Here is a 53,732-nt window from a genome sequence, read left to right as displayed (position 1 = left end):
TGACTGACACTAAATAACGAGATCGGGAGCCTCACGTCCATGCAACTCAATTCCTCCGTCGCCGCGGTCGTCACCGGCGGCGCGTCCGGCCTGGGCGAGGCCACGGTGCGCCAGCTCGCCGAGAAAGGCGTCAAGGTCGCCATTTTCGACATGAACGAAGCTAAAGGCGAGGCCGTGGCCAAAGAAGTCGGCGGCGTCTTCTGCAAATGCAACGTCACGTCCGAAGAAGAGGTCGACGCAGCCTTCGCCAAGGCCCGCGCGGCCCATGGCCAGGAGCGTATCCTGGTGAACTGCGCCGGCACCGGCAACGCGATCAAGACCGCCAGCCGCGACAAGCAGACCGGCGAAACCAAGCACTTTCCCCTGGATAGCTTCAACCTGATCATCCAGATCAACCTGGTCGGCACGTTCCGCTGCATCGCCAAGTCGGCGAAGGGGATGCTCGACCTCGAGCCGATCGACGGCGAGCGTGGGGCGATCGTCAACACCGCCTCGGTCGCGGCCGAGGACGGCCAGATGGGCCAGGCGGCCTATTCAGCCTCCAAGGGTGGCGTGGTCGGCATGACCCTGCCCATCGCCCGCGACCTGGCCGGCGACGGCATCCGCGTGAACACCATCCTGCCCGGTATCTTCAACACCCCGCTGATGCAGTTCGCCCCGCCGCAAGTGAAGGATGCGCTGGCCGCCTCGGTGCCCTTTCCGAAGCGCCTGGGGAACGCCGAGGAATATGCCCAGCTGGCCCTGACCATGATCACCAACGGCTACTTCAACGGTGAAGACGTCCGTCTGGACGGCGCCATCCGGATGCAGCCGCGCTAGACGCCGGGAGCTTTTGTCGCCCTTGGGGAGCGGAAGGGCAAAACCGCTCCCCTTCCCGGCTGAATCTGGGTAGAGATCGCCTGCATTGACGGCGGGGCGCGCGCCGGGGACAGTCGATCCAGCGTCTCTCGCGAAAGCCCTTCATGCCCATCGCCGCGTCCAACGTCGCCCGCAACGCGCTCGTCATCCTGGCGGTCATCGCAGGCGGCGCCACGCTCTATGCCCTGGCCGGCATCCTGACGCCGCTGGCGCTGGCGATGTTCCTGGCGGTGATGATCGACGGCTTCGCCCGATCCTTGCAGCATCGTCTGCCGCACGTGTCGAAGAAGGCGGCCCTGCCGCTGGCGGTGGTCATCTCCATCCTGTTGTTCGGCGGCACCGCCTTTTTCGTGGCGCAAAACGCCACCGGCTTCGCCACCCAGCTGGTCACCTACGGACCCAAGCTCGACGCCGTGATCGCCCAGGTGGGGACCATGGCCGGTGTTCGTCACCCGCCGACCTTCATCGGCATCATCCGAGGCCTGGACGCCACCAAGTATCTGGGGCTCGTCGCCCGCGCGGTCCAGGACTTCGCCTCCACGGCGCTCTTCGTCCTGGTGTATCTCGCCTTCATCATCGCCTCGCGCCGCGGGTGGGAGCGCAAGGCTGTCGGGCTTTTCCCCCAGCGTGAGGAACGTCAGGAAGCGGTCGTCGCCTTCCTGCGCATCCGCGACGGGGTCGAGCGCTACCTCTTCGTCCAGACGGTCACCGGGCTGATGGTGGCTGGCTTGTCGTGGATCGCCATGGTGGGCGTCGGGCTGCACGATGCGCTGTTCTGGGCCTTCCTGATCTTCCTGGCGGTCTACATCCCGGTGGCCGGCGGGGTGTTCGCCGGTGTGGCGCCGCCACTATTCGCCCTCGTCCAGTTCCCCGGCTACACGCGGGCGATCATCCTGTTCGCCGCGTTGCAGGCGATCGGCGTGATCATCGGCAACGTGGTCTACCCCCGAATGCAGGGCCGCAGCCTGAACATCGATCCGGTGATCGTCCTGCTCTCCCTGGCCTTCTGGAGCGCCATCTGGGGTCTCACCGGCGCGTTCCTCTCCACGCCGCTGACGGTCATGGCAATGGTCATCCTGGCGCAGTTCGACGGCAGCCGTTGGGTCGCCGTGATCCTCTCGGCCGACGGCGATCCGCAGCAACTCAAGAACAAGATGCCGAACGAGCCGCCCGACAAGCCGGTGCCCCCGCCATCCAAGGGACCGGAAGCCGTCAAATCGCCCCGCCGCGAAGTCAAACGAACTTGATCCGTCAATACGTTTCCGAGGGACTTCAACTTGTGTTTTCGGCGCCTATCTAAGGTTGGCCCCGGGCTGAAACGGCCCGGCGGCTGTGTCCGCACCCCCCCAAGCACGTGGACGCAGCGAGCAGAGAGCGTTCCGCCGCCCCCCCACGGCGGAACCAAACGGCGCCGGACACTCTCCTCCGGCGCCGTCCTCGTATCTGGAGGCGCCCTCTGCGCCGGAGCCCGCCCGTGAGCCGCGTTCCCAGCTCCTCAACCCTGACCCGGGCCATCGTCGCTGCGCTGAAGGGCGACAGCGCCATCGCCGGCGCCAAGACCTTCGCGCAGCAAGCCGCGGTCGATGCCGCGCCCGACGAGTTGCCTGAACTTTCCGTCGCCGACCTGGGCGCGAATCTCGCCGACTTCTGGCGGTTCGGCGAGCGCAGGCGCGGCAGGGCGCCGATGATCCGTATCGCACGCGCGATCGGCGGCCGCGGCGACGCACCGCTCGACCGCGTGGAGATCGTACAGGACGACGCACCCTTCCTGGTCGATTCGATCATGGGCGAAATCGCTGAGCAGGGCCTCTCGGTGCGCGCCCTTTTCCACCCCATCGTGGAGGTCCAGCGAGATCGGGCGGGGATTCGCGGCGCCGCCGGGACGCCCCGGCGCGAGTCGATGATCCAGGTGTTTCTTGAGCCGGTGGGCGCCGACCGCGAGGCAGCGCTCGTCCGGGGCCTCACCGCGACGCTCAAGGACGTCCGCGCCGCCGTCGACGATTTCCCGGAGATGCTGGCGCTGATGGCGCGCACCCTGGCGGAACTGGAGACACATACCGCGCGGGCGCGGCCCGAAGAGGTGGCCTTCCTGCAATGGCTGGAGGCGGCGCAGTTCGTCTTCCTTGGCGCGCGGGTCTACGAATATCCGCGGCTTAAGAACGGCGAGTACGCAGCCGAGGAGCCGCTTTACCAGGCCAAGGATGGCCTTGGTGTCCTGCGCGACCCGCAGCGCACCGTTCTTCGCCGCGCCAACGAGCCGGCGATCCTGCTCGGCAAGGTCAAGGATCGGCTGCTCACCGACCCGGCCCTTACGGTCGCCAAGTCGAACGTGCGCAGCAAGGTGCACCGGCGCGGATACATGGATTACGTCGGCATCAAGCGCTACGGCTCCGACGACCGCCCGGTCGGTGAGGTCCGGTTCGTGGGCCTGTTCACGGCGGAAGCTTACGATCAGCCCGCAACGGCGGTGCCGCTGATCCGCGAGAAGGTGGCCAACGTCCTGATGCGCGCCGCCATGGCGCCGGGGAGCCACAACGAAAAGCGCCTGAAGAACATCGTCGAGAACCACCCGCGCGATGAACTTTTCCAGATGAGCGAGGATGACCTGCTCGCCGAGGCGCTGGGCATTCTTCATCTCTACGATCGGCCCCGGGTGCGGCTCTTCGAGCGGCGCGACCCCTTCGACCGCTTCGCATCGCTGCTGCTCTTCCTGCCCCGCGATCACTACAATTCCGACTTGGCGGATAGGGCCGGAGCCATCCTTGCCGCCGCTTTCGGCGGCCGGGTGTCAGCCTCGTATCCGAGCTTCTCTGACGCCCCGCTCGCCCGCGTGCACTACATCATCGGTTTCACGCCGGGCGCGCACCACCAGCCTGACCTGCGGGTGCTTGAGGTTGCGATCACCGAGGCGGCCCGGAGCTGGGAGGACCGCTTCGAGGCCGCCGTCCGAGCTTCGGGCCGTTCGCCAGATGAAGTCGGCGAAACGCTCACGCGCTATCGCAACGCCTTCCCGGCGGGGTACCGCGACAGGTTCGATCCCACCGAAGCCCTGGCCGATCTCGCGGTGATGGAGGCCATGGCGTCGGGCCAACCGATCGCGGTGCGCGCCTATCGCAGCGCCGCCGACAACGAGCTGCAGTTCCGCTTCAAACTCTATCGGCCAGGCGGGCCGGCGCCGCTCTCCGACGTCCTGCCGATCCTTGAGAACATGGGGCTTAGGGTCCTGGCCGAAGCGGGTTTTCCGATCTCACCGGCGCTGGGGTCGAGCGTCTGGGTGCATGACTTCGAGATCGAGGATCCGCAAGGCGCAGAACTGGTGTTTATCCGGCTGAAGGCGGCGTTCGAGGACGCCGTGGTTGCGGTCTGGACAGGCCGCACCGAAAACGACGGCTTCAACCGGATGGTCCTGGAGCTGGCGATCCCTTGGCGGGACGCCGCTTTGATCCGCACGTTCGCCCGCTATCGCCAACAATCCGGGCTCGATCCAAGCCAGCGGGTTCAGGAAGGGGCGCTGGCCGCTCACCCTGAGGTGACGCAGCTGATCCTTGAGCTGTTCCGGACCAAGTTCGATCCCGCCGCCAGCGCCGGCCTCGACAAGCGCCGCCTGCAGGCCGATGCGGTGATGGCGCAAATCATCGAGGCCCTGCAGTCCGTCGAAAGCCTCGACGATGATCGCGTACTGCGCCGCCTGGCGCTGCTGGTGGGCGCGACCCAACGGACCAACTTCTACCAGGTCGGGGCAGATGGGGATCCCAAGCCCTACATCTCATTCAAGGTGGCGAGCCATGAACTGGCTGACCTGCCCGCGCCCAAGCCCTACCGCGAGATCTTCGTCTGGGGCGTCAACGTCGAGGGTATCCACCTGCGCTTCGGCCCGGTTGCGCGGGGCGGACTGCGATGGTCCGACCGGCGCGATGACTTCCGCACCGAGGTGCTGGGTCTGGTGAAGGCCCAGCAGGTCAAGAATGCGGTGATCGTACCGGTGGGTTCCAAGGGCGGGTTCTACCCCAAGCAGCTGCCTAAGGGCGGCTCCACAGACGCCTTTCGGGCCGAAGGCGTCCGCGCCTACAAGACGTTCCTCTGCGGCCTCCTCGACGTCACCGACAATCTCGCTCCCGACGGCAAGGTGATCCGGCCCGACAACGTGATCGCCTTCGACGGCGATGATCCCTATCTCGTTGTGGCCGCCGACAAGGGCACGGCCACCTTCTCCGACATCGCCAACGGCGTGGCCGAGGACTACGGCCTCTGGCTCGGCGACGCCTTCGCCTCGGGGGGCTCCGCCGGCTATGATCACAAGACCATGGGCATCACCGCCCGGGGAGCCTGGGAGGCCGTAAAGCGCCACTTCCGGGAGCTGGGAAAAGACATCCAGTCCGAGCCCTTCACCGTGGTCGGTTGTGGCGACATGTCGGGAGACGTGTTCGGCAACGGCATGCTGCTCTCGAAGCAGATCAAGCTTCTGGCCGCTTTCGACCACCGGCACATCTTCCTCGACCCTGATCCCGATCCGGCGAAGTCGTGGACAGAGCGTGAGCGCATGTTCGGGTTGCCCAGCTCGTCCTGGGACGACTATGACCGCAAGCTGATTTCCAAGGGCGGCGGCGTCTACCCGCGCACTCTGAAGTCGATCCCGATCACAGCGCAGGTCCGTAACCTGCTAGGCGTCACCGCCGACAGCCTGGCGCCGGGCGAGCTGATCCACGCGATCCTCAAGGCGCCGGCCGAACTGCTCTACCTGGGCGGCATCGGCACCTACGTGAAAGCCCGCAGGGAGGCGAACATCGACGTCGGCGACAAGGCCAATGATGGCGTACGGATCAACGGCTCCGAGCTGCGAGTGAAGGTCGTCGGCGAGGGCGCGAACCTGGGCCTCACCCAGGCCGGGCGAATCGAGTTTGCCCAGACAGGCGCCGGGGGTGCGGGGGGGCGGATCGACACCGACGCCATCGACAATTCCGCCGGCGTCGACACCTCGGACCACGAGGTGAACATCAAGATCCTCACGGGCATGCTGGAGCGAACCGGCGAACTCACCCGCAAGCGGCGCGACACCCTGCTGCAGTCGATGACGGCCGATGTCGCCGAGCACGTCCTGGCCCACAACTACGATCAGACCCTGGCGCTTTCGCTGATGGAGATGGACTCCGCCGGCGAGTTGTTACCGCACGCCCAGTTCATCGCCGAACTGGAGGCCAAGGGCAGGCTCGACCGTGTGGTCGAGGGACTGCCGGACGCTCTTGAGATCGCTGAGCGGGCGCAGTCCGGTAAGGGACTGACCCGCCCCGAGCTGGCGGTGCTGCTGGCTTACGGCAAGCTGGAGCTCAAGCGGGAGATCGTCGAAAGCGACGCCGCCGACGATCCGTATTTTGAGCGGCTGCTTGTCGAGTACTTTCCCAAGCTCCTGCGGCGGTATGAGGGGCCCATGCGCCGCCATCGACTGCGGCGCGAGATCATCGCCACCGTCGTCGCCAATGACATAATCAATCTCTGTGGTCCCAGCTTCGCCTCGCGGCTGATGCCGGCGGCCGGCGCCGACGCCCTGGCATTTACCGCCGGTTACGAGGCGGCCAAGGCGGTGCTGGAGATCCCTACGCTCTGGGACGCGGTGGCGAGGCTGGACGGAAAGGCGCCCGCAGCCGGTCAGATGGCGCTCTTCCGGCGGATGAGCGCAGCCTTGCGCGGGGCGACCTTCTGGCTCACACGGCGCGCAGCCCGCGAGAGGCTCGAGGTCGACGCCCTCGTCGGCCGCTACGGGCCGGCCTTCAAAGTCCTGCGCAGGCTCCTGCCCGGCATTCTCTCGCCGATCGAGCAGGCCGCGGTGCAGGCCCGCGTGCGCGACCTCGTGGAAGCCGGCGCACCGGAGGACAAGGCCCGGGCGGTGGCGATCCTGCAGCCGCTGACCACCTCCGCCGATCTGGCGGACATCGCTGAGGCCTCAAGCTGGCCGCTTGCCAATGTCGCGCGCCTCTACCATGCGATCGGCGAGAACTTCGGCTTCGATCGGGTTCGCGAGGCCGCCAGCACCTATTCGGTGGGTGACAGTTTCGAGCGGACGGCGCTGCGCCGCCTGATCGAGGACCTCTTGACCCAGCAGAGCGAAATCACCCGCACGATCATGGCTTTCACGGGGGGAGCCCAGTGCGGCGAAGACTCCGAAGCCGCCCACGACGCAGCCCGCTCCTGGGCGGCGCTACATCGCGACAAGGCCTCAGCCGCCCACCGAACCATCGCCGACATCGAGGCCTCGAGCGGCCCCTGGACCTTCGCCAAGCTGACCATCGCCAACGCCGCCCTGCGCGAGCTGGCCGCGGAAGGCGTCAAGCGCAGGGCACGGGGCTAGGCGTTCTCCCATCGGGGAGGCGGCGCGAAACGCGGACGAGAGCTCAGACCTCGGAGGCCGAGTTCAGTGGCGGAATACCCGCACGCCGGTGAACACCATCGCCAGGCCGCGCTCGTCGGCAGCCTCGATGACCTTTTGGTCGCCAATCGAGCCGCCCGGCTGGATCACGGCCGTACAGCCGGCGTCGGCGGCCTGGATCAGACCGTCCGGGAACGGAAAGAAAGCCTCGGACGCACAGGCCGAACCTCTCAGGTCGAGACCGAAGTCCGCGGCGCGAAGCGCGGCGATCCGGGCCGAATCCTTCCGGTTCATCTGGCCGGCGCCCACCCCCAAGGTCTGGCCGGACTTGGCGTACACAATGGCGTTCGACTTCACGTGCTTGGCGATCGTGAAGGCGAACAGCATGTCGCGCACTTCATCGTCGGTGGGCGCACGCTTGGTGACAACGGTCAGGTCGGCGGGCGTCAGCCGCGCGTCATCCCGGCTTTGCACCAGGAAGCCGCCGGACACCGACTTGAAGGACATGCCGGGCGCCAGCGGGTCGGGCATTCCTCCGGTCGTCAGTAGGCGGACGTTCTTCTTCTTCGCGAACAGGGCGATGGCGTCGTCGTCCGCCTGCGGGGCGATGACGACCTCGGTGAGAAGCTTGAGGATCTCGGTTGCGGTGGGTGCGTCCAACCGGCCGTTCAGGGCGATGATACCCCCGAAGGCGCTCGTAGGATCGCAAGCCAGCGCCCGCTCATAGGCCTCGACCATCGTCTTGCCCGTCGCGACGCCACAGGGATTTGCGTGCTTGATGATCGCGCACGCGGGACCCGCCGCAGGGTCGAATTCGGCGATCAGTTCGTAGGCCGCGTCGGTGTCGTTGATATTGTTATAGCTGAGCTCCTTGCCCTGGAGCTGCTTGGCGGTCGCCACGCCGATGCGCGGGCTGGCGAAGCGGTAGAATGCCGCGGTCTGGTGCGGGTTTTCGCCGTAGCGCATTGTCTGGACGAGCTCGCCGGCGATGGCCCACCGCTTCGGCGCAGCCTCTCCCAAGGCGGCCGCGAACCACGTCGAGATCGCCGCGTCGTAGGCTGCCGTGCGGCCGTAGGCTCGCGCCGCCAGCTGCTTGCGCAGGTCCAGGCTCGTCGCTCCGGCCTCCTGCAGCTGGGCCAACACCTCCTGCAGGTCGGCGATGTCGGTGCATACCGCGACATAGCCATGGTTCTTCGCCGCCGAGCGGATCATCGCCGGGCCGCCGATGTCGATGTTCTCGACGGCCGTCGCATAGTCGGCTCCTGAGGCCACGGTTTGCTCGAAGGGGTAGAGGTTCACATAGACGAGATCGATCCCCCCGATCGCGTGATCGGCCATGGCCTTGGCGTGCTCCGGCGCGTCGCGGACGCCCAACAGCCCGCCATGCACCACCGGGTGCAGCGTCTTGACCCGCCCGTCCATCATCTCGGGGAAGCCGGTGAGCTCGGAGATGTCCTTCACCACCAAGCCGGCTTCGGCGATCGCCTTGCGCGTGCCGCCGGTTGATACGAGCTCGACGCCGAGCCCCGCCAGCACGCGGGCGGCATCTATCAGCCCTGACTTGTCGGAAACGGAAATCAGCGCCCGCTTGACGGGGACACGGTCGGGAGCGGGGGGGAAATCGGGGGCGTCGGGCACGGCGTTCTCCTGGCGTCAGAGGAAAATGCCCAGGCGAGCGGCGATCATATGGTTCCGTGCTCCCCGGTGGTCGCCCACCTTCATTCGCCAGTCACACGGGATGGCGTGGGCTTATTCCCGCGACAGCGGCTCGTCAACGCGCCCGGCCGCCGCAGAGAGCTTCCAGCGCACCTTGGCGCCCGCGTCGAGACGGGCCTGGCCGCGCAGGACAATCTGCTGGCCATGCCGGGTGACGCCGTCCTGGTGGTGAACCGAGGGCTCGAGCGCGACGTCGAGCGCGTCGTTGCGCAGCCACCAGCCAGCCTCTTCACCCTCGGCTTTCAGCAACACGCTCTTGCGGTCACGCGCGATGAGCGCGCTGACCTGTGGGTGCAGGTGGAAGCGCACCTCGAAGGGCACGAAGCGGCGTCCCTCCGCCCGGTCGCCTGGCTGCAGTGCGGTGAGCCGATCCTCCCCGCGGAGCTCATCGGCCTCGATGTCGAGATAAAGCCGGCGCTCATGACGCAGGCCGAAGCGACGCGCCCAACCGTCGTGCGCCAGTTCCAGCCAGAGCGCGCCCGGCGCCTCGTAGCGGCGGACGTCGACGACCTCGTAGCCGCCACGCAGCCTTGGTCCCAGCACTCGGCCAGCGAAACCCCCGACCGGCGCGCCGCAGGAGGACTCGCCGACGGCGGTCGTGGACGCGGCGTCCACCAGACGAAGGGCCTGCGGGCCGACCGCCTGTGGCGACCAGCCGGAGCCCACGACCAGCCGCTTGCCGCCGGCCAGCACCTCAATGGCCAGCGGCTGTCCGCAAGCGGCGATGCTCCAGAGGCCGGCCGCCGGGGGCGCGGCGTCGGCGATCACCTGAAGCGAGCGGGCTTCCAGGCGGTGGTAGCCGTTCCTCAGCACAGCAACGGCGCGCTCGGCCAGTTCGTCCTGCGCCCCGGCGGCGGCCACATAGTGGGCCGCCAGCGCCTCGCCGCCCTGGAAGGCCGCCAGCCGGCCGTCGGCGAGAGTGAAGAAGCGCACCGCTCCGGACAGCCGGTCGATGGCGCGCATCAGCTCGACCGGGCTCGTGACCCTGCGCTGCGCCAGGGCGTCATCCAGGGTGTTGAGGTCGAACAGCAGCTCAAGCGCTGCCTGCGGGCTGCGGCTTGCGTGGCCGCCGTCGGCGGTGACGGCCCGTTTCAGCACGTCGCATAGCCGCCCAAGGGCCTGGTCGAGCAGGCGCTCGCCGGCCCGGCCGCCAAGCGCGGCCCCTGCCACCGCCGCCGCCGCCGCCCGTTCGGCGGCGCGCTCCGGCGCATCTCGCACCCCCAGAAGAAAGCGCCCCTGACGGGCGAGGTCTGCCGACACCAGTTCGGCTTCGGCCTCGGAGGCCGGCCCCGAGAGGGCGGCAATATTGCAGGCCAGGTTGAACACCCGGCGCTCCAGAACCCGGGCCTCCCACGAAAAGATGTTCCAGGACCCGAACACGCGCCTCCACGCCAGGCTCAGGCGAAGCCCCTCGCGCGCGCCGGCGTCGCCGTGCGCCATGAGGTCCTTGAGCCAACCGAAGCCGTGCAGGGCGGCAGCGAAGCGGCGACTGGGGCTGGGCTGGTCCCAAGGATCGCCCCGCGGACCATGGGCCAGCGTCTCGCCTTCGAACGCGAAGGCGCCGGCCAGGATGCGCCGACCCGCTTCCGGGTCGGTGGGCCTGAGGTCCCGGCAGCTGGCGCCGAGGCCCCGCGGGCGCGGTCCGGCCAGCAGCAGGTGGCGCAACGGCGCGGCCGACCATTCCAGGCCAACCCGGCGCCGCAGGGCCACGGCGGCGGCGTGGAGCTGATAGCCTCCGGGGATGCGGTCCAGGACCGACGCCGGCATCAGCCTGGGCCCTCGCTCAGCTGCCGCGCAGGGCGGCGATGTTGGCCGCGTAGGCGTCCTGCCCGCCGCGGAACACCGCCGTGCCGGCCACCAGCGCCGTGGCGCCGGCCGCGATACACTTAGGCGCAGTCTCCGGCGTCACTCCGCCATCGACCTCGAGCGGGATATCGCGGCCGGTGGCGTCGATCATCTTCCGCAAGGCTTCTATCTTTGCGAGCTGCGAGGTCATGAAGCTCTGGCCGCCGAAACCCGGATTGATCGACATCACCAGGATCAGGTCAACGTCCTCCATCATCCACTGAATGACAGAGGGATCGGTTGAGGGATTGAACACGACGCCGGCCTTGGCGCCGAGCTTGCGGATCTCCTTCAGCGTCCGGTTGAGGTGCGGGCCGGCTTCGGGATGCACGCTCATGATGTCGGCGCCCGCCGAGCGGAAGGCTTCCAGATAGGGGTCGGCCGGCGAAATCATCAGGTGCACGTCGAGCGGAATCTTCACGAGCGGCCGAAGCGCCTTCACCACCTCCGGCCCGATGGTGATGTTGGGCACAAAATGGCCGTCCATGACGTCCAGGTGAAGCCAGTCGGCGCCGGCTGCCTCGACCGCGCGCGCCTCCTCCCCAAGCCGGGCGAAGTCGGCCGCCAGGATCGAGGGGGCGATAATGGGCGAGCGGGTGACCATGAGCGGGGACATAGCCTGATGCGGCCGAGGCGACTAGAGTGCGGCGCGAGCCTCAGGCCTGCCGGAACCGCGCGACGTAGAAGCCGTCTGTCCCGCCTTCGATCTGGTGCGGCAGAATTCGAAGCGTCCCGTCGGGCCGCAGGCTCGCCGGCGGCGATCCGCCCTCGCCTTCCGCGATCGGATAGAGGGTCACGCCCGGCGTGCGGGCCAGAAAGGCCGCGACCTGACCCTCGCCCTCCTCCGGCTCGAGCGAACAGACGCAATAGACCAACCGCCCGCCTGGCCTGGTGCGCCGGGCCGCGGCGTCCAGCAGCTTGGACTGCACGGCCGCCAGGCCTGCGACATCGCTGGGCTTGGCCGCCCAAAGCACATCAGGGTGGCGGCGGAAGGTCCCCGTGGCCGAGCAAGGGGCGTCGAGCAGGACGGCGTCGAAGGTCCGCCTGTCTGGCCAGGTCGCCGCATCGGCAGCCACGCTCTCGGCGGCGAGCCCCGTGCGGGCGAGGTTCTCCGCCAGGCGCTTCAGCCGGGCAGGCGCGCGGTCGATGGCCGTGACGTCCGCGCCGGCCGCCGCGAGCTGCAGCGTCTTGCCTCCCGGCGCAGCGCAAAGATCCAGCGCCGCCTCGCCGGGCTGCACCGCCAGCAGGCGGGCAGGGATGGCGGCCGAAGCATCCTGCACCCACCAGGCGCCCTCGGCGAATTCGGGCCAGGTCGCCAGATCGCCCCGCCTGGAGGTGCGAAGAGTTCCCCCGGGGAGCGAGTGGGCTTCCAGCTCAACTGAAAGCGCATCCGAGCGGGTCGGGTCCCTCAACGACAGGTCGGTGGCCGCCTCCTGCATGATGACGGCCGCGATCCGGCGCGCCTCGTCCTCACCGAAGGCCGCGCGCCAGCGAGCGTAGAGCCAGCTCGGGGCCAGGAGATCGGGATCGGCGAGTTCAGGGGGTTCACGGATCAGCCCGCGCAGGACCGCATTGACCAGCCCCTTGAACATCTGCGCGCCCTTCTCGCGCGCGACCAGGTCCACCGACGTGGCGACCGCGGCGTGGGCAGGGGTCTTCAGGAGGAATACCTGCGCCACGCCGAGCCGCAGGATCTGCACCACTCGATCCGGCGGCGCCTTCTTCAGCCGCGACTGCAGGGCCGCGTCAATCGGGCCGAGATGGCGCAGGGTCGCCATGACCAGAGCGCGGGCGAAAGCACGATCGCGCCCATCCAGGGCGGCGAGCGCCGGATGGCTCAGGCCTTCGTCCATGCCGGCGCGGCCGCCAAGCGCGGCGGCCAGGAGATCGAGGGCGGCGGCGCGGGCCGGCAGGCCGACGGCGTCGTTCGGGGTATTTTGCGGCGCTTGATCACTCACGCCACGCGGCGTGCCCCTTCAGGCGCGCCGGCGCAAGCGGGATCGATGCCTAAGCTGCTTTCGCGGCCCGCCACTGGGCGGTGATGGACGCCAGGAAGGTGAGCACTCCCAGGATCGCCAGTACGGAGCCGGCGATCGCGCCTTTCTCGGCGGCCGCGTTTCCGCCGAGCACCATCGCAAGGGACGGGATCGACACCACCACCGACAGGGTCGAGAACCAGTAGTTGGCCCAGCCCAGCCGGTCTTGGCGGCCGCTCAGCGCGTAGAACGTTCCCATCAGGGCGAGGGTCGCCCAGCCCATAAGGTTCAGGTGGGCGTGAGCAGGCATCATGCCGTGATCGTTCGACGAGGCCATGACCACACCCCAGATCATGCCGCCCAGTACGCAAAGCGCGCCGGTGGTGAAGAACGCCAAAGCCAGTCGGTTCATTTTCATCTTCCCCTCCCCAAAGGGTCAGTCGCGGCCGAACAAGATCAGTGTTCGATAAAACTGGCAACGCTTGGCCCACGGAGCCGCCCGGCCTAATCTGACGCCATGGAAGAAACACCCCCAGGCGCTGCGCCCGACAAGGTGCTGAGCGCGGCCGCACGTCGCGCTCTGGAAGAGGCGGCGGTCCGTCGCTCCGTCGCCGAGGCCGCAGCGTCGATGCCCGAACAGGGCGGCCCCAAAGGCCCTGAACCCACGCGCTTCGGCGACTGGGAACGCAAGGGCATTGCCGTCGACTTCTGAGACTTAGCCGGCTTGCGCCATCTCGGCTGCGACCCGCAGGGCCGCGGCGTGTGGATCATTGGCGCCGGTGATGGGGCGGCCGCAGACGATGTGAGAGGCGCCGGCCTTCAGCGCTTCGAGCGGGGTCGCGGCGCGCGCCTGGTCGTTCCTGGCCGACCAATCAGGGCGAACCCCCGGGGTCACCACCAGGAAGTCGCGGCCGCCGAGGGCGCGGGCCATTTCCGCCTCACGTGGGCTGGAGATCACGCCATCGCAGCCCGCGGCGATGGCCTGATGGATGCGCCGCTCCGCCAGTGCGCGCGTGGAGTGCGGATAGCCCATCTCGTGCAGGTCGTCGTCGTTGAGGCTGGTGAGGACGGTCACCGCCAGGATCTTCAGGCCAGAGGCGCCGCGCCCGCGCACCGCCGAGGCCATCACCTGCGGCTCGCCGTGCACCGTGAGAAAGTCGCACCCTGCCTGAGCGATCACTGTGGCGGCGCGCTGCACCGTCGTGCCGATGTCGTGCAGCTTCCAGTCCAGGAACACCTGCTTGCCCTGAGCCTTCAGCTCGCGCGCCAGCGCCATCCCATCGGTTGCGAAGAGCTCCAGCCCAACCTTGTAGAAGCTGACCGCGCTGCCGATCGCGGCCACCATCGCGCGCGCCTCCTCGGCGCTCGGGACGTCCAAGGGAACGATAAGGCGTTTGTCGGCGATCACGGGGGCGTCTGCGAGCGCGGCGGCGGCCATGGCGAGGCTCCGGGCATGAGGGCGCGGACCGCGGTTCGGTTCGCGCAGCGATTTGGGCTAAGACCGCTGGATGAGCCATTGGGACTTCGCCGTCAACTTCTTCATCGCCCTGTTCGCCCTCCTCGACCCGGTGGGCAACGTGCCGCTGTTTGCCGCCTCGACCGCGGGCGCAAGCAGCCGCGAACGCGCGCAGATCGCCCTGGTCATCTCGATCTTTGTGCTGGGCTTCCTGACCTTCTTCTATTTCACCGGGCTGAGCCTTTTGGCCTTCTTCGGCATCTCGCTGCCCGCCTTCCGCATCGCCGGCGGGGTGATCCTGTTCATTCTGGCCCTGAGGATGATCGGCGACGATTTCGTGTCCAGCGTGGTCGGCGGCGCGGAGGCCTCTAGCGGCGACACCCGCACCTATGTCCGCCGCCGCGTCGAACAGATGATCGTGCCCTTCGCCATGCCACTGCTGATCGGTCCGGGCGTAATCTCGACAGTGATCATCTACGCCAGCCAGGCCAGGCCGTTCGGCTTGCAGGGCATGGCGATCGGGATCGGCGCGATCCTGGCGGTGTCGGTCGCCACTCTGCTGTCGTTCCTCGCGACCCCGTTGATCAGCCGTCTGCTCGGCAGGATCGGGCTTGCGATCGTCGTGCGGGTGCTGGGCCTGATCCTTTGCGCCATGGCCGTGCAGTTCATGCTGGCCGGCATCGCGGACTCCACCCACGACCTTATCCGGCCGGAGGCGGCGGCGCCCTACGCGAAATAGCGATCGTCGCCCCATTCGCGGATCTGCCGAGAAGCCGATCGGGGGCTTTTCCACGACGCCGCCTACCCCGAGCTGAGCTGCGCAGCCGGATAAGGAACTTCAGACCTTCCGAAAGCGCGGTCCCTGGGAGGCCATGATCGCCAGGGCCCAGTCGTCCGGGATCAGCTTGGTGACGGCGGCGATGGCTTTGTTCGGCGCGCCGGGCACGCAGATCGCGCGATTGGCCTCGACGGCCTCGTAGCCCGCAGCGGCCACCTCGTCGGCGCCCAGCCAGAGCCATGGCGGGGTCGCTTGGCTGATCTGGGCCCGCGTGCCGTTGACGTCGTGGAACTCGGAATAGGTGAAGCCGGGGCAGAGCGCGCTCACATGCACCCCCTGCGCCTCGGTTTCCAGGTGCAGGCTCTGCGAAAAGCGCACCATGAAGGCCTTGGTCGCGCCATAGAGGGTCGCGCCTGCCGAACCGGGGACCAGGCCCGCCAGCGAAGCGACGTTGACGATCCGGCCGAACCTTTTGTGGATCATGCCTGGCAGCACGCGGTGTACGAGTTCAGCCGGCGCCGTCATCATCACCTGTATCAGGGCGCGCTGATCCTCCCAGCGGGTGTCGGCATAGGCCCCGGGGATTCCGTAGCCGGCGTTGTTGACCAAGGCGTCGACCGTGCGGCCATGGGCGGTCAGGAAGTCGAGAATCTGCCCCGGCGCGTCAGGCTCGGCCAGGTCGGCGGCGATGGTCAGGGCCTCGACGCCATAGCGTAGCGAGACCTCCTCGGCGAGCTTGTCCAGCCGCTCGGCGCGACGGGCCGTCAGCGCCACGTCATAGCCGTGGCTTGCCAGGGTGCGCGCGAAAGCCGCGCCGATGCCTGCCGAGGCGCCGGTCACCAGCGCCAGTCTCCGATCCATTCGCCCCTCCACATCCGCCGGGCGAACCTAGGCCCGGCTTGCGACCGTTCAAGGAAAAGCGTTGCGATGCTTCGGCCGCAAGTCGCCTCCGAAGCGAGCGGCCATTGAACGGGGTGTGGAATGGGTGTATCGCGCCGGCCGCAAGACGGCATCGGGCCGACCAAGGGAACAGCGGTACGTTCCCGGAGAAATTGGATGGCTGATCCGGCTGTGGGCGCCACAGAGGTGCCCGAGGAGTCGCATCGCTCCCCCCAAAAAGAAACGTTCTGGGCCTTGGCTCTAGGTTCGATGGGCGTCGTCTTCGGCGACATCGGGACGAGCCCGCTCTACGCCATGCGCGAGGCGCTGCGGCATACCCGTGCGACGGTTTCCCCCGAACTCGCCGTGCTCGGCGTGGTCTCGCTCGTCACCTGGGCGCTGATCCTCATCGTCACGGTGAAGTACGTCATCTTCCTGATGCGCGCCGACAACAAGGGCGAGGGCGGGACGCTGGCGCTGATGGCGCTGGCCCAGCGCTTCGTGCCGCGCCGCTCCGGCTGGGTCCTGCTGTTGGGCATGGCCGGTGCGGCGCTCTTCTACGGCGATGGAATCATCACGCCGGCCATGTCGGTCCTCGCCGCCGTCGAGGGCGTGCGCGATGCGCCGGGCGTTCCCCATGAGGCGGCAAGGTTTGTGGTCCCGATCGCGGCCTTCGTCCTGGTGATGTTGTTCCTGGTGCAGGCCAGGGGAACGGCCAGCGTGGCCAAGTTCTTCGGGCCAGTCTGCGCGGTGTGGTTCCTGGTCCTGGCCGGTCTCGGCATCTATCACATCGCCGAAGATCCAACGATCTTCCGCGCGCTCTCGCCGCACTACGGCGTGATTTTCCTGATCGACAACGGCTTCCTCGGGTTCGTGATCCTGGGCAGCGTCTTCCTGGCGGTCACCGGCGCCGAGGCGCTCTATGCCGACATGGGTCACTTCGGGAAGGGCCCGATCCGCGCAGCGTGGGTGGTGCTCGTCCTGCCGAGCTTGCTTTTGAACTACCTGGGGCAGGGGGCGCTCGTCCTGCACCATCCCGCCGCCCACACTGACCCGTTCTACCAGATGATCCCCCAGGCCATCTATTGGCCGGTCCTGCTTCTCGCCAACGTCGCCACGGTCGTCGCCTCGCAGGCGGTGATCACCGGCGCCTTCTCGATGACCCAGCAGGCCGTGCAGCTCGGGCTCTTCCCCCGGATCTCGATCCTCAGGACCTCTGAAACCCAGGCGGGCCAGATCTTTGTGCCGCAGGTGAACACCTTCCTGATGGTGGGTGTCCTCTTCCTGCTGTTCGTCTTCCAAAAATCGGAGAACCTGGCGGCCGCCTACGGCATCGCGGTCACCGGGGCGATGTTCGTCGACACCCTGCTTTTCTTCGTGATCGTCCGTTACATGTGGAAGCGGCCGATGTGGGTGGCGCTCCTGGCAGTCGCCGGGTTCGGCGTGCTCGACATGACCTTTATCTCCTCGAACCTGCTCAAGATCCCGCAGGGCGCCTGGCTGCCTCTGGCCCTGGGTGGGGCGCTGGTGGTGGTCATGTGGACATGGACCCGCGGCGCTCAGATCCTCACCGACAAAACCCGCCGCGACAGCGTGCCTCTGATCGAGCTTTCGGAGATCCTGAAGGCCCGTGCGCCGCACCGGGCTCCGGGTACGGCGATCTTCCTCACCTCCGACGCCTCGATGGCGCCGGTGGCGCTCATGCACAACCTCAAGCACAATAAGGTGCTGCATGAGAAAAACATCGTGCTGACGATAGAGACGGCGGAGACGCCGCGCGTCGCCGATGACAACCGCATCCGCATCGAACCGGTCAACGACGATTTCAAGAAGGTGATTGTCTCCTACGGCTTCATGGAAAGCCCGAACCTGCCCAAGGCGCTCGGACTGTGCCGCAAGCTCGGCTTAAAGTTCGATATCATGGCCACCAGCTTCTTCCTCGGAAGACGCTCCGTGGTGCCGTCAGCTCAGTCCGGGATGCCCATGTGGCAGGACAAGCTATTCATCTTCCTGATGAAGAACGCCGCCAATCCCACCGACTTCTACAAGATTCCTCCGGGCCGGGTGGTGGAGCTCGGGACCCAGGTGACGGTCTAGGTAGTGTTCTCTCAGGTTCCCTGGAGCATGATCGGCGCTTACTCAGGCGACGCCCTGTGGGTGATCGCGCTCACCATCATGTTCGCAGCATCGAGACACGCCTGGGCGCGCACCGAGGGGCGCACGCACGTAAGATTTCTCGGCGCGGAGACCCCGCGGGCGATCGCCCTTTGGCTCCTGCCCGCGGCGAGCTTCGCCGCCAGCCTGTGGCTCGCCCTGCAAGCCAGGGGGGCGCAGGGAGATGGGGCCTTTATCCTGTTCGGGGTGCGGGCGATTTCGGCGTCGCTGCTGGCGCTATTGCACCTGCGCTGGCTGGCCGAGGCGCTGAAGCCCTGAACGCCATCTCTTGAATTTGCGCCCCGTTCGCCCTTAAAGGCGCGCGACGTTTCCTCCCGCTCTTTCCAGGATTCCCGCCCACCATGGCCGACAAGCCCGTCACGAAGGTCGTGCTCGCCTATTCCGGCGGCCTCGACTCCTCCACCATCGTCAAGTGGCTGCAGACCGAGCTCGGCGCCGAGGTGGTGACCTTCACCGCCGACCTGGGCCAGGGCGAGGAGGTCGAGCCCGCGCGCCAAAAGGCGATGACATTGGGCGTAAAGCCGGAAAACGTCTTCGTTGAGGATGTCCGCGAGGAGTTCGTCCGCGACTACGTCTTTCCGATGTTCCGCGCCAACACGGTCTACGAAGGCCAGTACCTGCTGGGCACCAGCATCGCCCGGCCGCTGATCGCCAAGAAGCAGATCGAGATCGCGCGCAAGGTTGGCGCCGACGCCGTTTCCCACGGGTCCACCGGCAAGGGGAACGATCAGGTCCGCTACGAGGTGGCCTATTACGCCCTTGAGCCCGACATCCGCGTTGTGGCGCCCTGGCGCGAGTGGAATTTCAAGAGCCGCGAGGCGCTGCTCGACTTCGCTGAGAAGCACCAGATCCCGATCACCAAGGACAAGCGCGGCGAGGCGCCGTTCAGCGTCGACGCCAACCTGCTGCACTCCTCGTCCGAGGGGAAGGTTCTGGAGGATCCCGCCGTCGAGGCGCCGGAATTCGTCCACCAGCGGACCATTGCGCCCGAGGACGCGCCCGACAAGCCGGCCATCTTCACGATGGACTTCGAAAACGGTGACCCGGTTGCGATCGATGGTCAAACGCTCTCACCGGCCACCCTGCTCACCAGGCTGAACCAGCTCGGCCATGACAACGGGATCGGCCGCCTGGACCTAGTGGAGAACCGCTTTGTCGGGATGAAGTCGCGTGGCGTCTACGAGACCCCCGGCGGCACGATCCTGCTGGCCGCCCACAGGGGCATCGAATCCATCACTCTCGATCGCGGGTCCATGCACCTGAAGGACGAGTTGATGCCTAGGTACGCCTCGTTGATCTATAACGGGTTCTGGTTCTCGCCGGAGCGCGAAATGCTGCAGGCGGCGATCGATCTTTCGCAGCAGATGGTCACCGGTCAGGTGCGGGTGAAGCTCTACAAGGGCAATGTCACCGTCATCGGCCGCTCGAGCCCCTATTCGCTCTACGATCAGGACCTGGTGACCTTCGAGGAAGGCGCCGTCGCCTACGACCACCGCGACGCGTCAGGCTTCATCAAGCTCAACGCCCTGCGACTGCGGGTGAAGGCGCAGCGCGACAAGCGGATGAAAACCTAGCTGTCCAGCCGGTTGAACGGGTAGCGGTCGCGGATTTCCCGCTGGAAGACGCGGGCCTTCGAGTCCGCGCGAATGAGAGACCGGCAGACCTCGGCCGGCACGCCGACGTAGACGTAGCGCTCGCCGCTTACGAAGCGGACCAGCAGCTTCGCGCGCGACGCGTCATAGTCGATCTGGCTGATCGCCCCGGATTCCACCTCGATCGGCATGGGCATGGGCATGGGCATTCTCCCGATGAACCCTCGGGAGCCTAAACCCGCGACATCGCATAGCCGGTTCCCGCCTACCCCCGTTACGTGTCAAGCTCGAACCAAGGCGACGCCTGGTTCGCCGTTTCGGGGGAAACATCATGATCGCGCACCGCTGGGTGGCCATCGTCACCGTACTGGCGCTGCTGACCTATTTCTGGATGGGGCTGCAGGTCGCCGGAGCGCGCCGCAAAAGCGGCGTCGCCGCGCCGGCGATGACTGGAGACCCGATTTTGGAGCGCGCCATCCGCGTGCACTACAACACGCTGGAATGGCTGCCGATTTTCCTGGCCGGCCTGTGGCTCTTCGCCGTCTATTGGAATGAGTTGGTCGCCGCGGGCCTCGGAGTGGTCTGGATCATCGGGCGCGTGCTCTATTCGCGGGGCTACATCGCCGATCCGGCTAAGCGCGAGACTGGGTTTCTGATCCAGAGCGTGGCGAGCGCCATCCTGCTTTTCGGAGCGCTCGGCAAGATCGTCTACGACTTGGCGACGGGTTTCGCATAGGAAGCGAAACAAGCTTCACAGAAGCGAAACACCGCAACCACAATTGGGGCCAAGTGTTGTGAGGATTGGGCGACATCTTTCGAGGGTTTCCTCGCTTCGAGACGGCAAGATGATCAAGAAATCGGCGGCGCTCGCAACCGTTCTGGTGCTGGCGGCGGGGTTGGCGGGCTGCGTCACGCCCACGCCCTACCAGCCGAACATCCACGGCCAGGCGACAACCGGCGGCTACTCCGAGTTGCGGCTTGAGCCGGACAGGTGGCGCGTCAACTTTGCCGGCAACAGCATGACCTCGCGGGAGACCGTCGAGGGCTACCTGCTCTTTCGCTCGGCCGAGTTAACCCTGCAGAGCGGCTACGACTGGTTCTCGATCAATGACCGCAACACCGACCGAAGTGTGCGGACCTACGTGGACCCTGACCCGTTCTACAGCCCCTGGTATGGCGGATTCGGTTACTGGCGACCCTACTGGCGCTATCGTGGCGCCGGATATGGTTGGCGGACCTGGGACCCTTGGTTCGGCGGCCCGTTCTGGGCCGATAGCATCGACATTCACACGGTCCAGAGCTTCGAGGCTTCGGCCGAGATCATCATGCGCAAGGGCGCCAAGCCGGCCGACGACCCGCGCGCGTTCGACGCCCGCGCTGTGGTCGAGAACCTCAGGCCCAGGATCCAGTACCCGCCCGCACCCAAGCAGGCCGCTCAAAGCAGGTAGGCCGCGCCGAACAAGGCCAGGCCCGCAAGCCCAAGCCCGATCGAGCTCAGCCAGAAAGCCCTGCGCCGGGTGATGATCGCAACCGTGCAGATGGCGATGCCGATCTCCACCAGGGTGGCCGCAGCGGTCAGCCAATGGTGGCGATGCTCGTGGATGCGGCTGGTGGCCAGAAGCTTGTCTCGCTCCGCCTCATCATCCTGGGCTTGCTTCTTGAGCTCGGCCTGTTTGGCGACCTGTTCCTTGGACGTACCCTGGTATTGCGCCGCCTTCGCGCCGCCGGCGTCGGCGGCAAGGCCGTAGAGATGCTTCTTCAGGCTGTCGGCCTCGTATTCGCCCCAGACGTCGGTGGCCTTGTCCTGGCTCAGCACCGCCTCGCTGGCCGAGGTGATCGCCCCGCTCGCTTCAAGGGTCTCAAGGCTGCTTACGCCGGCCGCCATCACCGCCAGGATGGCGATGGTGATCGAAACCCGGCTTATGAACGGGTCCTGGCTGTGGGCGGCATGCTCGGCATGCTCGGCGTGTTCATGCGCCTCGAAGGCGGCATCGTGGGCCATGTTAGTCCCCCTGGACCCATGTTGGTCCGTAGCAGTGGTGATTTACCGGGCTTCGGCCCGGACGTGTAGCGTCATCGCACGCGAAATATCTGCAGAGGCTCCCGGGGCTGGGAAAGGGGCTCAAGCCACGCCGGGACCTGCCCGACGTCCAGGGTCTTCTGGAGGCTATCGGCGCTCAGGCTCCTGCGGTCACTCTGCCGTGCGTGGGCGGCGCAATTGAGGACATAGGTGACCTTCAGCGCCCGCACCCGCCGCTCGGCCTCCGCCGGCGGGGCCCCTAATGCGGCCCGGGCTTCTTTGATGCCCCAGCCCATGCGGTGGTATGGGGCCTGCAGGGCCGCATCCGGCGTATCGGCCAGGATATAGGGCCCCTCGTCGATCTCGCTCAGCACCAGGCCGGGTGGAAGCTTGGCCAGAGGTTGAAGGGCGCGGGTGTCGGTGCAGTGGTCCGCAGCGGTCGCACCCCCCAAGCCTGGGCGGTGGCCCTGTCCAGCCCCCAGGCGCCCGATCGCCAGGCCGGGGACCATCGTGGCGGCCGCGAAGATCAGCACGGTGGGAACCATCAGCCCCGCCAGCAGTACGTCGGCGAAATCCACCAGGGCCGCCGCTGTGACCGGCGCGGCGAACCACACCGAATATTGGATATAGCGGCCGGCCTGCAGCGTAAGGGGGAGGGAGGCGAACAGAAGCACGCCGGTCAGCTGCCAGGCTGGATTGGCCCGGATGTCCGCGCGACGCCCAAGCCACAGCCAGCCGGCCATACCCATGACCGCCGGCGCCGCCATCGCGACCGCCAGGGCCGGATCGCGGCCGATGAGGACAAGCCATGGGGTCATCTCGCGCACATTGGCCAGCCAGACCGCCTTCAGTTCGGGATCCAGGGCTGCCATCGGACCGTGGGCGCAGAGCGGCTCTACGGCGAGGTAGACCGCGGCGGCTAAGATCCCGACCACGCCCAGCATCCCCAGTCGCGCCGGCCGACCCCATCGTGCGCCCAGCATCGCGGCGGCGCAGAGGCCGGCCCCCGTCACGCCCAGACCGGCCACGAGATTGATGGCCAGGGCGTCACAGGCCGGCGTCATCCAGCGTTCCGGCGGCGTCTGCAGCGCGTGCAACGCCAAGACCCCCCCGCCGAGCGCAGCCCCGTAGCCGGCCAGGAGACGTCCGGAACGATGCCCGAACGCCCACCAGCAACCCAGTGTCGCGCCGATCAGCGCCAGGAACGGCAGAGCCTCCAGGCCGACAGCGAGGCCCAGGGCCGAGGCGAGGCCGCACGCCGCGGCCCAGGCCACCCTCGCCGGGCGTTGCGCCGCGGCGGCCAGGGCCAGCAGGCAGCAGGTGATCTGCACCCCGTGATGGTCTATTCTGCCGGGCGTGAACTCGCCGGATGCGTGGAAGCTGAGGGCGGCGGTGACGATCGCCATGAACACCGCCCTGCCACCCCCCAGGCGTCGGGCGATCAAGAGGACCGCAGCGGTCAAGGGCAGGACCCAGAGCACCGGCCAGGTCATGCGCATCGCCATCTCGGCCTGATCGGCAGGCAGCACTGTCGCGAAAAGCTTTAGCAGCGCCGCCTCGGCGCCATCCACCAGCCGCGACCAGTGCATGTAGAGGCCTTGCGGCGGCTGCAACCGGCTGAGCCGTTGGTCGAACCAACCGCGACCACCGGCCAAATCCCGCACCATGGTCAGGCGAAGCGCGTCGTCCGTGTCGCCGACCGTACGGAGAAGGCGCGGAATGGCAGGGATCGTCGCCAGGAAAGAGATCAGCCAGACGATCAGCGCGCCGAGCGCCAACTGCCGCCTAGACGCCCAGTCGGGTATTGGGGAGAGCTTCAAGGCGGGACCGCTGGTTCAGCGCCGACCCGACTCCGGGAAGGCCGGGCTGCAGGATTCCAGCTTCGCCTTAAGATAGTTTGAGCCTGTGAAATCATGCACGACGCGCGCCGCCGACTGAAGTTCGGCGGCGTTCGTTGGTTTTGCGCCTCAGGTGGCGCGCGGCGCGAGTCCGGGTCGCGCCAGCGGTCATAGGGCCTAGCTCTGTTACCGGACCTATCAAACGTCCTCATGGGGCGACGGAAGCCGGAGGCATCGATCGCCTTCTCCGAAGACCTCGCGGCGTGACTTCTGCCCGGGTCTTGTGAGAGCTTGCCCCTGTGGGGGGCGCGATGACACTCGAGCAGGTTTCGTATCTCAGCCAGACGGTCGCGGCCGCCGCGGTCGTTGTCTCGATCGTCTATCTCGCCATCCAGGTCGGTCAGGCCGAACGCAATCAGCGGGCGCTGATGCAACAAGCGCGAACAGAGCGCGGCATGGTCTTGGCGGCCTCGATGGAGGCCCCTCACTTTGCGGCGATCTGGGTGAAGGTGACCTCCGACAATCCCGACCTCAGCGCGATGGATGTCAGCATTCTGACGTCCTTCCTGCGTCGCTGGGCCCTCAATCTGCTGGACGCCCATGCGAACCACGCCATGTCACTGTTGAGCGACGAAGCCTTGGAGCGCGCCTGCGCCGCGGCACGGTGGGGCTTCGCCTATCCGATCGCCAGGGCCGTCTGGGGGGTGACCGTGCGCGGGACATTCACCCCAGAGGACGCTACGATATTCGAGGCTATGGCTATAAACGTCGTGCCGCTGGGCGCGGGCACCGACGATGCAGCCCGGACTCGCGCCGCCCGCGAGGTTCTGCTCGCAGGCGGCTGACGCAGAATCTTCAGGGGCTGCGCCTCCCGGCGGCCCCGCCGTCGCGGGGCCAGCCCAGAGGCACGACCCAGCAACGTCGCCGGCGCTTGTGTGGACCGGAGCGTTAGCAACATTCACGGCGCGATCGCGGCTTGTTGCGGGTCCACTCGGCCCCACGACCAGACATTCGACCCGCTTCCGATTGCAGACATTCGCGCAGTACCTCAACGGGGCACACTGGACCCTATACCGAAGTTGTTCGGAACGGGGTGTCCCAGGCGCCCTCGCCGGGACAGTGTGGCGGAGGCGAGCACGGGTCAGCTAAGGATGCAAAGGCGATGGGCGATGCGGAAGCTGTCTTGGGCCGGCCCGCTGGCCGCTAGCGTGCTGTTGTGGTCGGCCGCCTCGCCCGCAGACGCGCGAGAACACGCACGCAGCCTAATCCTGATCATTGGCGGTCCGCCCGCGGACGCTGACGTCCGCGCAGCTTCCGCCGCGACTGCCGCGATGATGACCGGGGTTAAGATTGCCCCGTGGATGATCGGCGTCACGGGGCTATCGCAAGGCCAGTGCGCCCCTTCGCCCGCGCACAAGCTGGCCACACTGATCGAGCAGGCCAAGGACGCCGGTCGGGCCGCTGGGGTGGCGACCACGGATCGGATCACTCGTCCACTTGCTGCGGCCGCCTACGCCCACGTCAGCGACACGGATTGGGAAGTCGACACCCGCATGCCAGCCGAGGCGCTGACGTCCGGCTGCCAGGACATCGCCCGGCAACTGATCCTGTTCGACCACCACGGTGGCCTGGACGTGGCGCTGGGCGGAGGCCGATTGGCCTTTCTGAGGTCCGAGCAGGTTGACCCGGACCAAAGAGAGCGCCACGGCGTGCGGGGCGATGGCGACGACCTCATCGTGCGTTGGGGCCGGCGGAATCCGCTAGGGCACTATGTGTGGACCGCCACCGAGCTGACTAAAGCGGCCAGCGGGTCCCCGGGCTACCTGCTGGGCCTGTTCGCGCCGGACGCTATGACCCAGGACGGGAGCGAAGCAAACGCGGGCCAGCCCTCATTGGCTGACATGACCCGCGTCGCGATCAGCGTGCTTGGCAAGAGCCCGAAAGGCTATGTGCTGGTCGTAGCCAGCGAAGGCGAGGCGGAACGCGACGCCGCGGCGGCGGCCGCGAAGGTAGCCGACAACCGCACGCTGGTCGTCGTGGCCACTATCCGTGGCCCTGATGTCATCGATACCGACGCCTACGGCCCGGGCGCAGCACAAGCGAAGCGCTCCCTCGACCCGGTCGCCCTCCACGCGATCCTCTGTGGCGCCCTTGGACTGCCCGGTGCGCCCTGAGCGCCAGTTGCAGTCATTGGCACTGCCAGGGACACGACACTCAGCCGAACAGGCGCTGTCGACCCGTTGCAGACAACCAGCCCGCGTCGTCTACTGGGCGTGGATGGGGAGCGGCTCGACATGAGGCCGGCGTCAATACACGGGCGCGTGGCAGCGAGCGGCTGGAATATTGTTCCAACGAAAACCGGGCCGACTGAGCACGCCGATGGTCAATGGCCCTCGACCGCAAACAGGATTTCCGCGAAGGTCGCCGACGTGTCCGCCCGCACCCAGTCGCGCTGCAGTTCACAGGCCATCTGGACCCAGCTTGTCAGCTTCGCGCCGGCCTGCGCCACGCGCTCAAGCGCGGCGCGATGGGCCTCGAGCGAGGTGCCCCCCACCGCGTCCACGACGGGATAGACGTCATAGCCGTCGCGGAGCGCATCGAGGGTTGGGAACGCCAGGCAGGCTTCGGTCCACAGCGCCGTCATGATCAGCTTCTTGCGTCCGGTCGCCTTGACCGCTGCGACGAATTCCTGGTCCTCCCATGCGTTGATGGTGGTTCGGTCCAGCGCTTCGACGCCGCCAAGGATATCCTGCAGTTGGTGGATCGTCGGCGCGTTCTTGCCGGTCTTCACATTCACGGTCGAGAGAACGACCGGAAGCTTGAACAGTCTCGCCAGTTTCGCCACCGCGGAGATGTTGGCGACCATCGCGCGGCGGTCCATCGACGCCACCGATGTAACCTGCACCGGCTGATAGTCGATGATGATCAGCGCGGAGTTCTCCGGGGTCAGCAGATGATCCGTGGCCGGATCGCGAATGGGTTGGCTGGTCATTTCGATCTCTTCCTTCAGCGCATGTGCGAGAGCCGCGGCAGTAGAGCGCCCGCCGTCAGGCGGACGCTCCGATCTGCAGTTCCTAGGCCTTGAAGAAGGCGAGGAGGTCGGCGTTGATCGTCGCCGCTTCCGTGGTCGGCATGCCGTGCGGGAAGCCTTTGTAGGACTTGAGCGTGCCGTTCTGGACGAGCTTGGCCGAGAGCAGGCCGGAGTCGGCGTAGGGCACGACCTGATCATCCTCCCCATGCATGACCAGGACCGGAACGCTGATCTTCTTCAGGTCTTCGGTGAAGTCTGTCTGGGAGAAGGCCACAATACCGTCGTAGTGGGCCTTGGCGCCGCCCATCATGCCCTGACGATACCAGTTGTCGATGATGCCTTGGCGCACGTTGGCGCCGGGGCGGTTGAAGCCGTAGAACGGACCGGCTGGGAAGTCGTGGTAAAGCTGGGCGCGGTTCGTGGCCACCTGGACCTGCAGGTCGTCGAACACCTTTTTCGGAATGCCGCCCGGGTTGGACGGCGTCTGGACCATGATCGGCGGGACCGAACTAATCAGCACGGCCTTCGCCACGCGGCTTTCGCCGTGCCGCGCGATGTAGTGGGCGACCTCGCCGCCGCCGGTGGAGTGGCCCACATGGATGGCCTTCTCCAGGTCGAGATGAGCCACCACCGCGGCGAGGTCGTCGGCATAGTGATCCATGTCGTGGCCGCCGTCGGTTTGGGTGGACCGGCCGTGGCCGCGCCGGTCATGCGCTACGACCCGGTAGCCGTGCAGTAGGAAGAACATCATCTGGGCGTCCCAGTCGTCGGAACTGAGGGGCCACCCGTGGCTGAAGACGATGGGCTGGCCGCCCTTGGGCCCCCAATCCTTGTAGAAGATCTCCGTGCCATCCTTGGTGGTGATCGTGTTGCTGCTCATGGTCTTGGCTCCTGAGGGTGTGGGCCCGGCCGCCGGGTTAGCTTGCGCCGAAGTGGTCATAGGCAAGGTCGCGGTCGCGGCGAGGCCTAGCCCGGCGGCCACTACGCCGCGGCGGGAGACCCGGTCGTCTGACGGGCTCATAGGGGATCCTTCTTTTCGATATCGCAGTATTGTATATCGCGATATCAGTCACAATAGGGGGGCGAGCACGCCTGTCCATCTCAAAAATTTTCGCGATACCATTTCGCGTGATACGAAGTGCGCACGGTGTCGCCCCCCGCCGGGAATTTTCCATGGCCTACCCGTTAGACGACCAGATCTGCTTCACGCTCTATTCCGCCAGTATGGCCATCACGCGGATGTACAAGCCGATGCTTGACGAGATGGGGATCACCTATCCGCAGTATCTGGTGCTGACCGTACTGGGCGAGCGCGACGGCCAGACCATCGGCGCGATCGCCGGTCGCCTCTCCTTGGAATCCAGCACGGTGACCCCGCCAGCCAAGCGGCTGGAGCAGGCGGGCCTGGTCGGCCGTCGGCGCAGCCAGGTCGACGAACGCCACGTTCAGGTCTGGCTCACGGAAGCCGGTCGCACGCTTGTGGCCAAAAGCCACTGCCTGGGCGACGCCCTGATCGATCGTTCAGGCATGACAGTTGATCGGCTGAAAGCCCTGAACCGCGAAGTCGGCGAGTTGCGCGATGCGCTGGCGGGCGATCACCGGCTGGCCAGCGGCCGCCGTGCGACCGGACTGCGGACATCGTAGACTTCGGCTCAGAGTCAAGAATTGGTCGTTCTAAAGCCTCCCTTGCCGCTAGCCTTCCAACAATCGAACCTTCCATATGGGCGCTTTGTCCGCCAACGCGGCCGAAAACGCGCAGCAGCTTGCTTCCGCTGCTTCCATGTGCTTCCGGGCAATGTGAAAAGAGGCCGTGGAAGCAGAAACGCCGCCCAGAGGGCGGCGTTACCTCTCTGTTTTCACAGAGGTATTTTGGAGCGGGCGAAGAGATTCGAACTCTCGACCCCAACCTTGGCAAGGTTGTGCTCTACCACTGAGCTACGCCCGCGCTCCTCGAGGCCCTGTAGCGAGATACGGGCGCCCCGAAAAATCGAGAGGCGGCTTATGGCAGACACCCTCCGGGTTGGCAAGGCGGGTTGGCGGCCCAAGCCGGTGCGACGCTTTCACCGCCCGAAACGGGGCTCCTTCAGCCGGCGCTTGTTGACGTGGTCCTCACGGGCAGGCGCCACGTCCTCGGGGTACTCGCCCTTGAAGTAGTAGCGTTGCCAGGCCTCCTTGGTCGCCTCCGGATCGTTGCGGAAAATGCGCTGGTTGAACTCGGTGCGGTGCTTCTCCCAGACACTGTACTGGTGGCTCAGCTCCGGGTTGGAATCGAGCTGCTTGATCACCGGCTGGATGTCATGGAGGAACTTGTCCTGGATCAGAGTGATGAAGCAGAAGGGCTCGCCCTTCTCGAAGCGCACCTTGCCCGGGCGTGTGAACAGCCAGTTCATCGTGAAGGGGAAGGGCAGCCAATCCGTCTCCACCACGCCGGCCAGCGGCTGGATGCCGTCCTTGACGTGGTTCGGCGCCCCCATCGCCATCAGCGACCAGCCCGGCGGCGTACGGAACATGTAGCCGGTATGCATCGTCACCACGCCGTGGCTGAAATGGCTCTTGGCGAAGCGGCTGAAGTGGGGATGCGGCCGGTCCGGCGTCAGCTTGATGTCGTCCTGATGGATGCCGCCGTTCCATTCGGCGGTGAACGACATTGGGCAAAGTATCTCCCAGCCGGAAGTGTTCGCCATGTTCATCGGCAAGCAGCGGTAAGCGTGCCGGGCGTGGAAGGCGTCCATCCAGTCCCGCGGCTGGCGCCCCGGCACAATTTCCGGCGGCGCGACGCCTGGCTCGACCGTCGGGTAGCATTCCAGTTCAAGGGGCATTGGGGCGCGCGACCTCGTGAGCGATTGTCCAGACCCTAAAGCAGTGGGTCGCCTTCGCGTCCAGTTCCGGTATGACCGCCAACATGAAGACCCGCGACGACCTGATCGCCCTGCTGGACAGCCTGGGCATCGATCACAGCACCCACGACCATCCGGCGGTGTTCCGCGTCGGCGAGGGGGAAGAGATCAAGGCTGCCATCCCGGGCGCTCACACGAAGAATCTGTTCCTGAAAGACGCCAAGGGGCAACTGTGGCTGATCTCGGCGGCGGATCGCACGGTCATCGACCTCAAGCGCCTGCACCAAGTGATCGGTTCGGCGCGGCTGTCGTTCGGCAATGCGGCGTTGATGGAAGATGCGCTTGGCGTGACGCCGGGCTCGGTCACGGCGTTCGCCCTCATCAACGACACCGATCGACGGATACGTTTCGTGCTGGATCGAACCTTGGCTGATGCGAGCCGGGTTAACTTCCACCCGCTGACCAACACGGCCACCACCGGGATTGAGCAGGCCGGCTTCCGCAAATTCCTGGCGGCCGCTGGAGTCAGGCCCCTGGTTGTCGATTTCCAGACGATGGCGGTGGTCGATGACGTGGACGCGCGTTGAAGCGGGAGCCTTCTGGGACCATCTTGGCGCCCAGGTGTTTAGCGACATGGATTTGAGGAACAGGGCATGAGCCTGATCGGGGAAACCGCCGGCAAGCCGGCCGGCGAGATCATCAAGGACGCGACCGACGCCAGCTTCGCCGCGGACGTTCTGGACGCTTCGCGTGACCAGCCGGTGATCGTCGATTTCTGGGCGACTTGGTGCGGCCCCTGTCGACAGCTCGGCCCGGCTTTGGAAAAGGCCGTCACGGCCGCCAAGGGCGCGGTGAAGCTCGTCAAGGTCGATATCGACAAGAACCCGGCCTACGCCGGCCAGCTTCGGGTGCAATCCATTCCGGCGGTGTTCGCTTTTGTCGACGGCCAGCCGGTCGATGGCTTCATGGGGGCGCTCCCGGACAGCCAGGTGAAGGCTTTCGTCGACAAGCTCGCCAAGCTGGCCAAGGGCGGGCCCTCGCCTCTCGACGACATGCTGGCGATGGGAAAAGAGTCCCTGGAGCTCGGCGATATGGGCGGCGCGGCCCAAGCCTATGCGCAGGTTTTGCAGGCCGACCCGTCCAATGTGAAGGCGCTTGGCGGCATGGCGAAGGTCTACATGGCCTCGGGCGACACTGAACGGGCGAAAGAGATCCTGTCGATGGCCCCCGAGGGCGCCAAGGATCCGGACCTCGACAGCGTGCGCGCGGCGCTGGTGCTGGCTGCGGAAGCGCCGTCGGAGACCGCGGCCTTCGAAGCCCGGCTGGCCAAGGACCCCAACGACCACGAGGCGCGCTTCGAACTCGCCAGGGCGCTGGCCGGCAATCACAAACTCGCGGAGGCGGCCGACGAGCTTCTGACGATCGTCGAGCGGGACCGGGCCTGGAACGACGAGGCCGCGCGTAAGCAGTTGCTCACCGTGTTCGAAGCCGCGGGCCAAATGTCGGAGGTGGCCCGCAATGGGCGCCGGCGCCTGTCGGCCATACTTTTCAGTTGAGCCGCCGCGGAGGGAGCCCAATGCAGGCCTATCGCCGCACCGCCGAGCTGCCGCAGATGATCCCGGTCTTCCCGCTCGACGGGGCCCTGCTGCTTCCGGGCGGGGACCTGCCGCTGCAGATTTTCGAGCCGCGCTATCTCAACATGATCGACGACGTGATGGCAGGTGACCGGATCATCGGCATGATCCAGACCCGGCCGGGCGGCGACCGCGAGCGTCCGAGGCTGTCAGGGGTCGGCTGCGCCGGCCGCGTCACCGCCTACGCCGAGACCGCCGATGGCCGCTATCTGATCACCCTCACAGGGGTGTGCCGCTTCGACACGGGCGAAGAATTGAGTTTCCAGGGGCCCTACCGCCAGGTTCGCGCTCGCTACGAACGTTTTGAAGCAGACCTGAAGCAGGACGGCGCTGCCCAGGCGCCGGAGGCGGCCCGGAGCCGCTTCGCCAACGCCCTGAAGCGCTACCTGAACCGTCGCGAACTCGATATCGACTGGGAAACCGCCCAGACCGCTCCGCTGGAGGCCCTGGTCACGAGCCTGTCCATGGGCCTTCCCTTCGAGCCTGCCGAGAAACAGGCGCTGCTGGAGGCGCCTACGCTGACGGGCCGGTTCGAGACCCTCTCCACCCTGCTCGAGATCGACGGGGTGAACGACGGCGATGACGAGGGTCATTCCTTGCAGTAGGACTGCCTGGCATGACGGAAACAGCCCCCACCCTTTCGGACGTTGAAGTCGATCCGCGCCTGCTGGAGATTCTGGTCTGCCCGGTAACGCACGGGCCGCTGGAGTTCGATCGCACCAAGGGCGAACTGGTCAGCCGCGGCGCGCGCCTGGCCTATCCGATCCGCGACGGGGTGCCGATCATGCTGCCCGAGGAGGCTCGCGAACTCACCGATGCCGACTAAGCCTGCCGGGGCTCGAGATTTCGCAGCGATTCGGCGGTATGGCCTGGCGCATGTGATCGGCGCGGCGGTGGTGCTGACGGCCGGCATCGGCCTCGTCACATTCCAGTTCATGCGCGACCGCGAAAGCCATATCGCCACCGCAAAGGCCTGGAACATCCAAGGCCCGCCCTGCCCGGCGCTCACGGCCGCCGAGTTCGGGGCCAAACGCTACACTGCGCTGAAGACCTTCGACTACGACGGAACCGCCATAGGCCGCACCGCCGGCGACGCCAGTTGCTCCGATGTCAGGGACGCCGGCGGCAAGGGCCTGGGCACGGATAAGGTATGCCAGTTCACCAGCCCCGCCACGCTGACCGTCACGTCGAAGGCCGGCTCATGGTTCTTCGTCCCCGGCGCCGGCCAGCCCGCGAGCTTGATCATCCACCGCGACATGCCTCGCTGCGTCATGGCCTCGAATTTCACACTCAAGACCGAGTAGCGTAAACGCAGGGGCGGTGGCGAGCCGTCCTGCTCCGCCTCTCACCCGGCGTCGCCCAGGATGGGCCCCGGTAGGGCGAGGCGGCGACCGCTCCGGGCGAAAGCCAGCCGACCCGCGCCAACCTGACCAGGCCCCATCTGCCCCCCCTCGTAGTTTGTGGCTACTAGAGCGCCTCGCCCTTCAGCAGTCGTGGCAAATCCCCTACCGCGCCCCCCGCTTCGGTCATGAAGAAGCGCCGAGCCGGGCCGATGCGATTGACCGCCGCCATCCCGGCCCCGCGCGCAAGCCGCAGCACTGGGTTGTCGTTGGAAAACAGGCGTACGAAGGCGTCCATACCCGCCGACAGCGTGACCGTGTCGAACCTGCGCCAGGCAGCGTAGCGCTCGAGCACGACCTCGGAGCCGATGTCTTCGCCCAGGCGCATGGCCTCGACTAGGACCTCGGCCAGGGCCGCGGCGCCCTTCAGCCCCAGGTTCAGCCCCTGGCCGGCGATCGGGTGCACGCCGTGAGCCGCGTCGCCGAGGAGGGCCGCGCGCCGCGCGACGAGACGCTCGGCGAGCTGCAGGCTGAGCGGATAGGTGAAAACCGGACCCTCGACCGTGGCCTGGCCCAGAAAATCGCCAAAGCGACGTTGCAGGTGGGCGTGGAAAATCTCGGGTCGGGCCGATTTCAGGGCCGCGCCGCGGCTGCGGCTCTCAGTCCAGACCAGGCTCGCGCGATTGTCGGTCAGCGGCAGAATGGCGAAGGGGCCGCCTGGCAGAAAATATTCGTGCGCCACGCCGGCGTGGGGCCGCTCCAGGCGCACCGTCGCAACGACGCCGGTCTGTCGATAGTCCCAGCCGACCGCGCCGATCCCGGCCTCGGTGCGGATCACCGAGCCGCGCCCCTCCGCCCCGACGGCCACCGGAGCCCGCAACTCCCGCCCGTCGGCTAGCGTCACCGCCGCTTCGCGCGGCCCGAACGCTGCGCGAGCGACCTTTGCCGGCGCCAGCACCTCGATGCCGGCATCGATCACCGCCGCGGCGAGGGCGGCGCGGATATGACGGTTTTCCAGCAGGTAGCCGAGGGGCTCGCCGTCTGAGCTGTCGGCGATTTCGGTCGAATCGAAGCGCAGGAAGAAGGGACCAGTCCCGCTGGAGGCCGGCCCTGGGGTTTGGCCATCGGTGACCAGGATCTGCTCGATCCGTTGGGCGTGCGGCTCCAGGGCCGCGCCGAGCCCGAGCGCGCGCCACTGACGAAAGGCGGCGTAGGCGATGGCCGATGCGCGACCATCGAAGGTCGGCGCGATCTGGGCGTCGAACACCACAGGGTCGATCAGCAGAGGCTTCAGCCCGGCCTGGTTAAGCGCCAGCGCCAACGTCGCGCCCGCGATGCCCGCGCCAGCGATGATCACATCGACGTCGGCATCGCTCATGGAATCAGGCTCCCGCCTCGTCCTCATCTTCGCCGAAACCCATCATGTGGAAGCCGGCGTCCACGTGGATCAGCTCGCCGGTGGTCGAGCTCCCCAAGTCTGACAGCAACCACAGCGCGGTCCCGGCGACGCCTTCCATCGAGGCGTTATCCTTCATGGCGCTGAGTGCGCGGCCCTTGGCCAGCATGGCCCGTCCGCCCTGGATGCCGGCCAGCGAGAGGGTTCGCATGGCGCCGGGGGAGACGGTGTTGACCCGGATTCCCGCAGGACCAAGATCGCGGGCCGCATAGCGAACCGCCGCCTCGAGCCCCGCCTTGGCCACGCCCATGGTGTTGTAGTTCGGAAACGCCCTTTCTGATCCCATGAAGCTGAGCGTGATGATCGAGCCGCCGTTCGGCATCAGTCTCGAGGCCCGTCGGCAGCAATCGGCGAAGGAATAGACGCTGATGTCCATGGCCTGCAGGAAGCCGGCGCGTGACACGTTCTCCACGAAGGAGCCGCCGATCTGGTCACGAGGCGCGAATGCAATGGAGTGGACGAAGAAGTCGATGGTTCCGAAGGCCTTCTCGACAGCGGCGAAGCCCGCATCCATCGAGGCGTCGTCGGTGACGTCGACTGGCGCCAGCACCTTGACGCCGATGCTCTCGGCCAGCGGCTGCACGCGCCGCTCCATGCCCGGCAGGTGCAAGAACGCCATTTCCGCGCCCTGAGCCGCCAGCTGGCTGGCGATTCCCCAGGCGATGGATTGATGGTTGGCCACCCCGGTGACGATCCCGCGCTTGCCGCGCATCAGTTCGCCCTTGGGCATCTGGTAATCGTCGGCCACGTGGCGTCTCCCGGCGTTTCGTTGTGGGGTTTGTGGCCGGGGCGAAGCGAGAGAGCAAGAGGCCGCCGCGCGAGCGGCCACGAAGGTCTGAGCCACGGAAAACTCAGATTCGCCCGGGAATCGGATCGCTCCGTTCCCTCTTCCCCGGGATTTTCTGCGACTGTTCTTCCCCGCGCGGGGCGAACACGGCGTCCTCAGATCTTCGCCATCACCAGGCAGCCGTTCGTGCCGCCGAAGCCGAAGCTGTTCGACATCACTGTCTCGAGCGGCTTGTCCGAACGCTCCAGGAGGATCGGCAGGTCGGCGAATGCTGGGTCGAGAGTTTCGATGTTGGCGCTCTTGGCGGCAAAGCCGTTGTTCATCATCAGCAGGCAGTAGATCGCTTCCTGCGCGCCAGCGGCGCCCAGGCTATGCCCGGTCAGCGATTTCGTTGACGAGATCAGGGGGGGCTTGTCACCGAAGACGGCGCGGACGGCCTCCATCTCCTTCTGATCGCCAACCGGCGTCGAGGTGCCGTGCGGGTTCAAGTAGTCGATGGTCCGCCCGCCGATGGTCGCCATGGCGAGCTTCATGCAGCGCACCGCGCCCTCTCCCGACGGGGCGACCATATCGTGACCGTCGGAGTTGGCGGCATAGCCGATGATCTCGCCGTAGATCTTCGCGCCCCGGGCCTTGGCGTGCTCGTATTCCTCAAGAACGACGACGCCGCCGCCACCGGCGATGACGAAGCCGTCGCGATCCTTGTCATAGGCGCGGCTGGCCACGGCTGGATTGTCGTTGAAGTTCGAGCTCATGGCGCCCATGGCGTCGAACATGACGCTGAGGGTCCAGTCGAGTTCCTCGACGCCGCCCGCGAAGACCACGTCCTGCTTGCCCATCAGGATCTGCTCGTAGCCGACTCCGATGCAGTGGGCCGAGGTGGCGCAGGCCGAGGAAATCGAAAAATTCAGGCCCTTGATCTTGAACCAGGTGGCGAGCGTCGCCGAGGGGCCGGAGCTCATGGCCTTGGGCACGGCGAAGGGACCGACGCGCTTGGGGCCCTTGGTGCGGGTGATCTCGGCCGCCTCAACGATGATCCGGGTGGACGGCCCGCCGGAGCCGACGATCAGGCCCGTCTTCTCGTTGGAGATTTCCGCCTCTTCCAGGCCCGAGTCGGCGATCGCCTGTTCCATGGCGATGTGGCCGAAGGCCGTGCCCTGGGCCAGGAACCGCGCCGCCCGACGGTCCACCATCGACTCCCAGTCGATTTGCGGCGGGGCGTGTACCTGGCAGCGGAAGCCGAGTTCGGCGTACTCCGGCGCTGCGACCACGCCCGATTTCGCCTCGCGAAGGGCCGTCACGACCTCATTGGTGTTGTTGCCGATCGATGAGACGACGCCCATCCCGGTGACGACGACGCGGCGCATGGCTTCCTTCCGACTCGAGGGCCCGTCAGGGCCGCTGGTAAAGGCCGACGCGAAGGTCCTGCGCCCAATAGATGGGAACCCCGTCGGCTTCCAACACCCCGTCGCCAATCCCCATCACAAGGCGACGGTTGATAACCCGCTTCATCTCGATTTTGTAGGTGACAGTCTTGATGGCCGGCGTGACTTCACCGCCGAACTTCACCTCGCCGCAGCCAAGCGCGCGCCCGCGACCCTTGCCGCCGATCCAGCCCAGATAGAATCCGACCAGTTGCCACAGCGCATCCAGTCCCAGGCTCCCCGGCATCACCGGATCGCCGATGAAGTGGCAATCGAAGAACCAGAGGTCGGGGCGGATGTCGAATTCGGCCTCGATGAGGCCCTTGCCGTGGGCCCCGCCCTCGTCGGTGATCTTCGTAATGCGATCGAACAGCAGCATAGGCGGCGCAGGAAGCTGCGCGTTGCCCGGCCCGTACATTTCCCCGCGCGCGCAGGTCATCAGCTCGTCGAAGCTGTAGTGATCCTTAGCCTTGGCTTGCGTCATCTGCGGTCCGTCCCTCTAAGGCGACTGGCCCTAGCAGAGCCGAACCCCTTCCTCAATGACGGAACTCAGTGACCTTGGGGCCGGCACTGGGGCCCGTCCGTCGTTCCCCAGAGGCCGCCTTCGCGCACCCAGCCCGATGCGTGGTCGGCGCGCACGCGGCACCATCCCTTGCGGCAGCGGTCGACCGCGGCCAGCGAGCGGGGGTTCAGGTATGCCTCGGGCCTGGCGTCGTCCTGGGGCTTTTGCAGGAGGGGCACGGCGGCCTGGCTGGTGTTCATGGTCATGCGCCGCCCATCGGTGACGCGCTTGTGGACCCACGCGAGCGATCCTTCCGGATCGCAGACGCGGCGCCACTCGGCGGTTTCGGCGATCACCTGCAGTGGCAGGCCGCGGACCTCATAGACCCAAAGCAGCCGGTGGTCGTCGCCGGGGCCCGCGCGAGCGTTCACCTTGTCGAATTTGAGGGACACGTATCGCGGCACCGGCATCCCCGACGGCGTCTGCCGCTCGGCCGCCGCCGCGCCGCCTACGAGGCCCGCAGCCGCAATGACAACAGCCGCCAGCGCCTGCGCCGCGACTTTCGGCGCCCGGCGCTGCGGCCGCACCAATTCAATAGCCTCGCCTTGGCCGCCCATGACGCCTTTGCTAGAGGTTGCAAACAACAGGATGCGCCGGTGAAGCGGCGCAGGAACGCCCCCTTCTTCACGGCATCTCGCTTTCGAGTCACCCCCAATCTCATTCAAGTCGCACATGGCAGCCCCCAAGCCGAAAGTCATCGTCACCCGAAAGCTCCCCGATCCGGTGGAGACCCGGATGCGTGAGCTGTTCGACACCGAGCTCAACCTGACTGATCAGCCGCTGACCCGCGATCAGCTGGTGGAGGCGGTGGGACGCGCCGATGTGCTTGCGCCGACCATCACCGACAAGATCGACGAAGCCCTGCTCGAAAGGGCTGGGCCGAAGCTGAAACTGATCGCCAACTTCGGGGCCGGAATCGACCACGTCGACGTCGCCGCCGCCAACGGGCGCGGGATCACCGTCACCAACACGCCCGGTGTCCTGACCGAGGATACCGCCGACCTGACCATGGCGTTGATCATGGCGGTGGCCCGGCGGATCGTTGAGGGCGCCAACGTCACGCAAGGGGGTGGTTTCACCGGCTGGACCCCGACTTGGATGATGGGCCATCGGATCACCGGCAAGCGCCTGGGGATCATCGGCATGGGCCGGATCGGCCAGGCTGTGGCCCGTCGGGCGCGAGCCTTCGGTCTGCAGATCCACTACCATAACCGGAAGCCGGTCAGCCCAAGGATCGCTGAGGAGCTCGGGGCCACGTATTGGGACAGCCTCGACCAGATGTTGGCGCGTATGGACATCATCTCGGTCCACTCGCCGCATACGCCGGCCACCTATCACCTGCTTTCGGCGCGCCGCCTCAAACTGCTGCAGCCGCATGCCATCCTGATCAATACCGCCCGCGGCGAGATCATCGACGAGACGGCGCTGGCCGACCTATTGAAGACGGGGGCGATCGCCGGCGCCGGCCTCGACGTCTTTGAGTTCGAGCCGCAGATAAACCCGAAGCTGCTCCACCTCCCCAACGCCGTTCTCCTGCCGCACATGGGCTCGGCGACACTGGAGGGCCGGATCGACATGGGCGAGAAGGTGATCATCAACATCCGCACCTGGATGGACGGCCACAAGCCGCCCGACAGGGTCATCCCGGCGATGATGTGAGGAAACCACCCCTCTCTCAGGGAGCGGGGAGGACGCCGCCTCCGCACACCGGACAATCCGGATCCGCACCCACTCGCACCGTTCGCGTCTCCGCTGACAAGGCGTCGTAGATCATCAGCCGCCCAAGCAGCGGCTCACCGGCCCCGGTAATCAACTTGATCGCCTCCAACGCCATCATCGAGCCGACGACGCCGGCCAGCGCCCCCACCACGCCCACCGCCACGCACGTCTCGGCGTCGGGCGGTATCTCCGGGACCAGGCAGCGGTAGCAGGGTTGGCCGCCGAACACGCCCACCTGCCCGGTCCAGCGGCCGATGGCGCCGGAGATCAGCGGCTTGCGGTGACGGACGCAGGCGGCGTTGATTTCATACCGAACGGAGAAGTTGTCGGTCCCATCGAGCACCAGGTCGACGCCTTTCGCCAGTTCGTCGGCGGTGGAGCTGTCGAACGCACCGTCATAGCCGGCGACGAAGATGTGCGGGTTAAGCGCCGCGAGACGGTCGGCGGCGGCTTCCGCCTTGGATCGCCCGACATCGCCCTCCGCATAAAGAACCTGTCGCTGCAGGTTGGAGAGCTCCACGACGTCCGGGTCGGCGACGAAGAGGGCCCCCACGCCCGCGGCAGCCAGGTAGAGGGCCGCAGGGGAGCCCAGCCCGCCGGCGCCGACAATCAGGACGCTTGCGCCCTTCAGCTTCTGCTGACCCGGCCCACCCACCTCTCGCAGCACCAGGTGGCGGGCGTAGCGCTCGATCTCGACGTCTGTGAAGGCCATTGCCTGCATCTTGGCCCTAAGGCTTGATCACGCAACCCGGATCGCGCCGTCTGTCGCGGCGCAATGGCCGCTCGTCGAGAGCCCTGAAGACACCGTCAGGCTGCTAAGGCCATAGCTTCGGCCGAGGAGCCTGGAGGTCAGAACCTTGTGGAATACGGCTGCGTCTGTGGCGGTGGCGAGCTTGTTGGCGCTTGGAACCCCGGCCGCGCCTGCCGCGCCGGGCGATCCTGCGGCGGTCGTGGCCGCCGAGCGCGCTTTCGCCAACCGCGCCGGAGAGGTCGGCATCGCGCCGAGCTTCCTCGAATATATGGCCGACGACGCCATCGTCTTTGCTCCCGACCCGCTCCTGGCCAGGGCGGTCTACGGCGCGCGGCCTCCTGGTAAGGCGCCGCGGGATGGCGGGACGCGCTTGAACTGGTGGCCGAACTTCGCCGGGGTCGCGCGTTCTGGCGACCTCGGCTTCACAACCGGCCCGGCGACCATCAACGGCAAGCCGGCCGGCATCTTCTACTTCACGGTCTGGGCCCGGCAGCCCGACGGCGGTTGGAAGTGGGTTTACGACGGCGGCATCGAGGCTGACGGCGCAGCCGCGCCCGGCCCCGATTCCACGCCGATAGCCCTGCCTCCCGGCGACGCCAAGCCGCTTGCGGCCGCCGCCGCGATGGAGCAGGTGCGTTCCGCCGAAATGGCCTTGGCCGCGCGCGCCCGCACCGATGCGGCGCAGGCTTATAAAGCCGTGCTAGCCGCCGATGCCCGCGTGCAAGGCTCCTCCGCCGCGCCCGCCACAAGCCCCGAGGCCGTGGACCGGCAACTCGCCGCACGCGCGCACGCTGTCGCCTTTGGCCCGCTCGGCGGCGGCGCCTCGAAGGCCGGTGACCTGGTCTGGACCTATGGCGACGCCCGCTGGGACGAGGGCCGCGGACACTATGTGCGGATCTGGCAGCGCCGCGGCGGCAAGTGGAGCCTGGTCTTTGACCAGATCGTCGCGGTTCAGAAGCCCTAGTTCCGCTCGCGACGGGCTTCCCAGATCGCCTTCTCGAGCGCGAGCGCGAACTCGCCGCGTTCACGCGGGCTGAGGGCCTGGGCGACGGCGACTTCGCGCCCCGAGAGCGCCAGCCGAAGCCCCACAGTGCGGTCTTCTTCCTTGTCGACAGCGACCCGCGTGAAGGCGGTTGGGCTCTCCCACACCACCCGGCTCCAGTTGGGAGCTTCGTGGGTGACGACCACATCGCGGGCGGTCACCTGAACCCGCTCTATCCGTCGCGCGGAGCGGAAACTCACCAGGAACGCCACGATCACGGCCAGGACGTCGAGCCCCAGGAAGAAGGGAACAAACAGCGCGCCCATGTAGACGAAAACCGCCGCCGAAGCGCAGTTGGCCAGGGTCACGACCGTGATCAGGATGATGAAGCCGCGCTCGGAGAGCGAGCGGTGCGGTCTGATCACCGCGTTCATGTAGGTTTGGCCGAGCATTCGCCCGCCAAGGATAGGCCCTGAAACCGTCTTGGCGGAAGGGCCTCGCGCAGGCCATCTTGCGCCCCCTCATGGCCAAGCCAACCAAACCCTCGAAGAACAATCCCCGCAAAAGGCGCTTGAGCCCGGCCGAACAGGCGCGAATTGCGGAGATCTTCACCCGGTTCGAGGAGCAGGAGAGCGACCCGCGCACCGAACTCGACTACGCCGGCGCCTTCACCCTGGTCGTCGCCGTCGCGCTTTCGGCCCAGGCCACCGACGTCTCGGTGAACAAGGCGACCGACAAGCTCTTCAAGGTCGCCGACACCCCGCAGAAGATGCTGGCGCTGGGCGAGGAGGGGCTGAAGCCCTTCATCTCTTCGATCGGCCTCTACAATATGAAGGCCAAGAACGTTGTCGCCCTGTCCCGCATCCTGGTGGAGCAATATGGCGGCGAGGTGCCGCTGAACCGCGAGGCGCTGCAGGCGCTGCCCGGCGTTGGGCGCAAGACCGCCTCGGTGGTCTTGAACGAACTTCGCATCGAGCCGGCCATAGCCGTCGATACCCACGTCTTCCGCGTGTCCCACCGCCTGGGCCTCGCGACGGGTAAGACCCCGGACCAGGTCGAGGCCGAGCTCATGGCCATCGTGCCCGACGCCTTGAAGACCCGCGCCCACCACTGGCTGATCCTGCACGGGCGATATGTGTGCCTGGCGCGCCGGCCGAAGTGCGAGACCTGCGTGGTGGCCGACCTGTGCCCAAGCCGCCATCTGTTCGTGCGAACCTAGCCGGGGCGGGGATTTCACGGTAAGTGGCCCCGGTCCCGTCCCGAAAGCTCTAGTATGCCAGACCTCTACGACGTCGCCGCGATCGGCAACGCCATTGTTGATGTGATCGCCCCGGCGACCGATGAGTTCCTGGCCGCGAACAGCCTGGACAAGGGCGCCATGATGCTGGTCGACCAGGGGCAGTCTGCTGCGCTTTACGCCAAGATGGCGGCCGGGGTGAAAACCTCCGGCGGCTCGGCCGGCAACACTGTCGCCGGAGTGGCGAGCTTCGGCGGCAAGGCGGCTTACCTGGCCAAGGTCGCCGCCGATGAGCTGGGCGAGGTGTTCACTAACGATATGCGCGCCATCGGCGCCCACTTCGATCCGATCCCGCTGGTCGGCGGCCCCGCCACCGCCATCAGCATGATCAACGTCACCCCGGACGCCCAGCGGACAATGTGCACCTACTTGGGCGCGTCGGTGGAATTCACTGACGATGACGTGCAGAAGGACGTCATCGAGGGCGCCAAGATTGTCTACTTGGAAGGATACCTTTTCGACGCCGAAGCGGCACGGCGCGCCTTCGCCAAGGCCGCAGCCCTGGCGCATGGCGCAGGACGCATGATCGCGCTCACACTCTCGGACGGCTTCGTAGTCGCGCGACACCGCGGGGCGCTGATGGGCTTCATTGAGGGCCAGGTCGACTTGCTGTTCGCCAACGAAACCGAAATCACGTCGCTTTTCCAAACCACCGACTTCGACGCCGCCGTGTCGGCGATCCGCCCGCATGTTAAGCTGGCTGCGATCACTCGAAGCGAGAAGGGCTCGGTGATCCTCAGCAACGGCGAGCGCCTGACCGTGAAAGCCGAGCCGGTTGAAAAACTCGTGGACACGACGGGCGCCGGCGACCAATACGCAGCCGGCTTTATGTTCGGCCTGTCGAGGGGGAGATCGCTGCAGCAATGCGGCCAGTTGGCCAGCCTCGCGGCGGCTGAGGTGATCTCGCATTACGGTCCGCGACCGCAGGTCTCGCTCAAGGACCTCGCCGCGGCCAGGGGATATTGACGATGAGCCGCAAGGCGGAGGTTGTCCGCAACACCAAGGAGACCCAGATCCGGATCGCGCTCGATCTGGACGGCTCGGGCGAGTCCAAGGTCACGACCGGCATCGGCTTCTTCGACCACATGCTGGAGAGTTTCATCCGGCATGGCGGTTTCGACGCCACGATCGAGACGAAGGGCGACCTGCACATCGACATGCATCACACGGTGGAGGACACCGGGATCGTTCTGGGCCAGGCGTTCAACCAGGCGCTGGACGGCTTCAAGGGCGTGCGTCGCTTCGGCCACGCCTATATCCCGATGGACGAGACCCTGACGCGCTGCGCAATCGACCTCTCCAATCGGCCCTATCTGATCTGGAACGTGGCCTTCAAGACCCCGAAGGTGGGCGACATGGACACCGAGCTCTTCAAGGAGTTCCACCACGCCTTCGCCATGAACTGCGGCGCCTGCGTGCACCTGGAGACCCTCTACGGAACCAACTCGCATCACATCGCCGAGAGCGGTTTCAAGGCGCTCGCCCGCTCGCTGCGCCACGCCGTCGAACTCGATCCCAAGACCCACGGTCACGCGCCCTCCACAAAGGGCGTGCTCTAGGATTTCATGTCCATGCAGAGCGTCGCCCTGATCAACTACGGGTCGGGCAACCTTCGCTCGGCCGAAAAGGCCCTGATCCGCGCCGCGGACGGGAAGAGCAGGATCGTTGTCACCGATAACCCCGACGTCGTCGCAACGGCCGATCGCCTCGTGCTGCCTGGCGTCGGCGCGTTCGCCGCCTGTATGTCGGCGCTTGAGGCCAGGCCGGGCGTGATCGAGGCCATGACCGAGGCGGTCCACGGCAGGGGCGCGCCGTTCCTGGGCATCTGCGTGGGCATGCAACTCCTGGCCTCGCGCGGCCTGGAATTCGGCGAGACGCCCGGGCTTGACTGGATCGCAGGCGATGTGCGGAAGCTCGGGTCATCCGACCCGGCGATCAAGATACCGCACATGGGATGGAACGACCTCGAAGGCGTCTCCGACCAGCCGCTGATGGCGGGCTTGAAACCCCCGCCCGGCTCGAAAGAGGGTCAGACGGTCTATTTCACGCACTCCTTCGCCTTTTTCCCGAAGGACGAAGGCGATGTGGCGGCCTATGTGGATCACGGCGAACGGTTCCCCGCCGCGGTGGCGCGCGGCAACGTCGCCGGTGTCCAGTTCCACCCGGAGAAATCGCAAGCCTCCGGCCTTTCCCTTCTCGCGCGCTTTCTGGAGTGGCGACCTTGATTCTCTACCCCGCCATCGACCTGAAGGACGGCCAGTGCGTGCGCGTTGTGCATGGCGACCTATCGACCGCGACGGTGTTCAACACCTCGCCCGGTGACCAGGCCCGCACCTGGGCTGACGGCGGCTTCCACTGGATCCATGTGGTCGATCTGAACGGGGCGGTCTCCGGCAAGGCCGTCAACCAGGCCGCGGTCGAGGAGATCCTGAGCGCGGTCTCCGTGCCGGTGCAACTCGGCGGCGGCATCCGCTCCATGGCCGACATCGAAGGCTGGATCGAAGCCGGCGTCAGCCGTGTGATCCTGGGCACCGTCGCCGTCCGTCAGCCGGAGATCGTGCGGGAGGCGGCCCGGGCCTGGCCCGAGCAGATCGCCGTCAGTGTCGACGTACGCAAGGGCAAGGTCGCCGTGCAGGGGTGGACCGAGGACTCCGATCTCGACGCGATCACCGTCGCCAAGCGGTTCGAGGACGTCGGCGTCAGCGCCCTGATCATCACCGACATCGACCGCGATGGCACGGTGATGGGCTTCAACGTCGAGGCCTTCGGGGCCATCGCCGACGCCGTGAGCATCCCGGTTATTGCGGCCGGGGGCCTGGCCACCATCGACGACATCGTCCGCCTGAAAGCCCGCAAAGGGACCAGGATCGCGGGAGCCGTTCTGGGCCGCGCACTCTACAACGGCGCTATCACACCCGCCGAGGCTCTGCAGGTGGCCGCGTGACCCTGCGGGTTCGCGTTATCCCCTGCCTGGACGTCAAGGACGGCCGGGTGGTGAAGGGCGTGCAGTTCGTATCCTTGCGCGATGCCGGCGATCCCGTGGAACAGGCGAGGGCATATGACGCGGCGGGCGCCGACGAGCTGATGTTCCTCGACATTACCGCCAGCCACGAGAACCGAGGGACCATCCTCGACGTGGTCGCCCGCACGGCCGACGTCTGTTTCATGCCCCTTTCGGTGGGAGGCGGCATCCGCAAGGTCGAAGACGCGCGGCGCCTGTTGCTCGCCGGCGCTGACAAGATCTCGATCAACACCGCCGCGGTGGAGGACCGCGACCTGATCGCAGCCTGCGCCGACGCCTTCGGCAGCCAGGCGACCGTTGTCGCCATCGACGCCAAGCGGGTCGGCGACCAATGGCGGGTGTTCACCTATGGCGGGCGCAACGACACGGGCCTGGACGTTGTGGCCTATTCCGCCGAGGCCGTGGAGCGCGGCGGGGGCGAGATCCTCCTGACCTCGATGGATCGCGACGGGGCCAAGATCGGCTACGACCTCGATCTGCTGAAGGCCGTGACCAGCGCCGTCTCGGTGCCCGTGATCGCCTCCGGCGGGGCTGGGAACGCCGCGCATATGGTCGAGGCGGTGACGGGTGGCGGAGCCGATGCCGTGCTTGCCGCCTCGATTTTCCACTTCGGCGAGGTCTCCATCGACGAGGTCAAGCGCTCCATGGCCGCCGCCCACATCCCCGTCCGCCCGACAGGGGCTGCCGCATGAGCCGTTTCGCCGAAGTCGTGACGCGTCTGGCCGCCGTCATCGAGACCCGGAAAGAGGCCGATGCAAGCGCCTCCTACACCGCCAAGCTGCTGGCTTCGCCCGCGTTGGCCGCCAAGAAACTCGGCGAAGAGGCCGTCGAAACCGTCATCGCGGCGACCCAGGGCGACAAGCTCTCGCTGGCCGCAGAGAGCGCCGACCTGATCTATCACTTTCTCGTGGTGTTGGCGGCCGCCGGCGTCTCGCTCGACGACGTCGCCGCCAGCCTGGAGGCCCGTGAGGGAACGTCGGGCCACGTCGAGAAAGCCTCGCGGAAACCCTAGCGACTAGCTCCGCGCTTTTCGCTTCAGCGCCACGTAGAGCGCGCCGTCCCCACCATGATGGCGCGCGGCGTCGGAGATCCCGGCGACCATGTGCGCCAAGTGCGGGGCGGCCAGCCATTCGGGCGCCCGCCGCTTCAAGACGCCATCGCCCTGCACGCCCTTCCCTGTGATCACCAGTACGGCCCGCCAGCCGTCGTTCCAGGCGCGGGTCAGGAAGGACTCCAGCGTCGTCCGTGCGCGAGCCTGATCCAGGCCATGCAGGTCCAGGCGCGCGCCGATGTCTTCCCGCTCCTTTGCAATACGGTGTCGGCGGTTCGGCTCGATGGCGTCGAGAGCCTCACGAGGCTTGGCTGGCCGAACAGCCGGCTTCGGCGGGGCGAGGCGGGCGGCGATCTCCGTCCGGGCCGCCTCTTGCGAGGCCGTAGGCGTGCCCCGACCCGCCAGGGGGTGGATGGTCGACGAGACCATCCCCCAGATCCTGATCTCTTCCGGTTTCAGCGGCCGCTTCATGGCGCCGGGACTCTGGGGACCAGGCGGTAGAGCCGAAGCGTATGACGCACCCGCCCGGCCTCGGCGCCGGCAGTCATGCCGACCCCCAGATAGAGATCGGCGCGGACTTCGCCCTTGATCGCCCCACCGGTGTCCAGCGCCAGCGCCAAGCGCCGATAGGCGGGGAAGGCGCCCTTGAGGATCGGCGCCTCGGCGTCCACCCAGAAGAGTTCGCCCATTTGGTGGAAGGTGGGATCGATCGCGAGGGCGCGACCGGGAGGCAAGGGCAGGTTCGCAGAGCCCACCGGTTGGCGGCCATCGTCCGGCACGAGGCTGAAGAAGGCGTAGCGAGGGTTGAGCCGCATGACCGCGTCGGCGTCGGACCCGCGATGGTCGGCGAGCCAGGACCGGATGGCCTCGGCAGAGGTGTTGTCGGCGGCCAGCAAAGCCCGGTCGCGCATGACGTTGGCCACGGCCACGAAGGGCCGCCCGTTGGTGGCGGCATAAAGGGCCTTCATCCGCTTGCCGCCCTCGAAGGTCAGAATGCCCGACCCTTGAATCTGCAGGAAGAACAGGTCTTCGGGCCGCATCCAGGCCAGCGCCTGAACCGGCGGAGTCGCCTCAATGGCTGCGCGATCCGGATAAGGGAGCAATGTTCCGTCGCCGGCATCTCGCGCCGCGCCGATGCGGCCGGCCTGAGCGGCATCGAACATGCCGGCATCGACCGTCTTCAGGTCGGCGGGTCTTGGGCGTAAGGGGGCGCTGAATTCTTCGTCCGGTTTTCGGCGAGCGGGGTATTCCGGGGCGAAGTAGGCGGTGAGCACGCCTTCGCCGGCCGGGATCTCGGCGCGGAAATTGGCCTCAAAGAACCGGCGAGACTGCTCGCGGTCGAGGAGCCCGATGGCCCGCGCGCTGCGACAAGCCTGGGCCATGGCTGGGTCACGAGCTGCGCCGCAGGTTTCACGGAAGGCCGCGAGGGCTGCCGCGTGATCCTCCGCCTCCCAACCTTTCAGGGCTGCCAGCGGCAGGCTGCGCTCGGGCGCAGGTGCGGAAGATGGAGGCGTTTCGGCGGGAACCGGGGACGGAGGTATGCGGCTGGCCGACGAGGGCGTCTGCGGCGTTGTGGCGCAGGCGGCCAGGGCGAGCGCGACCAACCCAAGCGCAAACGGGGCCGCGCCGACAGCTCGCAATGGCACCTAGCTCAGGCCTCCGCGGCGTCGACGTGGATCAGCGTCCAGTTTGGATCGCGGCTCTTCAATTGCCGCTCGAAGGTCCACAGCTCAGCGGTTCGCCGGTCTTCGACGCCTTCGCCTTCGGGCCCCTTCGTGCGGCTGCGGAACTCGGCGAGGAAGCGCACCGTCACTCGGGCCAGATCTGCGCCTACGACCTCGACCTTTTCCAGGTCCGCGCGAGGCGAATGCAGGAACTCGACAGTCTCGCTGCGGTTCTCGGCTTCGCGCGCGGCGATGGCGGTGTCGAAACCGGCCATCACGGGCGGCGCAAGCAGTTCGCGGAGTTTGGCGCGGTCGCCGGCCGCGAAGGCTTTGACGATCATCTCGTAAGCGGTCTTGGCGCCGCCGAGGAAGCGGCTGACGTCGAACCCGGGATCCTTGGACTTGACGGCCGCGAGGCCCGTCAGCGCGACCCCATCCTCCACGATCTGGGCCGGGGCGTCGGGCGCTCGATCCACCGCCGCGGCCGTGGTCGGCACTGCGGGCGTATCTTCCGGCTGCCGGCCCACGCGCCGACCCAGCACGGCGTAGAGCTGGTAGAGCACGATGGCCGCGAGGCCCGCAAAGATGATCAACTCAAGCACTTGCAACGATGAGCCCTTCGGGGTTCCGCCTAAAGGCGCTTCAACCAATATAGAACGATCCAACGCCGCCGTCAGGGGCAGCGTTGCATCGCTTGGGGCGCCATGATAGCCCGACCGCCCGACAAGACGCGAACCCTTCGTCGTCCCGCCACGGATTTAGCCGAACTATGACCGACACCAACGACGGCGCAGGCGCGCCTGAACCCGCCGCAGCCGCCGCCGAAGGCGCCGGTATCCGGGTCCTGGCCCAGTTCGTCCGCGACTTATCCTTCGAAAACCCGCGCGCGCCGGATTCCCTGCGCGGCGGCGCGGCTCAGCCTCAGATCGACCTGGGCGTCGAGATGAACGCCCGAGGCCGCGATGACGGCTACTATGAAGTCGACCTGAAGCTGTCGGCCCGGGCCAGCCGTGACGACGGCCCGATCTTCGTGGTCGAGCTGCTCTATGGCGGCGTATTCCAGATCGCCGGCGTGGCCGCCGAGGACATGGAACCGGTGCTGCTCATCGAGTGCCCGCGCTACCTATTCCCCTTCGCCCGCCGGATCATCGCCGACGTAACCTCGGACGGCGGCTACCCGCCCTTCCTGCTCGATCCCATCGACTTCGCCGGCGTCTATGCCGCGCGCAAGGCCGAACAGGGCGGCCAGGTCGGCCACGCCTAGGCCGGCAAGAGCCCGAATCTCGTCCACAGGCCGTCGTTCTTCACGACGTTGCGGATGAAGCTCGCGTGGATCTGGCGCTCTTCCTCGGTTGAGCGTGGCGCCAGCGGGCTCGGTCGGGGGCCATAGGCGTTGCAAGTCGCCGCAGCGACGGTCGTGACGGTTGCCGCGGTCGTGAGTTCAAGGCGGCGCTCACGGCCGCCCTTCAGCTCCAGATAGACCGCCGCCAGCAGCTTGGCGTCGACGAGCGCTCCGTGCTTCTCGCGCTCGGAAAGCGAAATCTTGAAGCGCTTGCAGAGCGCATCAAGGGAATTGTGCATGCCCGGGAACCGCATGCGGGCGAGTTCCAGTGTGTCGATCCAGCGGCCCTCCGGGAAGGGCGCCCGGCCACAGCCGCCGAGTTCATGGTTGATGAACGTGCGGTCAAAGCCGGCATTGTGGGCGATCATCGGGGCGTCGCCCACGAATTCCAGGAAGGCGTCGACCACCTCGGGATGCTCGAATCGCGGCTTGCCGCGAAGAAAGGCGCCCGACAGGCCATGCACGCGCTCGGCCTCGACAGGCATATCCCGGCAAGGATCAATGTAGGTGTGAAAGCTTCGGCCGGTCGGGACGAAGTCGTCGATCTCCAGGCAGGCGATTTCCACCATGCGGTGACCCATGGAGGGTTCGAAGCCGGTCGTCTCCGTGTCGAGGATGATCTCGCGCGCCATGACCTTTCTTGGCCCGGTTCGGGTCGCTTGTTCAACCGGTCGTAGGGTCGCGAGTCGGCCTGCGCTGTGGATCGCGCATGACCGCGATGATCTCGGCCACCTGTTCGCGGGCCGGCTGGAGGCCGCGGGAGGTATCGACGACAAAATGTGCGCGTGCACGCTTCTCGGCGTCGGCGACCTGGTGGGACAGGATAGCCGTCAGGCGATCGGGGGTCATGCCGGGTCGAGCCAACACGCGCTCCCGCTGCATGTCCGCCGGCGCGCTCGCCACCACGATCGCATCGACATTGGCGTGGCCGCCGGTTTCGAACAGCAACGGGATGTCCAGCACCACCATATCGGCGCCCTGCGTCTCCGCTCGCTGGAAGAAGCCGACCCGGTCGCGGCCGACCAGCGGGTGGACGATGGCGTTGAGCCGTTTAAGCGCCTCCGGATCGTCGAGCACCGCCTGCCGTAGGGCCTCGCGGTCGACACGACCGTCCCGGACCACACCCGGAAAGGCCTCACCCACCGGGGCGACTGCGGCCCCGCCCTTGTCGTAGAGGTCGTGGACTGCAGCATCAGCGTCGTAGACGGGCACCCCGAGGTCGCGGAACATCGCAGCCGTTGTCGATTTGCCCATGCCGATGGAGCCGGTGAGGCCGATCAGGATCATGACGACCAGGCCTCAAGTCTGGCGATGCAGAGCCCCCGCACATCGACGCCCGCAGGCGGCGGGCGACCGTAGAAGGCCTCGAACGAGGGCCCTGCCTGGCGGATGAGCATCTCCAGTCCGTCGACCGTTCGCCGCCCAAGCCGCCGGGCCTGTTCGAGGAAGGGCGTCACCAGGGGTTTGTAGGTCATGTCCATGATCACCGCCCCGGCCGGCGTGGCCTCGAGGGGCAGGATCAGCGCATCATCGCCGGCGATGCCGGCCGATGTCGCGTTGATCAGCACATTGGCGCCGTCGAACGCCCTGGCGGCCGCGTCCTGAGGGTAGGCTTGAGCGCCGCCACCCACCGAACCTGCGACCACCTCGGCGCGCGCCTGGGTGCGGTTGACGATCCGGACTTCGGGGGCGCCGGCCATCACCAGGGCCGCGGCCGCCCCGCGCGCGGCGCCTCCGGCGCCCAGAACGACGGCCGGGCCTGCCTTTGGGTCGAAACCGGGCGCCTGGGCGGCCAGCGCACCCAACAACCCCAGACCGTCGACGTTGTCGGCGGTGATCGAGCCGTCCTCGTTGAAGATCAGCAGGTTCGCCGCCCCCGCCAGTTCCGCCCGCTCGCCGACCTTATCGGCCACCCCGAGCGCCGCCTCCTTGAAAGGCAGCGTCACGTTCAGGCCGCGGATCGTCCCGCCACGCAGTCCCTCGGCGAAGTGACTGAAGCGGTCCGCCGGCGGGGAGAAGGCGACATAGACCGCGTCGAAGCCGGCCGCCCTGATCCATGCGTTCTGGATCAGCGGGCTGAGTGAGTGAGCGATGGGCGATCCGGCCACGCCGGCGACGGCGGTAGCGCCGGTGATGCTGCCGGTCATGGACGCAAGACGCCCTCTTTGCGCAGCAGATTCAGAAGGCCGATCAGCGGCAGGCCGAGGATGGTGAAGTAGTCCCCTTCGATCTTCGAGAAGAGCTGCACACCCATTCCTTCCAGTCGATAGCAGCCCACCGACCCCAGAGCCGCTTCGCCCTCGGCCGCCAGATAATCCTCGAGAAAGCCGTCGGTGAAATCGCGCATCGTCAGCGTCGCGCTCTCGGTCTCGCGCCAGACAGCCTCGCCGTCGCGGGCCACAACGACGGCGGAGTGCAATTCATGTGGCTGGCCGCGCAACGCCTGAAGGCGCGCCCGCGCGGATTTCACGGTCTCGACCTTGTCGTAAAGCTGGCCGGCGAATTCCAGCGTTTGATCAGCTCCGATCACCCACTCTGGTCGACCCGTCGATACCGCCAGCGCCTTGCGCTCGGCCAGGGCTTCGGCGATGCGCCTGGGGCTCGCGCCGCCAGCCAGCAACTCGGCCTTGGCCATGTCCTCGTCGACGCCGGAGCTCGCGGTCACGAAAGGCACGCCCGCGCCTTCCAGCACCGTGCGGCGCGTCGCGCTCTTCGAGGCCAACACCAACCCTGCGCTCATCCGAGCACCTCAACCTGTCCATGACCGCCATGCAGCAGGTTCAGCACCGCCGCGGCGGTCTCCTCGACGGACCGGCGGGTCACGTCGATCACCGGCCAGCCCTGCCGCTCGTAGAGGCGCCGCGCCTGGACGATCTCGTCGCGCACCGCGTCCACGTCGATGTAGGTCGACTCCCGGTTTTCTTTCAGGCTGAGCAACCGGTTGCGGCGGATCTGGATCAGACGATCCGGCGAGATAGAGAGTCCGACCACCAGCGTCGTTTTCAGTCCGAACAGCTTTTCCGGCGGGGGCCGGCCAGGGACGAGGGGCACATTGCCTGCCCGCACGCCGCGGTGAGCCAGGTAGATGCAGGTCGGCGTCTTGGAGGTCCGCGATACCCCCACCAGGACAACGTCAGCCTGTTCAAGGTCCTGTCCGCCTTGGCCGTCGTCGTGGCCGATCGCGTAGTTGAGCGCGTCCATGCGGTTGAAATAGTCGTTATCGAGCCGCAGATGCGCTCCGACACGGGTCGTCGTCGAATAGCCGAGGTAGCGCGACATGGCCGAGACCAGGGGGTCGAGGGCCGGGATGCACGGCATGTCGAGCCGGCGGCAACCCTCCTCGAGCGCCTGGCGCAGTCCATCATCGACGATGGTGTGGATGACGACCCCGGGAGCCTCTTCGATATCACCCAGCGCCCGGTCCAGCTGACGCTGCGAGCGGACGAGCGCGTAGATGTGCTCGATGGGCAAGACGTTGTCGAACCGGGCGCAGACCGCGCGCGCCATGGCGTTCAGGGTCTCGCCCGTGGAATCGGAGACCAGGTGGACGTGGAAGTAGGTGGCGAGCCTTGGCGCGGGCGTGGTCACGGGCGGCCTGTCTCACAAAAATGCCTGGGGACGATTCCTGTGGAGCAGTCTTAGCGAAGCTGCGCGCGAATGGGGATAGATCGCGTGCGCCGAGGGCTCCGGAGCCGTCCCCATGTATGGGCGGGAGGAAAAGGGCCGTTTACGGATCGTTAACCCACATGGCCGCCGACCGGTGAAGGGCCGAGGGTCGGGTTGTCGACAGATTGTGACGGCGCGGGTCCGGCGTCTGGTTCGTCCCTGGATGTCTTAACGAAACCTTAAGGACGTCAGGGGGCTTGCGCCGCCATCCCCGCTATCCACACCCTGGTGACGCCGCTGCACGGTCACGCGGGCGGCCTGGGGAGAACGCCGGGACGTGATTGGCGGCGGCGGCTTTATCCACGCCCTCGACAGGCCCTATCGCCACTCCCGCAACCTTTTTCAAAAATCTTCTTGGAAGGAAGAAGGGCTGAGCGGGTCGGGCGCCGGACCCTTGGGCTTGAGAGTTCCGGCGAGAGACGATTTAAGGCCCTGATGAGCCAGACCACGCCCCGTCTCCTGCGAGCGCTCGCCGGCGAAACCCTGGACCGGCCGCCGATCTGGTTCATGCGCCAGGCCGGCAGGTCCTTGCCGGAGTATCTCGAGCTTCGGACCCGGGCCAAGGACTTCATCTCCTTCTGCCACGATCCGGAGATGGCCGCCGAGGCCACCCTGCAGCCGATGCGCCGGTTCCCGATGGACGCCGCCATCGTCTTCGCCGACATCCTGCTGATCCCCGGCGCGCTCGGCCAGGAGGTCTGGTTCGAGGCGGGCGAGGGACCCCGGCTGGGCGCCTTGCCGGACATCGCCCGCATGGCCGACGAGGTGGAGGCCTCCACCGGCCGGCTGTCGGCGATCGGCGAGACCCTGTCGCGGGTTCGCGCCGAGCTGGAACCGGACCGGGCCCTGATCGGCTTCGCCGGCGGCCCCTGGACGGTCGCGACCTACATGATCGAGGGCCGCGGCTCGCAGCGTGAGGCGGCAAGGACCTTCGCCTACGAGCATCCGGAGAAGCTGGACGCCCTGTTGCAGGTGCTGGTCGACGCCACCGCCCGCTACCTGATCATGCAGGCGAGGTCCGGCGCCCAGGCCCTGAAGATCTTCGAGAGCTGGGCCGAGGGTCTGGCCGAGGACGTCTTCGAGCGCATCGTCATCCAGCCGCACCGGGCGATCGTTGAGCAGGTGAGGGCGGCCGGCGTCACCGCGCCGTTCATCGGTTTCCCGAGGGGCGCCGGCGCCCTGGTCGACAACTACGCCCGCGCCGTCCCGGTCGAGGGCGTGGCGTTGGACACCCAGGCCAGCGCCGAGCTCGGCCGGCGGCTTCAGGCCAGTGGCAAGACCATTCAGGGCGCGCTCGACAACCTCTTGCTGCGGGCCGGTGGGCCGGCCCTCGACGCCCGGGTCGAGACCCTGCTCGCCCAGTGGAGCGGCGGGCCCTACATCTTCAACCTCGGACATGGCGTCATGCCGGACACGCCGATCGCCCATATCGCCCGCGTCGTCGAGCGCGTGACCGGCAAGCCGGTGAAGGCCATGGCCGCGGAGTGAGGAAACTCGCCGTCGTCCTCTTCAACCTGGGCGGGCCGGATAGTCTAAAGGCCGTAAAGCCTTTTCTTTTCAATCTCTTCCGTGATCCCGCGATCATCACCCTGCCGGCCGTCGCGCGCTATCCCCTGGCCGCCCTGATCGCCACGACCCGCAACCGGTCGGCGAAGGCCAATTACGCCAAGATG

The 53,732-nt window shown here is 67.1% G+C and carries 58 protein-coding genes, 1 tRNA gene and 1 riboswitch; of the genes, 30 read left to right on the top strand and 29 right to left on the bottom strand.

Annotated features, from left to right (window positions below; translation table 11 throughout):
* Positions 1-39 precede the first annotated feature (39 nt).
* The 3 genes from VGI62_RS20215 to VGI62_RS20205 all read left to right on the top strand — a co-directional run bounded on the left by VGI62_RS20215 (position 40) and on the right by VGI62_RS20205 (position 7,201).
* Positions 40-819: an SDR family NAD(P)-dependent oxidoreductase gene (locus tag VGI62_RS20215; RefSeq protein ID WP_331506368.1), complete on the top strand. Its 780-nt coding sequence runs from the start codon at positions 40-42 to the stop codon at positions 817-819.
* Positions 820-962: 143 nt separating this feature from the next.
* A complete protein-coding gene (locus VGI62_RS20210) occupies positions 963-2,105 on the top strand; it encodes an AI-2E family transporter (protein WP_331506367.1) in 1,143 nt (380 codons plus the stop codon).
* Positions 2,106-2,332: 227 nt separating this feature from the next.
* Complete coding sequence (locus VGI62_RS20205; RefSeq protein ID WP_331506366.1) at positions 2,333-7,201, top strand: NAD-glutamate dehydrogenase; 4,869 nt, start codon at positions 2,333-2,335, stop codon at positions 7,199-7,201.
* A 63-nt stretch (positions 7,202-7,264) separates the two neighbouring features.
* Here the strand turns inward: VGI62_RS20205 and purH are convergent, their stop codons facing one another.
* From purH to VGI62_RS20180, 5 genes are all read right to left on the bottom strand, one after another.
* Positions 7,265-8,857: a bifunctional phosphoribosylaminoimidazolecarboxamide formyltransferase/IMP cyclohydrolase gene (gene purH, locus VGI62_RS20200; protein WP_331506365.1), complete on the bottom strand. Its 1,593-nt coding sequence runs from the start codon at positions 8,855-8,857 to the stop codon at positions 7,265-7,267.
* 20 nt (positions 8,858-8,877) lie between these two features.
* Positions 8,878-8,962: riboswitch (ZMP/ZTP riboswitch) on the bottom strand.
* Positions 8,963-8,968: 6 nt separating this feature from the next.
* The gene (locus VGI62_RS20195) at positions 8,969-10,702 is read right to left on the bottom strand and encodes a heparinase II/III family protein (protein ID WP_331506364.1); all 1,734 of its coding nucleotides are present in this window, start codon (positions 10,700-10,702) and stop codon (positions 8,969-8,971) included.
* Positions 10,703-10,718: 16 nt separating this feature from the next.
* Positions 10,719-11,384 (bottom strand): ribulose-phosphate 3-epimerase, encoded by a 666-nt coding sequence (rpe, locus tag VGI62_RS20190; protein ID WP_331506408.1) that lies wholly within the window; start codon positions 11,382-11,384, stop codon positions 10,719-10,721.
* 52 nt (positions 11,385-11,436) lie between these two features.
* Positions 11,437-12,738, bottom strand: coding sequence for an RsmB/NOP family class I SAM-dependent RNA methyltransferase (locus tag VGI62_RS20185; protein ID WP_331506363.1), 1,302 nt, complete (start codon positions 12,736-12,738; stop codon positions 11,437-11,439).
* A gap of 49 nt (positions 12,739-12,787) precedes the next feature.
* Positions 12,788-13,174 carry a hypothetical protein gene (locus tag VGI62_RS20180; RefSeq protein ID WP_331506362.1) on the bottom strand — a complete coding sequence of 129 codons (387 nt, stop codon included), beginning with the start codon at positions 13,172-13,174 and terminating at the stop codon, positions 12,788-12,790.
* 99 nt (positions 13,175-13,273) lie between these two features.
* Between VGI62_RS20180 and VGI62_RS20175 the strand changes: the two genes are divergently transcribed.
* On the top strand, positions 13,274-13,468 hold the full coding sequence (locus VGI62_RS20175) for a DUF1674 domain-containing protein (RefSeq protein WP_331506361.1): 195 nt from the start codon (positions 13,274-13,276) through the stop codon (positions 13,466-13,468).
* Between the two features lie 3 nt (positions 13,469-13,471).
* On the opposite strand, the gene pyrF is transcribed toward VGI62_RS20175, so the two are convergent.
* The gene (gene pyrF, locus VGI62_RS20170; protein ID WP_414695714.1) at positions 13,472-14,194 is read right to left on the bottom strand and encodes an orotidine-5'-phosphate decarboxylase; all 723 of its coding nucleotides are present in this window, start codon (positions 14,192-14,194) and stop codon (positions 13,472-13,474) included.
* A gap of 70 nt (positions 14,195-14,264) precedes the next feature.
* Between pyrF and VGI62_RS20165 the strand changes: the two genes are divergently transcribed.
* A complete protein-coding gene (locus VGI62_RS20165) occupies positions 14,265-14,951 on the top strand; it encodes a MarC family protein (RefSeq protein ID WP_331506360.1) in 687 nt (228 codons plus the stop codon).
* A gap of 99 nt (positions 14,952-15,050) precedes the next feature.
* Here VGI62_RS20165 and VGI62_RS20160 read toward each other — a convergent pair whose 3' ends face one another.
* Positions 15,051-15,851, bottom strand: a complete 801-nt coding sequence (locus VGI62_RS20160; protein WP_331506359.1) for an SDR family oxidoreductase — start codon at positions 15,849-15,851, stop codon at positions 15,051-15,053.
* 195 nt (positions 15,852-16,046) lie between these two features.
* On the opposite strand from VGI62_RS20160, the gene VGI62_RS20155 reads away from it, so the two are divergent.
* The 3 genes from VGI62_RS20155 to VGI62_RS20145 all read left to right on the top strand — a co-directional run bounded on the left by VGI62_RS20155 (position 16,047) and on the right by VGI62_RS20145 (position 19,618).
* Positions 16,047-17,966, top strand: a complete 1,920-nt coding sequence (locus tag VGI62_RS20155; RefSeq protein ID WP_414695713.1) for a potassium transporter Kup — start codon at positions 16,047-16,049, stop codon at positions 17,964-17,966.
* A 27-nt stretch (positions 17,967-17,993) separates the two neighbouring features.
* Entirely contained in the window at positions 17,994-18,302 is a 309-nt protein-coding gene (locus tag VGI62_RS20150) for a hypothetical protein (protein ID WP_331506358.1), read from the top strand.
* 83 nt (positions 18,303-18,385) lie between these two features.
* A complete protein-coding gene (locus VGI62_RS20145; RefSeq protein ID WP_331506357.1) occupies positions 18,386-19,618 on the top strand; it encodes an argininosuccinate synthase in 1,233 nt (410 codons plus the stop codon).
* Here the strand turns inward: VGI62_RS20145 and VGI62_RS20140 are convergent.
* Positions 19,615-19,839 carry a KTSC domain-containing protein gene (locus VGI62_RS20140; protein ID WP_331506356.1) on the bottom strand — a complete coding sequence of 75 codons (225 nt, stop codon included), beginning with the start codon at positions 19,837-19,839 and terminating at the stop codon, positions 19,615-19,617. The genes VGI62_RS20145 and VGI62_RS20140 overlap by 4 nt on opposite strands.
* Before the next feature lie 128 nt (positions 19,840-19,967).
* On the opposite strand from VGI62_RS20140, the gene VGI62_RS20135 reads away from it, so the two are divergent.
* Both VGI62_RS20135 and VGI62_RS20130 read left to right on the top strand, forming a co-directional pair.
* Positions 19,968-20,372 (top strand): MAPEG family protein, encoded by a 405-nt coding sequence (locus VGI62_RS20135; RefSeq protein ID WP_331506355.1) that lies wholly within the window; start codon positions 19,968-19,970, stop codon positions 20,370-20,372.
* A 109-nt stretch (positions 20,373-20,481) separates the two neighbouring features.
* On the top strand, positions 20,482-21,084 hold the full coding sequence (locus VGI62_RS20130) for a CC0125/CC1285 family lipoprotein (protein ID WP_331506354.1): 603 nt from the start codon (positions 20,482-20,484) through the stop codon (positions 21,082-21,084).
* Here the strand turns inward: VGI62_RS20130 and VGI62_RS20125 are convergent.
* Complete coding sequence (locus tag VGI62_RS20125; RefSeq protein WP_331506353.1) at positions 21,072-21,638, bottom strand: DUF4337 family protein; 567 nt, start codon at positions 21,636-21,638, stop codon at positions 21,072-21,074. The genes VGI62_RS20130 and VGI62_RS20125 overlap by 13 nt on opposite strands.
* 71 nt (positions 21,639-21,709) lie before the next feature.
* A complete protein-coding gene (locus tag VGI62_RS20120) occupies positions 21,710-23,476 on the bottom strand; it encodes a hypothetical protein (RefSeq protein ID WP_331506352.1) in 1,767 nt (588 codons plus the stop codon).
* Between the two features lie 329 nt (positions 23,477-23,805).
* Here VGI62_RS20120 and VGI62_RS20115 point away from each other — a divergent pair, with 329 nt between their 5' ends.
* Together VGI62_RS20115 and VGI62_RS20110 are read left to right on the top strand one after the other, a co-directional pair.
* Positions 23,806-24,339, top strand: a complete 534-nt coding sequence (locus VGI62_RS20115; RefSeq protein WP_331506351.1) for a hypothetical protein — start codon at positions 23,806-23,808, stop codon at positions 24,337-24,339.
* 324 nt (positions 24,340-24,663) lie between these two features.
* Positions 24,664-25,668 (top strand): alkaline phosphatase, encoded by a 1,005-nt coding sequence (locus VGI62_RS20110; RefSeq protein WP_331506350.1) that lies wholly within the window; start codon positions 24,664-24,666, stop codon positions 25,666-25,668.
* A gap of 209 nt (positions 25,669-25,877) precedes the next feature.
* On the opposite strand, the gene VGI62_RS20105 is transcribed toward VGI62_RS20110, so the two are convergent.
* Together VGI62_RS20105 and VGI62_RS20100 are read right to left on the bottom strand one after the other, a co-directional pair.
* Complete coding sequence (locus VGI62_RS20105) at positions 25,878-26,486, bottom strand: hydrolase (RefSeq protein WP_331506349.1); 609 nt, start codon at positions 26,484-26,486, stop codon at positions 25,878-25,880.
* Positions 26,487-26,568: 82 nt separating this feature from the next.
* A complete protein-coding gene (locus VGI62_RS20100; protein WP_331506348.1) occupies positions 26,569-27,405 on the bottom strand; it encodes an alpha/beta hydrolase in 837 nt (278 codons plus the stop codon).
* A gap of 293 nt (positions 27,406-27,698) precedes the next feature.
* Here VGI62_RS20100 and VGI62_RS20095 point away from each other — a divergent pair, with 293 nt between their 5' ends.
* A complete protein-coding gene (locus VGI62_RS20095) occupies positions 27,699-28,169 on the top strand; it encodes a MarR family winged helix-turn-helix transcriptional regulator (RefSeq protein WP_331506347.1) in 471 nt (156 codons plus the stop codon).
* Between the two features lie 226 nt (positions 28,170-28,395).
* On the opposite strand, the gene VGI62_RS20090 is transcribed toward VGI62_RS20095, so the two are convergent.
* Together VGI62_RS20090 and VGI62_RS20085 are read right to left on the bottom strand one after the other, a co-directional pair.
* A tRNA-Gly gene (locus VGI62_RS20090) sits at positions 28,396-28,470 on the bottom strand.
* A gap of 115 nt (positions 28,471-28,585) precedes the next feature.
* Positions 28,586-29,344, bottom strand: a complete 759-nt coding sequence (locus VGI62_RS20085) for a DUF6065 family protein (protein ID WP_331506346.1) — start codon at positions 29,342-29,344, stop codon at positions 28,586-28,588.
* A gap of 83 nt (positions 29,345-29,427) precedes the next feature.
* Between VGI62_RS20085 and VGI62_RS20080 the strand changes: the two genes are divergently transcribed.
* From VGI62_RS20080 to VGI62_RS20060, 5 genes are all read left to right on the top strand, one after another.
* Positions 29,428-29,949, top strand: coding sequence for a prolyl-tRNA synthetase associated domain-containing protein (locus VGI62_RS20080; protein ID WP_331506345.1), 522 nt, complete (start codon positions 29,428-29,430; stop codon positions 29,947-29,949).
* Positions 29,950-30,015: 66 nt separating this feature from the next.
* Entirely contained in the window at positions 30,016-30,918 is a 903-nt protein-coding gene (locus VGI62_RS20075; protein WP_331506344.1) for a co-chaperone YbbN, read from the top strand.
* Positions 30,919-30,938: 20 nt separating this feature from the next.
* A complete protein-coding gene (locus VGI62_RS20070; protein WP_331506343.1) occupies positions 30,939-31,601 on the top strand; it encodes an LON peptidase substrate-binding domain-containing protein in 663 nt (220 codons plus the stop codon).
* Between the two features lie 11 nt (positions 31,602-31,612).
* The gene (locus VGI62_RS20065) at positions 31,613-31,822 is read left to right on the top strand and encodes a Trm112 family protein (protein ID WP_331506342.1); all 210 of its coding nucleotides are present in this window, start codon (positions 31,613-31,615) and stop codon (positions 31,820-31,822) included.
* Positions 31,812-32,300: a hypothetical protein gene (locus tag VGI62_RS20060; RefSeq protein WP_331506341.1), complete on the top strand. Its 489-nt coding sequence runs from the start codon at positions 31,812-31,814 to the stop codon at positions 32,298-32,300. The genes VGI62_RS20065 and VGI62_RS20060 overlap by 11 nt, the downstream gene beginning before the upstream one ends.
* Positions 32,301-32,463: 163 nt before the next feature.
* Here the strand turns inward: VGI62_RS20060 and VGI62_RS20055 are convergent, their stop codons facing one another.
* From VGI62_RS20055 to VGI62_RS20035, 5 genes are all read right to left on the bottom strand, one after another.
* A complete protein-coding gene (locus tag VGI62_RS20055; RefSeq protein WP_331506340.1) occupies positions 32,464-33,714 on the bottom strand; it encodes a UbiH/UbiF/VisC/COQ6 family ubiquinone biosynthesis hydroxylase in 1,251 nt (416 codons plus the stop codon).
* Between the two features lie 4 nt (positions 33,715-33,718).
* A complete protein-coding gene (locus VGI62_RS20050; RefSeq protein ID WP_331506339.1) occupies positions 33,719-34,540 on the bottom strand; it encodes an enoyl-ACP reductase in 822 nt (273 codons plus the stop codon).
* Between the two features lie 194 nt (positions 34,541-34,734).
* Positions 34,735-35,946: a beta-ketoacyl-ACP synthase I gene (gene fabB, locus VGI62_RS20045; protein ID WP_331506338.1), complete on the bottom strand. Its 1,212-nt coding sequence runs from the start codon at positions 35,944-35,946 to the stop codon at positions 34,735-34,737.
* A gap of 25 nt (positions 35,947-35,971) precedes the next feature.
* Positions 35,972-36,487, bottom strand: a complete 516-nt coding sequence (gene fabA / locus VGI62_RS20040) for a 3-hydroxyacyl-[acyl-carrier-protein] dehydratase FabA (RefSeq protein ID WP_331506337.1) — start codon at positions 36,485-36,487, stop codon at positions 35,972-35,974.
* Positions 36,488-36,552: 65 nt separating this feature from the next.
* A complete protein-coding gene (locus tag VGI62_RS20035; RefSeq protein WP_331506336.1) occupies positions 36,553-37,122 on the bottom strand; it encodes an SH3 domain-containing protein in 570 nt (189 codons plus the stop codon).
* A 115-nt stretch (positions 37,123-37,237) separates the two neighbouring features.
* Here VGI62_RS20035 and VGI62_RS20030 point away from each other — a divergent pair, with 115 nt between their 5' ends.
* Positions 37,238-38,224: a D-glycerate dehydrogenase gene (locus tag VGI62_RS20030; RefSeq protein WP_331506335.1), complete on the top strand. Its 987-nt coding sequence runs from the start codon at positions 37,238-37,240 to the stop codon at positions 38,222-38,224.
* A gap of 16 nt (positions 38,225-38,240) precedes the next feature.
* Here VGI62_RS20030 and VGI62_RS20025 read toward each other — a convergent pair whose 3' ends face one another.
* On the bottom strand, positions 38,241-38,996 hold the full coding sequence (locus VGI62_RS20025; protein WP_331506334.1) for a molybdopterin-synthase adenylyltransferase MoeB: 756 nt from the start codon (positions 38,994-38,996) through the stop codon (positions 38,241-38,243).
* Between the two features lie 184 nt (positions 38,997-39,180).
* Here VGI62_RS20025 and VGI62_RS20020 point away from each other — a divergent pair, with 184 nt between their 5' ends.
* The gene (locus tag VGI62_RS20020; RefSeq protein ID WP_331506333.1) at positions 39,181-39,999 is read left to right on the top strand and encodes a nuclear transport factor 2 family protein; all 819 of its coding nucleotides are present in this window, start codon (positions 39,181-39,183) and stop codon (positions 39,997-39,999) included.
* On the opposite strand, the gene VGI62_RS20015 is transcribed toward VGI62_RS20020, so the two are convergent.
* A complete protein-coding gene (locus VGI62_RS20015; protein WP_331506332.1) occupies positions 39,996-40,469 on the bottom strand; it encodes a DUF2244 domain-containing protein in 474 nt (157 codons plus the stop codon). The genes VGI62_RS20020 and VGI62_RS20015 overlap by 4 nt on opposite strands.
* 71 nt (positions 40,470-40,540) lie before the next feature.
* On the opposite strand from VGI62_RS20015, the gene nth reads away from it, so the two are divergent.
* The 7 genes from nth to VGI62_RS19980 are packed head-to-tail and all read left to right on the top strand — an operon-like array spanning position 40,541 to position 45,348.
* Positions 40,541-41,236, top strand: a complete 696-nt coding sequence (gene nth, locus VGI62_RS20010; protein ID WP_331506331.1) for an endonuclease III — start codon at positions 40,541-40,543, stop codon at positions 41,234-41,236.
* A 54-nt stretch (positions 41,237-41,290) separates the two neighbouring features.
* Positions 41,291-42,280 (top strand): adenosine kinase, encoded by a 990-nt coding sequence (locus VGI62_RS20005; protein ID WP_331506330.1) that lies wholly within the window; start codon positions 41,291-41,293, stop codon positions 42,278-42,280.
* A gap of 2 nt (positions 42,281-42,282) precedes the next feature.
* Complete coding sequence (hisB, locus tag VGI62_RS20000; protein ID WP_331506329.1) at positions 42,283-42,873, top strand: imidazoleglycerol-phosphate dehydratase HisB; 591 nt, start codon at positions 42,283-42,285, stop codon at positions 42,871-42,873.
* Positions 42,874-42,885: 12 nt separating this feature from the next.
* Positions 42,886-43,539 (top strand): imidazole glycerol phosphate synthase subunit HisH, encoded by a 654-nt coding sequence (hisH, locus tag VGI62_RS19995; RefSeq protein ID WP_331506328.1) that lies wholly within the window; start codon positions 42,886-42,888, stop codon positions 43,537-43,539.
* A complete protein-coding gene (gene hisA / locus VGI62_RS19990) occupies positions 43,536-44,258 on the top strand; it encodes a 1-(5-phosphoribosyl)-5-[(5-phosphoribosylamino)methylideneamino]imidazole-4-carboxamide isomerase (protein WP_331506327.1) in 723 nt (240 codons plus the stop codon). The genes hisH and hisA overlap by 4 nt, the downstream gene beginning before the upstream one ends.
* A complete protein-coding gene (gene hisF / locus VGI62_RS19985; RefSeq protein ID WP_331506326.1) occupies positions 44,255-45,028 on the top strand; it encodes an imidazole glycerol phosphate synthase subunit HisF in 774 nt (257 codons plus the stop codon). The genes hisA and hisF overlap by 4 nt, the downstream gene beginning before the upstream one ends.
* Positions 45,025-45,348 (top strand): phosphoribosyl-ATP diphosphatase, encoded by a 324-nt coding sequence (locus VGI62_RS19980; RefSeq protein ID WP_331506325.1) that lies wholly within the window; start codon positions 45,025-45,027, stop codon positions 45,346-45,348. Before hisF ends, VGI62_RS19980 begins: the two co-directional genes overlap by 4 nt.
* A gap of 3 nt (positions 45,349-45,351) precedes the next feature.
* Here VGI62_RS19980 and VGI62_RS19975 read toward each other — a convergent pair whose 3' ends face one another.
* Genes VGI62_RS19975 through timA form a run of 3 tightly spaced genes read right to left on the bottom strand, consistent with a single transcriptional unit; the run spans position 45,352 to position 47,653 of the window.
* Positions 45,352-45,858 carry a Smr/MutS family protein gene (locus VGI62_RS19975; protein ID WP_331506324.1) on the bottom strand — a complete coding sequence of 169 codons (507 nt, stop codon included), beginning with the start codon at positions 45,856-45,858 and terminating at the stop codon, positions 45,352-45,354.
* Positions 45,855-47,033 (bottom strand): MltA domain-containing protein, encoded by a 1,179-nt coding sequence (locus tag VGI62_RS19970; protein WP_331506323.1) that lies wholly within the window; start codon positions 47,031-47,033, stop codon positions 45,855-45,857. The genes VGI62_RS19975 and VGI62_RS19970 overlap by 4 nt, the downstream gene beginning before the upstream one ends.
* 5 nt (positions 47,034-47,038) lie before the next feature.
* Positions 47,039-47,653: a TIM44-related membrane protein TimA gene (gene timA, locus VGI62_RS19965; RefSeq protein WP_331506405.1), complete on the bottom strand. Its 615-nt coding sequence runs from the start codon at positions 47,651-47,653 to the stop codon at positions 47,039-47,041.
* A gap of 167 nt (positions 47,654-47,820) precedes the next feature.
* Here timA and secB point away from each other — a divergent pair, with 167 nt between their 5' ends.
* On the top strand, positions 47,821-48,315 hold the full coding sequence (secB, locus tag VGI62_RS19960; protein ID WP_331506322.1) for a protein-export chaperone SecB: 495 nt from the start codon (positions 47,821-47,823) through the stop codon (positions 48,313-48,315).
* On the opposite strand, the gene dnaQ is transcribed toward secB, so the two are convergent.
* Genes dnaQ through VGI62_RS19935 form a run of 5 tightly spaced genes read right to left on the bottom strand, consistent with a single transcriptional unit; the run spans position 48,312 to position 51,981 of the window.
* Positions 48,312-49,025 carry a DNA polymerase III subunit epsilon gene (gene dnaQ / locus VGI62_RS19955; RefSeq protein ID WP_331506321.1) on the bottom strand — a complete coding sequence of 238 codons (714 nt, stop codon included), beginning with the start codon at positions 49,023-49,025 and terminating at the stop codon, positions 48,312-48,314. The genes secB and dnaQ overlap by 4 nt on opposite strands.
* Positions 49,026-49,056: 31 nt before the next feature.
* On the bottom strand, positions 49,057-49,680 hold the full coding sequence (coaE, locus tag VGI62_RS19950) for a dephospho-CoA kinase (protein WP_331506320.1): 624 nt from the start codon (positions 49,678-49,680) through the stop codon (positions 49,057-49,059).
* A complete protein-coding gene (gene aroE, locus VGI62_RS19945) occupies positions 49,677-50,540 on the bottom strand; it encodes a shikimate dehydrogenase (protein WP_331506319.1) in 864 nt (287 codons plus the stop codon). Before aroE ends, coaE begins: the two co-directional genes overlap by 4 nt.
* Complete coding sequence (locus tag VGI62_RS19940; protein WP_331506318.1) at positions 50,537-51,133, bottom strand: Maf family protein; 597 nt, start codon at positions 51,131-51,133, stop codon at positions 50,537-50,539. The genes aroE and VGI62_RS19940 overlap by 4 nt, the downstream gene beginning before the upstream one ends.
* Entirely contained in the window at positions 51,130-51,981 is an 852-nt protein-coding gene (locus VGI62_RS19935; protein ID WP_331506317.1) for a pyruvate, water dikinase regulatory protein, read from the bottom strand. The genes VGI62_RS19940 and VGI62_RS19935 overlap by 4 nt, the downstream gene beginning before the upstream one ends.
* 513 nt (positions 51,982-52,494) lie before the next feature.
* Here VGI62_RS19935 and hemE point away from each other — a divergent pair.
* Both hemE and VGI62_RS19925 read left to right on the top strand, forming a co-directional pair.
* Entirely contained in the window at positions 52,495-53,547 is a 1,053-nt protein-coding gene (gene hemE / locus VGI62_RS19930) for a uroporphyrinogen decarboxylase (RefSeq protein WP_331506316.1), read from the top strand.
* Positions 53,544-53,732 (top strand): ferrochelatase (locus tag VGI62_RS19925; RefSeq protein WP_331506315.1); only part of this gene is annotated, 189 nt, incomplete at its 3' end. The genes hemE and VGI62_RS19925, both read left to right, overlap by 4 nt.

It is taken from the genome of Phenylobacterium sp. (genome assembly GCF_036495085.1).
Taxonomy (GTDB): Bacteria; Pseudomonadota; Alphaproteobacteria; order Caulobacterales; family Caulobacteraceae; genus Phenylobacterium.
Note: the sequence above shows the minus strand (reverse complement) of the source record. Positions and strands in the feature narration are given on the sequence as shown.

What these genes read in the sequence shown, in the direction of transcription:
- VGI62_RS20065 (WP_331506342.1), top strand. Translation starts at nt 31,613, where the DNA reads ATGACGGAAACAGCCCCCACCCTTTCGGACGTTGAAGTCGATCCGCGC.
- VGI62_RS20195 (WP_331506364.1), bottom strand. Translation starts at nt 10,702, where the DNA reads ATGCCGGCGTCGGTCCTGGACCGCATCCCCGGAGGCTATCAGCTCCAC.
- VGI62_RS20080 (WP_331506345.1), top strand. Translation starts at nt 29,428, where the DNA reads ATGAAGACCCGCGACGACCTGATCGCCCTGCTGGACAGCCTGGGCATC.
- rpe (WP_331506408.1), bottom strand. Translation starts at nt 11,384, where the DNA reads ATGGTCACCCGCTCGCCCATTATCGCCCCCTCGATCCTGGCGGCCGAC.
- VGI62_RS20215 (WP_331506368.1), top strand. Translation starts at nt 40, where the DNA reads ATGCAACTCAATTCCTCCGTCGCCGCGGTCGTCACCGGCGGCGCGTCC.
- hemE (WP_331506316.1), top strand. Translation starts at nt 52,495, where the DNA reads ATGAGCCAGACCACGCCCCGTCTCCTGCGAGCGCTCGCCGGCGAAACC.
- VGI62_RS20165 (WP_331506360.1), top strand. Translation starts at nt 14,265, where the DNA reads ATGAGCCATTGGGACTTCGCCGTCAACTTCTTCATCGCCCTGTTCGCC.
- fabA (WP_331506337.1), bottom strand. Translation starts at nt 36,487, where the DNA reads ATGACGCAAGCCAAGGCTAAGGATCACTACAGCTTCGACGAGCTGATG.
- VGI62_RS20060 (WP_331506341.1), top strand. Translation starts at nt 31,812, where the DNA reads ATGCCGACTAAGCCTGCCGGGGCTCGAGATTTCGCAGCGATTCGGCGG.
- VGI62_RS20100 (WP_331506348.1), bottom strand. Translation starts at nt 27,405, where the DNA reads ATGAGCAGCAACACGATCACCACCAAGGATGGCACGGAGATCTTCTAC.
- hisH (WP_331506328.1), top strand. Translation starts at nt 42,886, where the DNA reads ATGCAGAGCGTCGCCCTGATCAACTACGGGTCGGGCAACCTTCGCTCG.
- VGI62_RS20210 (WP_331506367.1), top strand. Translation starts at nt 963, where the DNA reads ATGCCCATCGCCGCGTCCAACGTCGCCCGCAACGCGCTCGTCATCCTG.
- VGI62_RS20085 (WP_331506346.1), bottom strand. Translation starts at nt 29,344, where the DNA reads ATGCCCCTTGAACTGGAATGCTACCCGACGGTCGAGCCAGGCGTCGCG.
- VGI62_RS20180 (WP_331506362.1), bottom strand. Translation starts at nt 13,174, where the DNA reads ATGAAAATGAACCGACTGGCTTTGGCGTTCTTCACCACCGGCGCGCTT.
- VGI62_RS20130 (WP_331506354.1), top strand. Translation starts at nt 20,482, where the DNA reads ATGATCAAGAAATCGGCGGCGCTCGCAACCGTTCTGGTGCTGGCGGCG.
- VGI62_RS20070 (WP_331506343.1), top strand. Translation starts at nt 30,939, where the DNA reads ATGCAGGCCTATCGCCGCACCGCCGAGCTGCCGCAGATGATCCCGGTC.
- VGI62_RS20135 (WP_331506355.1), top strand. Translation starts at nt 19,968, where the DNA reads ATGATCGCGCACCGCTGGGTGGCCATCGTCACCGTACTGGCGCTGCTG.
- VGI62_RS20155 (WP_414695713.1), top strand. Translation starts at nt 16,047, where the DNA reads ATGGCTGATCCGGCTGTGGGCGCCACAGAGGTGCCCGAGGAGTCGCAT.
- pyrF (WP_414695714.1), bottom strand. Translation starts at nt 14,194, where the DNA reads ATGGCCGCCGCCGCGCTCGCAGACGCCCCCGTGATCGCCGACAAACGC.
- VGI62_RS20055 (WP_331506340.1), bottom strand. Translation starts at nt 33,714, where the DNA reads ATGAGCGATGCCGACGTCGATGTGATCATCGCTGGCGCGGGCATCGCG.
- VGI62_RS19975 (WP_331506324.1), bottom strand. Translation starts at nt 45,858, where the DNA reads ATGAAGCGGCCGCTGAAACCGGAAGAGATCAGGATCTGGGGGATGGTC.
- nth (WP_331506331.1), top strand. Translation starts at nt 40,541, where the DNA reads ATGGCCAAGCCAACCAAACCCTCGAAGAACAATCCCCGCAAAAGGCGC.
- VGI62_RS19940 (WP_331506318.1), bottom strand. Translation starts at nt 51,133, where the DNA reads ATGAGCGCAGGGTTGGTGTTGGCCTCGAAGAGCGCGACGCGCCGCACG.
- VGI62_RS20075 (WP_331506344.1), top strand. Translation starts at nt 30,016, where the DNA reads ATGAGCCTGATCGGGGAAACCGCCGGCAAGCCGGCCGGCGAGATCATC.
- VGI62_RS20095 (WP_331506347.1), top strand. Translation starts at nt 27,699, where the DNA reads ATGGCCTACCCGTTAGACGACCAGATCTGCTTCACGCTCTATTCCGCC.
- secB (WP_331506322.1), top strand. Translation starts at nt 47,821, where the DNA reads ATGACCGACACCAACGACGGCGCAGGCGCGCCTGAACCCGCCGCAGCC.
- VGI62_RS20105 (WP_331506349.1), bottom strand. Translation starts at nt 26,486, where the DNA reads ATGACCAGCCAACCCATTCGCGATCCGGCCACGGATCATCTGCTGACC.
- VGI62_RS20125 (WP_331506353.1), bottom strand. Translation starts at nt 21,638, where the DNA reads ATGGCCCACGATGCCGCCTTCGAGGCGCATGAACACGCCGAGCATGCC.
- VGI62_RS20150 (WP_331506358.1), top strand. Translation starts at nt 17,994, where the DNA reads ATGATCGGCGCTTACTCAGGCGACGCCCTGTGGGTGATCGCGCTCACC.
- VGI62_RS20030 (WP_331506335.1), top strand. Translation starts at nt 37,238, where the DNA reads ATGGCAGCCCCCAAGCCGAAAGTCATCGTCACCCGAAAGCTCCCCGAT.
- VGI62_RS20145 (WP_331506357.1), top strand. Translation starts at nt 18,386, where the DNA reads ATGGCCGACAAGCCCGTCACGAAGGTCGTGCTCGCCTATTCCGGCGGC.
- VGI62_RS20005 (WP_331506330.1), top strand. Translation starts at nt 41,291, where the DNA reads ATGCCAGACCTCTACGACGTCGCCGCGATCGGCAACGCCATTGTTGAT.
- dnaQ (WP_331506321.1), bottom strand. Translation starts at nt 49,025, where the DNA reads ATGGCGCGCGAGATCATCCTCGACACGGAGACGACCGGCTTCGAACCC.
- fabB (WP_331506338.1), bottom strand. Translation starts at nt 35,946, where the DNA reads ATGCGCCGCGTCGTCGTCACCGGGATGGGCGTCGTCTCATCGATCGGC.
- VGI62_RS20025 (WP_331506334.1), bottom strand. Translation starts at nt 38,996, where the DNA reads ATGGCCTTCACAGACGTCGAGATCGAGCGCTACGCCCGCCACCTGGTG.
- hisB (WP_331506329.1), top strand. Translation starts at nt 42,283, where the DNA reads ATGAGCCGCAAGGCGGAGGTTGTCCGCAACACCAAGGAGACCCAGATC.
- VGI62_RS19980 (WP_331506325.1), top strand. Translation starts at nt 45,025, where the DNA reads ATGAGCCGTTTCGCCGAAGTCGTGACGCGTCTGGCCGCCGTCATCGAG.
- VGI62_RS20110 (WP_331506350.1), top strand. Translation starts at nt 24,664, where the DNA reads ATGCGGAAGCTGTCTTGGGCCGGCCCGCTGGCCGCTAGCGTGCTGTTG.
- coaE (WP_331506320.1), bottom strand. Translation starts at nt 49,680, where the DNA reads ATGATCCTGATCGGCCTCACCGGCTCCATCGGCATGGGCAAATCGACA.
- VGI62_RS20115 (WP_331506351.1), top strand. Translation starts at nt 23,806, where the DNA reads ATGACACTCGAGCAGGTTTCGTATCTCAGCCAGACGGTCGCGGCCGCC.
- VGI62_RS20035 (WP_331506336.1), bottom strand. Translation starts at nt 37,122, where the DNA reads ATGGGCGGCCAAGGCGAGGCTATTGAATTGGTGCGGCCGCAGCGCCGG.
- VGI62_RS20140 (WP_331506356.1), bottom strand. Translation starts at nt 19,839, where the DNA reads ATGCCCATGCCCATGCCGATCGAGGTGGAATCCGGGGCGATCAGCCAG.
- VGI62_RS20175 (WP_331506361.1), top strand. Translation starts at nt 13,274, where the DNA reads ATGGAAGAAACACCCCCAGGCGCTGCGCCCGACAAGGTGCTGAGCGCG.
- VGI62_RS20015 (WP_331506332.1), bottom strand. Translation starts at nt 40,469, where the DNA reads ATGCTCGGCCAAACCTACATGAACGCGGTGATCAGACCGCACCGCTCG.
- aroE (WP_331506319.1), bottom strand. Translation starts at nt 50,540, where the DNA reads ATGACCGGCAGCATCACCGGCGCTACCGCCGTCGCCGGCGTGGCCGGA.
- VGI62_RS20160 (WP_331506359.1), bottom strand. Translation starts at nt 15,851, where the DNA reads ATGGATCGGAGACTGGCGCTGGTGACCGGCGCCTCGGCAGGCATCGGC.